The organism is Pseudomonas sp. AC247 (assembly GCF_979258015.1).
In genome coordinates this window covers 905,001-962,071 of the sequence record NZ_OZ409829.1, presented here as the reverse complement: position 1 = coordinate 962,071, position 57,071 = coordinate 905,001, and the positions used below count along the sequence as shown (strand labels likewise).

At 59.1% G+C, this 57,071-nt stretch carries 51 protein-coding genes and 2 rRNA genes (2 of these 53 cut by a window edge); 21 read left to right on the top strand and 32 right to left on the bottom strand.

Features of this window, described 5'->3' with window-relative positions; genetic code table 11:
- From fabA to ACZZ0B_RS04585, 3 genes are all read left to right on the top strand, one after another.
- Positions 1 to 153 carry the 3' portion of a 3-hydroxyacyl-[acyl-carrier-protein] dehydratase FabA gene (gene fabA, locus ACZZ0B_RS04595; RefSeq protein WP_003172830.1) on the top strand. Its footprint begins 363 nt before the window's first position, so 153 of the gene's 516 nt are visible here — the last part of the coding sequence; its start codon lies off the left edge, out of view; its stop codon occupies positions 151 to 153.
- Positions 154 to 164: 11 nt separating this feature from the next.
- Entirely contained in the window at positions 165 to 1,385 is a 1,221-nt protein-coding gene (gene fabB / locus ACZZ0B_RS04590; RefSeq protein WP_008087472.1) for a beta-ketoacyl-ACP synthase I, read from the top strand.
- Between the two features lie 1,120 nt (positions 1,386 to 2,505).
- Positions 2,506 to 2,694: a hypothetical protein gene (locus ACZZ0B_RS04585; protein ID WP_008079144.1), complete on the top strand. Its 189-nt coding sequence runs from the start codon at positions 2,506 to 2,508 to the stop codon at positions 2,692 to 2,694.
- Between the two features lie 66 nt (positions 2,695 to 2,760).
- On the opposite strand, the gene ACZZ0B_RS04580 is transcribed toward ACZZ0B_RS04585, so the two are convergent.
- From ACZZ0B_RS04580 to ACZZ0B_RS04540, 9 genes are all read right to left on the bottom strand, one after another.
- Positions 2,761 to 3,708, bottom strand: coding sequence for a hypothetical protein (locus ACZZ0B_RS04580; RefSeq protein ID WP_463544464.1), 948 nt, complete (start codon positions 3,706 to 3,708; stop codon positions 2,761 to 2,763).
- Between the two features lie 231 nt (positions 3,709 to 3,939).
- Positions 3,940 to 4,482: a DUF2058 domain-containing protein gene (locus ACZZ0B_RS04575; RefSeq protein WP_008079146.1), complete on the bottom strand. Its 543-nt coding sequence runs from the start codon at positions 4,480 to 4,482 to the stop codon at positions 3,940 to 3,942.
- Positions 4,483 to 4,507: 25 nt separating this feature from the next.
- Positions 4,508 to 5,341, bottom strand: coding sequence for a nucleoside triphosphate pyrophosphohydrolase (gene mazG / locus ACZZ0B_RS04570; protein ID WP_008079147.1), 834 nt, complete (start codon positions 5,339 to 5,341; stop codon positions 4,508 to 4,510).
- A gap of 147 nt (positions 5,342 to 5,488) precedes the next feature.
- Complete coding sequence (gene relA, locus ACZZ0B_RS04565; protein ID WP_008079148.1) at positions 5,489 to 7,732, bottom strand: GTP diphosphokinase; 2,244 nt, start codon at positions 7,730 to 7,732, stop codon at positions 5,489 to 5,491.
- Between the two features lie 101 nt (positions 7,733 to 7,833).
- Positions 7,834 to 9,210 (bottom strand): 23S rRNA (uracil(1939)-C(5))-methyltransferase RlmD, encoded by a 1,377-nt coding sequence (gene rlmD / locus ACZZ0B_RS04560; protein ID WP_463544463.1) that lies wholly within the window; start codon positions 9,208 to 9,210, stop codon positions 7,834 to 7,836.
- Positions 9,210 to 10,112, bottom strand: coding sequence for a cysteine synthase CysM (gene cysM / locus ACZZ0B_RS04555; RefSeq protein WP_163004698.1), 903 nt, complete (start codon positions 10,110 to 10,112; stop codon positions 9,210 to 9,212). Before cysM ends, rlmD begins: the two co-directional genes overlap by 1 nt.
- Before the next feature lie 107 nt (positions 10,113 to 10,219).
- Positions 10,220 to 11,245, bottom strand: coding sequence for a PDDEXK nuclease domain-containing protein (locus ACZZ0B_RS04550; RefSeq protein WP_463544462.1), 1,026 nt, complete (start codon positions 11,243 to 11,245; stop codon positions 10,220 to 10,222).
- A 185-nt stretch (positions 11,246 to 11,430) separates the two neighbouring features.
- On the bottom strand, positions 11,431 to 12,855 hold the full coding sequence (locus ACZZ0B_RS04545; RefSeq protein WP_463544461.1) for a histidine kinase sensor domain-containing protein: 1,425 nt from the start codon (positions 12,853 to 12,855) through the stop codon (positions 11,431 to 11,433).
- The gene (locus ACZZ0B_RS04540; protein WP_463544460.1) at positions 12,842 to 13,564 is read right to left on the bottom strand and encodes a response regulator transcription factor; all 723 of its coding nucleotides are present in this window, start codon (positions 13,562 to 13,564) and stop codon (positions 12,842 to 12,844) included. The genes ACZZ0B_RS04545 and ACZZ0B_RS04540 overlap by 14 nt, the downstream gene beginning before the upstream one ends.
- A 219-nt stretch (positions 13,565 to 13,783) precedes the next feature.
- Between ACZZ0B_RS04540 and ACZZ0B_RS04535 the strand changes: the two genes are divergently transcribed.
- Together ACZZ0B_RS04535 and ACZZ0B_RS04530 are read left to right on the top strand one after the other, a co-directional pair.
- Positions 13,784 to 16,537: a response regulator gene (locus ACZZ0B_RS04535; protein ID WP_045123040.1), complete on the top strand. Its 2,754-nt coding sequence runs from the start codon at positions 13,784 to 13,786 to the stop codon at positions 16,535 to 16,537.
- Between the two features lie 83 nt (positions 16,538 to 16,620).
- On the top strand, positions 16,621 to 17,610 hold the full coding sequence (locus ACZZ0B_RS04530; RefSeq protein WP_463544459.1) for a 2-hydroxyacid dehydrogenase: 990 nt from the start codon (positions 16,621 to 16,623) through the stop codon (positions 17,608 to 17,610).
- A 21-nt stretch (positions 17,611 to 17,631) separates the two neighbouring features.
- Here the strand turns inward: ACZZ0B_RS04530 and ACZZ0B_RS04525 are convergent, their stop codons facing one another.
- A complete protein-coding gene (locus ACZZ0B_RS04525) occupies positions 17,632 to 18,081 on the bottom strand; it encodes a hypothetical protein (protein WP_463544458.1) in 450 nt (149 codons plus the stop codon).
- 133 nt (positions 18,082 to 18,214) lie between these two features.
- Here ACZZ0B_RS04525 and ACZZ0B_RS04520 point away from each other — a divergent pair, with 133 nt between their 5' ends.
- Together ACZZ0B_RS04520 and ACZZ0B_RS04515 are read left to right on the top strand one after the other, a co-directional pair.
- Positions 18,215 to 18,649, top strand: coding sequence for a hypothetical protein (locus tag ACZZ0B_RS04520; protein ID WP_008079168.1), 435 nt, complete (start codon positions 18,215 to 18,217; stop codon positions 18,647 to 18,649).
- Positions 18,649 to 19,053: an META domain-containing protein gene (locus ACZZ0B_RS04515; protein WP_008079169.1), complete on the top strand. Its 405-nt coding sequence runs from the start codon at positions 18,649 to 18,651 to the stop codon at positions 19,051 to 19,053. The genes ACZZ0B_RS04520 and ACZZ0B_RS04515 overlap by 1 nt, the downstream gene beginning before the upstream one ends.
- A 95-nt stretch (positions 19,054 to 19,148) precedes the next feature.
- Here the strand turns inward: ACZZ0B_RS04515 and ACZZ0B_RS04510 are convergent, their stop codons facing one another.
- On the bottom strand, positions 19,149 to 19,616 hold the full coding sequence (locus ACZZ0B_RS04510) for a TlpA disulfide reductase family protein (protein WP_463544457.1): 468 nt from the start codon (positions 19,614 to 19,616) through the stop codon (positions 19,149 to 19,151).
- A gap of 113 nt (positions 19,617 to 19,729) precedes the next feature.
- On the opposite strand from ACZZ0B_RS04510, the gene arsC reads away from it, so the two are divergent.
- The 3 genes from arsC to ACZZ0B_RS04495 are packed head-to-tail and all read left to right on the top strand — an operon-like array spanning position 19,730 to position 21,104.
- Positions 19,730 to 20,083, top strand: coding sequence for an arsenate reductase (glutaredoxin) (arsC, locus tag ACZZ0B_RS04505; protein WP_158829118.1), 354 nt, complete (start codon positions 19,730 to 19,732; stop codon positions 20,081 to 20,083).
- Complete coding sequence (wrbA, locus tag ACZZ0B_RS04500) at positions 20,080 to 20,676, top strand: NAD(P)H:quinone oxidoreductase (RefSeq protein WP_463544456.1); 597 nt, start codon at positions 20,080 to 20,082, stop codon at positions 20,674 to 20,676. Before arsC ends, wrbA begins: the two co-directional genes overlap by 4 nt.
- A gap of 2 nt (positions 20,677 to 20,678) precedes the next feature.
- Complete coding sequence (locus ACZZ0B_RS04495; RefSeq protein ID WP_008079178.1) at positions 20,679 to 21,104, top strand: DUF2069 domain-containing protein; 426 nt, start codon at positions 20,679 to 20,681, stop codon at positions 21,102 to 21,104.
- 114 nt (positions 21,105 to 21,218) lie between these two features.
- Here ACZZ0B_RS04495 and ACZZ0B_RS04490 read toward each other — a convergent pair whose 3' ends face one another.
- Together ACZZ0B_RS04490 and ttcA are read right to left on the bottom strand one after the other, a co-directional pair.
- On the bottom strand, positions 21,219 to 21,893 hold the full coding sequence (locus ACZZ0B_RS04490) for a DNA-3-methyladenine glycosylase I (RefSeq protein WP_463544455.1): 675 nt from the start codon (positions 21,891 to 21,893) through the stop codon (positions 21,219 to 21,221).
- 165 nt (positions 21,894 to 22,058) lie between these two features.
- Positions 22,059 to 22,883, bottom strand: coding sequence for a tRNA 2-thiocytidine(32) synthetase TtcA (gene ttcA, locus ACZZ0B_RS04485; RefSeq protein WP_008079181.1), 825 nt, complete (start codon positions 22,881 to 22,883; stop codon positions 22,059 to 22,061).
- A gap of 383 nt (positions 22,884 to 23,266) precedes the next feature.
- Here ttcA and ACZZ0B_RS04480 point away from each other — a divergent pair, with 383 nt between their 5' ends.
- Both ACZZ0B_RS04480 and ACZZ0B_RS04475 read left to right on the top strand, forming a co-directional pair.
- Positions 23,267 to 23,869: a Yip1 family protein gene (locus ACZZ0B_RS04480; protein ID WP_008079182.1), complete on the top strand. Its 603-nt coding sequence runs from the start codon at positions 23,267 to 23,269 to the stop codon at positions 23,867 to 23,869.
- Positions 23,870 to 23,996: 127 nt separating this feature from the next.
- Entirely contained in the window at positions 23,997 to 24,491 is a 495-nt protein-coding gene (locus ACZZ0B_RS04475) for a SprT family zinc-dependent metalloprotease (RefSeq protein WP_008079183.1), read from the top strand.
- A gap of 110 nt (positions 24,492 to 24,601) precedes the next feature.
- Here the strand turns inward: ACZZ0B_RS04475 and ACZZ0B_RS04470 are convergent, their stop codons facing one another.
- Both ACZZ0B_RS04470 and ACZZ0B_RS04465 read right to left on the bottom strand, forming a co-directional pair.
- Positions 24,602 to 25,783, bottom strand: a complete 1,182-nt coding sequence (locus tag ACZZ0B_RS04470) for a CaiB/BaiF CoA transferase family protein (RefSeq protein ID WP_463544454.1) — start codon at positions 25,781 to 25,783, stop codon at positions 24,602 to 24,604.
- 266 nt (positions 25,784 to 26,049) lie between these two features.
- Positions 26,050 to 27,384, bottom strand: a complete 1,335-nt coding sequence (locus ACZZ0B_RS04465) for a dicarboxylate/amino acid:cation symporter (protein ID WP_008079185.1) — start codon at positions 27,382 to 27,384, stop codon at positions 26,050 to 26,052.
- A gap of 350 nt (positions 27,385 to 27,734) precedes the next feature.
- On the opposite strand from ACZZ0B_RS04465, the gene ACZZ0B_RS04460 reads away from it, so the two are divergent.
- Positions 27,735 to 28,733: an AraC family transcriptional regulator gene (locus ACZZ0B_RS04460; protein WP_463544453.1), complete on the top strand. Its 999-nt coding sequence runs from the start codon at positions 27,735 to 27,737 to the stop codon at positions 28,731 to 28,733.
- 84 nt (positions 28,734 to 28,817) lie between these two features.
- On the opposite strand, the gene ACZZ0B_RS04455 is transcribed toward ACZZ0B_RS04460, so the two are convergent.
- From ACZZ0B_RS04455 to ACZZ0B_RS04445, 3 genes are all read right to left on the bottom strand, one after another.
- Positions 28,818 to 30,164 (bottom strand): ATP-binding protein, encoded by a 1,347-nt coding sequence (locus ACZZ0B_RS04455; RefSeq protein ID WP_440097180.1) that lies wholly within the window; start codon positions 30,162 to 30,164, stop codon positions 28,818 to 28,820.
- Positions 30,161 to 30,838, bottom strand: a complete 678-nt coding sequence (locus ACZZ0B_RS04450; protein WP_008079190.1) for a response regulator transcription factor — start codon at positions 30,836 to 30,838, stop codon at positions 30,161 to 30,163. The genes ACZZ0B_RS04455 and ACZZ0B_RS04450 overlap by 4 nt, the downstream gene beginning before the upstream one ends.
- 152 nt (positions 30,839 to 30,990) lie before the next feature.
- Positions 30,991 to 31,596, bottom strand: coding sequence for a hypothetical protein (locus tag ACZZ0B_RS04445; protein WP_440097179.1), 606 nt, complete (start codon positions 31,594 to 31,596; stop codon positions 30,991 to 30,993).
- A 144-nt stretch (positions 31,597 to 31,740) separates the two neighbouring features.
- Here ACZZ0B_RS04445 and ACZZ0B_RS04440 point away from each other — a divergent pair, with 144 nt between their 5' ends.
- Both ACZZ0B_RS04440 and ACZZ0B_RS04435 read left to right on the top strand, forming a co-directional pair.
- Positions 31,741 to 32,532 (top strand): dienelactone hydrolase family protein, encoded by a 792-nt coding sequence (locus ACZZ0B_RS04440; protein WP_463544452.1) that lies wholly within the window; start codon positions 31,741 to 31,743, stop codon positions 32,530 to 32,532.
- 177 nt (positions 32,533 to 32,709) lie between these two features.
- A complete protein-coding gene (locus ACZZ0B_RS04435; protein WP_463546911.1) occupies positions 32,710 to 33,435 on the top strand; it encodes a 4'-phosphopantetheinyl transferase family protein in 726 nt (241 codons plus the stop codon).
- 116 nt (positions 33,436 to 33,551) lie between these two features.
- Here ACZZ0B_RS04435 and ACZZ0B_RS04430 read toward each other — a convergent pair whose 3' ends face one another.
- Together ACZZ0B_RS04430 and ACZZ0B_RS04425 are read right to left on the bottom strand one after the other, a co-directional pair.
- On the bottom strand, positions 33,552 to 35,162 hold the full coding sequence (locus ACZZ0B_RS04430) for an ATP-binding protein (protein WP_440097178.1): 1,611 nt from the start codon (positions 35,160 to 35,162) through the stop codon (positions 33,552 to 33,554).
- Positions 35,159 to 35,881: a response regulator gene (locus tag ACZZ0B_RS04425; protein ID WP_463544451.1), complete on the bottom strand. Its 723-nt coding sequence runs from the start codon at positions 35,879 to 35,881 to the stop codon at positions 35,159 to 35,161. The genes ACZZ0B_RS04430 and ACZZ0B_RS04425 overlap by 4 nt, the downstream gene beginning before the upstream one ends.
- An 846-nt stretch (positions 35,882 to 36,727) precedes the next feature.
- Between ACZZ0B_RS04425 and ACZZ0B_RS04420 the strand changes: the two genes are divergently transcribed.
- On the top strand, positions 36,728 to 39,622 hold the full coding sequence (locus tag ACZZ0B_RS04420; RefSeq protein WP_463544450.1) for a ribonucleoside-diphosphate reductase subunit alpha: 2,895 nt from the start codon (positions 36,728 to 36,730) through the stop codon (positions 39,620 to 39,622).
- Positions 39,623 to 40,307: 685 nt separating this feature from the next.
- On the opposite strand, the gene flgE is transcribed toward ACZZ0B_RS04420, so the two are convergent.
- From flgE to ACZZ0B_RS04390, 6 genes are all read right to left on the bottom strand, one after another.
- Complete coding sequence (gene flgE / locus ACZZ0B_RS04415) at positions 40,308 to 41,621, bottom strand: flagellar hook protein FlgE (protein ID WP_008083698.1); 1,314 nt, start codon at positions 41,619 to 41,621, stop codon at positions 40,308 to 40,310.
- A 30-nt stretch (positions 41,622 to 41,651) separates the two neighbouring features.
- The gene (gene flgD, locus ACZZ0B_RS04410; protein ID WP_008083697.1) at positions 41,652 to 42,371 is read right to left on the bottom strand and encodes a flagellar hook assembly protein FlgD; all 720 of its coding nucleotides are present in this window, start codon (positions 42,369 to 42,371) and stop codon (positions 41,652 to 41,654) included.
- A gap of 15 nt (positions 42,372 to 42,386) precedes the next feature.
- On the bottom strand, positions 42,387 to 42,830 hold the full coding sequence (gene flgC / locus ACZZ0B_RS04405; protein ID WP_003227217.1) for a flagellar basal body rod protein FlgC: 444 nt from the start codon (positions 42,828 to 42,830) through the stop codon (positions 42,387 to 42,389).
- 3 nt (positions 42,831 to 42,833) lie between these two features.
- Positions 42,834 to 43,244: a flagellar basal body rod protein FlgB gene (gene flgB / locus ACZZ0B_RS04400; RefSeq protein WP_008083696.1), complete on the bottom strand. Its 411-nt coding sequence runs from the start codon at positions 43,242 to 43,244 to the stop codon at positions 42,834 to 42,836.
- A 372-nt stretch (positions 43,245 to 43,616) separates the two neighbouring features.
- Complete coding sequence (gene cheR, locus ACZZ0B_RS04395; protein ID WP_007917583.1) at positions 43,617 to 44,444, bottom strand: protein-glutamate O-methyltransferase CheR; 828 nt, start codon at positions 44,442 to 44,444, stop codon at positions 43,617 to 43,619.
- A gap of 46 nt (positions 44,445 to 44,490) precedes the next feature.
- Entirely contained in the window at positions 44,491 to 45,423 is a 933-nt protein-coding gene (locus tag ACZZ0B_RS04390; protein ID WP_008083695.1) for a chemotaxis protein CheV, read from the bottom strand.
- Between the two features lie 82 nt (positions 45,424 to 45,505).
- On the opposite strand from ACZZ0B_RS04390, the gene flgA reads away from it, so the two are divergent.
- From flgA to ACZZ0B_RS04370, 4 genes are all read left to right on the top strand, one after another.
- A complete protein-coding gene (gene flgA, locus ACZZ0B_RS04385) occupies positions 45,506 to 46,267 on the top strand; it encodes a flagellar basal body P-ring formation chaperone FlgA (protein WP_081500519.1) in 762 nt (253 codons plus the stop codon).
- A gap of 149 nt (positions 46,268 to 46,416) precedes the next feature.
- On the top strand, positions 46,417 to 46,743 hold the full coding sequence (gene flgM, locus ACZZ0B_RS04380) for a flagellar biosynthesis anti-sigma factor FlgM (protein WP_008083690.1): 327 nt from the start codon (positions 46,417 to 46,419) through the stop codon (positions 46,741 to 46,743).
- 48 nt (positions 46,744 to 46,791) lie between these two features.
- Entirely contained in the window at positions 46,792 to 47,259 is a 468-nt protein-coding gene (locus tag ACZZ0B_RS04375; RefSeq protein ID WP_463544449.1) for a flagella synthesis protein FlgN, read from the top strand.
- Between the two features lie 92 nt (positions 47,260 to 47,351).
- The gene (locus ACZZ0B_RS04370; RefSeq protein WP_463544448.1) at positions 47,352 to 48,098 is read left to right on the top strand and encodes a flagellar brake protein; all 747 of its coding nucleotides are present in this window, start codon (positions 47,352 to 47,354) and stop codon (positions 48,096 to 48,098) included.
- 294 nt (positions 48,099 to 48,392) lie between these two features.
- On the opposite strand, the gene ACZZ0B_RS04365 is transcribed toward ACZZ0B_RS04370, so the two are convergent.
- The 4 genes from ACZZ0B_RS04365 to ACZZ0B_RS04350 form a co-directional block, all read right to left on the bottom strand.
- Positions 48,393 to 49,781, bottom strand: coding sequence for an MFS transporter (locus ACZZ0B_RS04365; RefSeq protein WP_463544447.1), 1,389 nt, complete (start codon positions 49,779 to 49,781; stop codon positions 48,393 to 48,395).
- A 69-nt stretch (positions 49,782 to 49,850) separates the two neighbouring features.
- A complete protein-coding gene (locus ACZZ0B_RS04360; protein ID WP_463546910.1) occupies positions 49,851 to 51,092 on the bottom strand; it encodes a glutamine synthetase family protein in 1,242 nt (413 codons plus the stop codon).
- 326 nt (positions 51,093 to 51,418) lie between these two features.
- Entirely contained in the window at positions 51,419 to 52,111 is a 693-nt protein-coding gene (locus ACZZ0B_RS04355; RefSeq protein WP_463544446.1) for a sensor histidine kinase, read from the bottom strand.
- The gene (locus tag ACZZ0B_RS04350; protein WP_463544445.1) at positions 52,108 to 53,712 is read right to left on the bottom strand and encodes a response regulator; all 1,605 of its coding nucleotides are present in this window, start codon (positions 53,710 to 53,712) and stop codon (positions 52,108 to 52,110) included. Before ACZZ0B_RS04350 ends, ACZZ0B_RS04355 begins: the two co-directional genes overlap by 4 nt.
- 210 nt (positions 53,713 to 53,922) lie before the next feature.
- Here ACZZ0B_RS04350 and ACZZ0B_RS04345 point away from each other — a divergent pair, with 210 nt between their 5' ends.
- A complete protein-coding gene (locus ACZZ0B_RS04345) occupies positions 53,923 to 55,302 on the top strand; it encodes a lysozyme inhibitor LprI family protein (RefSeq protein WP_463544444.1) in 1,380 nt (459 codons plus the stop codon).
- A gap of 138 nt (positions 55,303 to 55,440) precedes the next feature.
- On the opposite strand, the gene rrf is transcribed toward ACZZ0B_RS04345, so the two are convergent.
- Both rrf and ACZZ0B_RS04335 read right to left on the bottom strand, forming a co-directional pair.
- Positions 55,441 to 55,556: ribosomal RNA gene (gene rrf, locus ACZZ0B_RS04340) — 5S ribosomal RNA — on the bottom strand.
- 151 nt (positions 55,557 to 55,707) lie between these two features.
- Positions 55,708 to 57,071: ribosomal RNA gene (locus tag ACZZ0B_RS04335) — 23S ribosomal RNA — on the bottom strand; it runs 1,530 nt beyond the window's last position.

Sequence of the window (57,071 nt, the reverse complement as noted above, 5' to 3'; positions counted from 1 at the left end):
AAGAAAGTCACCTACAACATTCAAATCAAGCGCGTCCTCAAGGGCAAGCTGAACCTGGCCATTGCCGACGGTTCGGTGTCTGTTGACGGTCGCGAAATCTACACCGCCGAAGGCCTTCGCGTCGGCGTGTTCACCTCCACTGACAACTTCTAAGGGTTATTCGCATGCGCCGCGTCGTTATCACTGGTCTGGGCATTGTTTCGTGCCTGGGCAATGACAAAGAGACCGTCTCCGCTAACCTGCGTGCAAGCCGCCCTGGCATCCGGTTCAACCCGGAATATGCCGAAATGGGTCTGCGTAGCCAGGTTTCCGGCTCCATCGACCTCAACCTTGAAGAGCTGATCGATCGCAAGATCTATCGCTTCGTCGGCCACGCAGCGGCTTACGCCTACCTGGCCATGAAAGACGCCATTGCTGACTCCGGCCTGACCGAAGAGCAAGTGTCCAACCCGCGTACCGGCCTGGTGGCTGGCTCCGGTGGTGCTTCCACGCTGAACCAGATGGAAGCGCTGGACATCCTGCGCGAGAAAGGCGTGAAGCGCGTTGGCCCATACCGTGTAACGCGGACCATGAGCAGCACCGTTTCCGCTTGCCTGGCCACACCGTTCAAGATCAAAGGCCTGAACTACTCCATCGCTTCTGCCTGCGCCACCAGTGCTCACTGCATCGGTACCGCCATGGAACAGATCCAGATGGGCAAGCAGGACATCGTCTTCGCCGGTGGCGGTGAAGAAGAGCACTGGAGCCAGTCGTTCCTGTTCGACGCCATGGGCGCTCTGTCCAGCAAGCGTAACGACACCCCGGAACAGGCTTCCCGCGCCTACGACAAAGACCGTGACGGTTTCGTCATCGCTGGCGGTGGCGGCATGGTCGTGGTTGAAGAGCTGGAACACGCTCTGGCCCGTGGCGCGAAAATCTACGCGGAAATCGTTGGCTACGGCGCGACGTCCGACGGCTACGACATGGTTGCCCCAAGTGGCGAAGGCGCGATCCGCTGCATGCAGATGGCGATGTCCACCGTTGATACTCCGATCGACTACCTGAATACCCACGGCACCTCGACTCCGGTCGGCGACGTTGCGGAAATGAAGGGTGTGCGTGAAGTGTTCGGCGACAAGGCACCTGCGATCAGCTCGACCAAGAGCCTGTCCGGTCACTCCCTGGGCGCCGCTGGCGTTCACGAAGCGATCTACTGCATGCTGATGATGGAAGGCAACTTCATTGCCGGTTCCGCCAACATCGACGAGCTGGACCCTGAAGTGGCCGATCTGCCGGTGCTGACCAAGACCCGCGAGAACGCCACCATCAACACCGTGATGAGCAACAGCTTCGGCTTCGGCGGCACCAACGCCACGCTGGTACTGAAGCGCTGGGAAGGCAAGTAATTTCCCCCGCTTGAGCCACACATGAAAACGCCCCGACTGGTTCGGGGCGTTTTTTTTCGTCTGCAGAAAACTCCCGCCCCAACACAAATCCCCCATGTAGGAGCTGCCGAAGGCTGCGATCTTTTGATCTGATCATTCCCACGCTCTGCGTGGGAATGCAGCCCGTGACGCTCCGCGTCACTGGACGCAGAGCGTCCCAAGAGGCGCTCCCACGCGGAGCATGGGAACGATCAAAATCGCCGCCTTCGGCAGCTCCTACATGGGGATTGTGTGAGGCTGGAGATGAAACTTCTGTCATGAAACTTTGCGACCTGCGACCGAATGTCGCGGATTCCGCGGGCTGCAGCACTGTTGCTGCCCTGATTGATTCGGGGCGATTTTTTGTCTGCAGAAAACTCCCGCCCCAACACAAATCGCCCATGTAGGAGCTGCCGAAGGCTGCGATCTTTTGATCTGATCATTCCCACGCTCTGCGTGGGAATGCAACCCGTGACGCTCCGCGTCACTGGACGCAGAGCGTCCCAAGAGGCGCTCCCACGCGGAGCATGGGAACGATCAAGATCGCAGCCTTCGGCAGCTCCTACATGGGGATTGTGTGAGGCTGGAGATGAAACTTCTGTCATGAAACTTTGCGGCCTGCAACCGAATGTCGCGGATTCCGCGGGCTGCAGCACTGTTGCCGCCCTGACTGATTCGGGGCGTTTTTTTGTCTGCAGAAAAATCCCGCCCCAACACAAATACCCCATGTAGGAGCTGCCGAAGGCTGCGATCTTTTGATCTGATCATTCCCACGCTCTGCGTGGGAATGCAGCCCGTGACGCTCCGCGTCACTGGACGCAGAGCGTCCCAAGAGGCGCTCCCACGCGGAGCATGGGAACGATCAAGATCGCCGCCTTCGGCAGCTCCTACATGGGGATTGCGTGAGGCTGGAGATGAAACTTCTGTCATGAAACTTTGCGGCCTGCGACCGAATGTCGCGGATTCCGCGGGCTGCAGCACTGTTGCGGTTTTTGCAAGAATACATTGCACAAATCGAGCGTTTACTTAGCAAGCTAACAAATCATATAAAAGAGTCCTGCACACGCCTTGCTGCAGATAACTTGAGATTTGGAGCTAGCAGATGACTGTAAAAGTAACTGAACGCGACGATTCACACATGTCCCATGAAGGCGTAGCCGCCGGTATCCGCATTTGGGACGTGCATCAACAAGACTTGCTGGTCGGCATGTTCCACAACGAGATCGATGCCCACAACTACAAGGCCGAGCTGGAAGTGCAAGAGCAGCAACGAGATCTACGATCAGCCTGACTCACCACTCTTCAGGGTTGCAGCCTGCCCCTTTCCGGGTGGCAGGCTGCAACAACATCAGAACCTTCACACCACGCGAATCACACTCAAATAAAGGTTGTCGTCGATCTCCTCCGAAGCTATTTCATCGACGATCAGCCCCCCCTCGAGTCTGACTACCTCACATGCACCACCACCCATGCCGTCATTCCTGATCGAGTACTGGACAGCGGTCGGGTGCTGCTTGTCGTAATCAAAGGACATGCCACAGGCAATCAAGAAGTCGATTTTCACTTCAGGGATTTCAACTTCCTTATCCCGCTCACCTTCCTTCAGCACCGCATAATCAAGGCACACGTTAATGCCGAACGGGCAGCCCGGCACAAGACTATTGATAAACAGTCCCTGGTAACCCCCAAAGTAACTGTGCTCAGCGCTGACGTCGCTGTAGTCCTTGATCTTGATGACAAACTCGTCAAACAGCCTGAAGAACCAGAAGCCATCTTGATTACCGACATTCCGACCAAAGTCGATGCCGGAAACATGTCGTTTTGGCCACATCGACATCAACGGGATATCTGTTTCATATTCTTTATTGGTAATCGTCAGCAAGTAATTAATGACTTCGTAATAACTCGCATCACCCTCTCCCACTTTTACCAAGGTTGCACAACTGCCCGCCAACAGGACAATCTTGCCGTACCGCTCAACAGGCAGATCTTTCATTAACGACGAAATATACGCAGGTACTTTTTCCAGGTAAGCGGTGGTCAATTCATGCAGCTCGTCCTCGCTGTCGACCTCACGCCAAGGGATGTTCCAGAAAAACTCAGGCAAGGTGAAGAACAGGCACTCCGAGCCGTCATGGTCTGCTGCAGCGGCCTTGGCAGCGATCCTGATTTTGCGGCGCACAAACTCGACCCGGGCATCCAGTTCGCTGACCACGTAATCGGTAATTGATTGACCAGGCGCACGCAATTGCGAAAACTGCGGATTAAAAGTCGGTTGGCGCAACGAAGCAACACTTAATAACATCAGCAATATCCTTATTCATTTAAATTAATTCCATTTATTCTCCCCACACAAAAAACACCTATATAAAAGTGCAACGCGCTGTTTATGAGCAGCGCAAAATCTTCACACTTCAAACACGTTAATTTCTGCCAAAGAAAACCCGCCGATCGTATCGATACGAATCGGCGGGTTCAATATATAAACACTTTCAAAGTACTAGCAAAGATGTAAGCCGCTAGAACATTAAAACAATTACCACATCAGATCATCAGGAATCTGATACGCCGCGTACGGATCATCTTCGGTGCTGACTTCTTCGGTCTGCACGTTGAGCTGGACGATGCGCTGCGGGTCGCGTTCCTGGATCTTCAGCGCCGCTTCACGCGGAATCACTTCGTAACCGCCGGCATGGTGGACGATCGCCAGCGAACCGCTGCTGAGCTTGTTGCGCATCAGCGTATTGACCGAGATACGCTTGACCTTTTTGTCGTCGACGAAGTTGTAGTAGTCCTCGGTGGTCAGTTTCGGCAGGCGCGAGACTTCGATCAACTGCTTGACCTGCGCGGCACGTGCCTTGGCTTCGACCTTTTCCTGCTGCTGGCGATTCAGCTCCTGGTCACGCTTAACCTTCTCGGCCTGGGCTTCCTGCGCCGCACGCTGCTGCGTGTCATCCAGTTCTATCTGGCCTTTGTGCGCCAGACGTTGCTGCTTCTGCTTGTCTTTGCTGACCTGCTTGGCCTGCTTTTGGTTGACCAGACCTGCTTTGAGCAACTGGTCGCGAAGGGAAATACTCATGGGGCTTACTCACTTGGGCAGTTGCTCAGCCGCAGCTGGGCGCATTCTTTTCCTGACGTTTGGCTTCGCCCCACAGGGCGTCCAACTCTTCGAGGGTGCAATCTTCTATGGGACGATGGGTATCGCGCAATGCCTGTTCGATAAATCGGAAACGTCTTTCGAACTTGCCGTTGGCACCACGCAGCGCGGTTTCCGGGTCGACCTTCAAGTGCCGGGCCAGATTGACCACGGAAAACAGCAGGTCGCCGATCTCGTCAGCCACGGCGACGGGATCGTTTTCGGACATCGCTTCAAGGACTTCATCGAGTTCTTCGCGCACCTTGTCGAACACCGGCAAGGCCTCCGGCCAGTCGAAACCGACCTGCCCGGCACGCTTCTGCAACTTGGCTGAACGCGACAGAGCCGGCAGCGTGGCCGGCACGTCATCGAGCAGGGACAGTTGCTCCGGCGCAGCGGACTTCTCGGCGCGTTCTTCGGCCTTGATCTCTTCCCAGCGCTGCTTGACCTGTTCTTCGCTCAAGCGCGGCACGTCGAGCGGCGCGTACAGATCACCGGTGGGGAACACGTGGGGATGACGACGGATCAGTTTGCGGGTGATGCTGTCGATCACCCCGGCGAATTCGAAGCGCCCTTCTTCCTTGGCCAACTGGCTGTAGTAGACGACCTGAAACAGCAGATCGCCGAGCTCACCCTGCAGATGATCGAAGTCGCCACGCTCGATGGCATCGGCCACTTCGTAGGCTTCTTCGAGGGTGTGCGGGACGATGGTCGCGTAGGTTTGCTTGATGTCCCACGGGCAACCGAACTGCGGATCGCGCAGACGGTTCATCAGGTGGAGCAGGTCTTCAAGGCTGTACATACAAACTCTCACTAAACCTTTCTGCGATCTTGATCGTTCCCACGCTCTGCGTGGGAATGCAGCCCGTGACGCTCCGCGTCACTGGACGCAGAGCGTCCCTTGAGGCATTCCCACGCGGAGCGTGGGAACGATCAATCGAAGCCATCTTCACGGGGTACGGTTGCGCCGTGTTTCGATGATGTTCGGCAACTGCGATATACGCCCGAGCAACCGCCCCAGCGCATCCAGACCCGGGATCTCGATGGTCAGGGACATCAGCGCGGTGTTGTCTTCCTTGTTCGAGCGGGTGTTGACCGCCAGCACGTTGATGCGCTCGTTGAGCAACACCTGCGAAACGTCACGCAGCAAACCCGAGCGGTCGTAGGCGCGGATGATGATGTCCACCGGATAGGTGAGCACCGGCACCGGGCCCCAACTGACCTGAATGATCCGCTCTGGCTCGCGTCCCGACAGTTGCAGCACCGAGGCGCAGTCCTGACGGTGAATGCTCACGCCACGGCCCTGAGTGATGTAACCGACAATCGCGTCGCCCGGCAGCGGCTGGCAGCAGCCGGCCATCTGTGTCATCAGGTTGCCGACGCCCTGGATCTGAATGTCGCCGCGCTTGCCCGGTTTGTAACCGGTGGCTTTGCGCGGGATCAGCTCCAGCTGTTCGTTGCCGCGCTCCGGCTCGACCAGTTGCTGCGCCAGGTTGACCAGTTGCGCCAGGCGCAAGTCGCCGGCACCGAGGGCGGCGAACATGTCTTCGGCGGTTTTCATGTTGGCCTTGTCGGCCAGCTTGTCGAAATCCACCGCCGGCAAGCCGAGGCGTGTCAGTTCGCGTTCGATCAGGGTTTTACCGGCCGCAACGTTCTGATCGCGCGCCTGCAATTTGAACCAGTGAACGATCTTCGCCCGCGCCCGCGAGGTGGTGACGTAACCGAGGTTCGAGTTCAGCCAGTCGCGGCTCGGCGTGCCGTGCTTACTGGTGATGATCTCGACCTGCTCACCGGTCTGCAGGCTGTAGTTGAGCGGGACGATGCGCCCGTTGATCTTCGCGCCACGGCAGTTGTGACCGATTTCGGTGTGCACGCGGTAAGCGAAGTCCAGCGGCGTCGCGCCTTTCGGCAGGTCGATGGCGTGACCGTCAGGGGTGAAGATGTAAACCCGATCCGGTTCGATATCGACGCGCAGCTGTTCCGCCAGACCACCGATGTCGCCGAGCTCTTCGTGCCACTCGAGCACCTGACGCAGCCAGGAGATTTTCTCTTCGTAGTGGTTCGAACCGGATTTGACGTCGGTGCCCTTGTAGCGCCAGTGCGCGCAGACGCCGAGCTCGGCTTCTTCGTGCATCGAGTGCGTGCGGATCTGCACCTCAAGCACCTTACCCTCAGGGCCGATCACCGCCGTGTGCAGCGAGCGGTAGCCGTTCTCTTTCGGGTTGGCGATGTAGTCGTCGAATTCTTTCGGAATGTGCCGCCACAAGGTGTGGACGATACCGAGCGCGGTGTAGCAGTCGCGCATCTCCGGCACCAGCACACGCACCGCACGCACGTCGTAGATCTGGCTGAATTCCAGACCCTTGCGCTGCATTTTGCGCCAGATCGAATAGATGTGTTTGGCCCGGCCGCTGATGTCGGCGTCGACGCCGGTGGCCTGCAATTCGTCTTTGAGCTGGGTCATCACGTCGGCGATGAAACGCTCGCGATCCAGCCGTCGCTCGTGGAGCAACTTGGCGATCTGCTTGTATTGATCCGGCTCGAGATAACGGAAGGACAAGTCCTCCAGTTCCCATTTGATATGACCGATGCCGAGGCGATGCGCGAGCGGCGCATAGATGTCGAACACTTCGCGGGCGACACGGTTACGCTTTTCATCATCGGCGGTTTTTACCGCACGGATGGCGCAGGTACGTTCGGCGAGTTTGATCAGCGCAACACGGACGTCGTCGACCATCGCCACGAGCATTTTGCGCAGGTTTTCCACTTGCCCTTGCGTGCCCATGACCATCGATTGGCGCGGGCTGAGGCTGGCGCTGATGGCCGCCATGCGCTGCACGCCGTCGATCAGTTTGGCCACCACCGGGCCAAAGCGCTGGCCGATGGCCGCGAGCTCAATCTGGCCTTCGCGTACGCCGCGATACAGGACCGCCGCGACCAGCGAATCCTGATCGAGCTTGAGGTCGGCGAGAATCTCGGCGATCTCCAGACCAGTACTGAAACTGCCGGAGCCTTCGGCCCACAGATTCTTCTTGGCATTGGACTGTTGTTCGGCCTCGCGAGCGAACTCGCAGGCTTCTTTCAAGGCTTCGCGATCCAGTGCCAGATCGACACTGACCGCGTGATCGAGCCAAGCCTCGAGATTGATACTGCCGTCAGTGTTGATCGGCTGGTGTGCTCTCACCTGTACCATCTTGCTTTACCTTCCCTACGACGCAGATTCAATGCGTCAAATCGCTGACCTTCAGTGTCCGGTTGCGCTCACGGGGCTAATGCGAGCGCTGCGCGGACAGATCAGACGGATTCAGACGAGCCATCCTGGCTCGCTTCAAATAACGCCATGGCCTCGACATGTGCCGTCTGAGGAAACATATCGAGAATCCCGGCACGTTTTAACCGGTAGCCCTGCTTGATCAATTCGACCGTATCGCGCGCCAGAGTTGCAGGGTTGCACGACACGTACACCAACCGTTTCGCGCCCAGGGTCGCGAGCTTGCGCACCACCTCGAAAGCACCGTCACGCGGTGGGTCCAAGAGTACCGCAGAAAAACCATTTCCGACCCACTGAGCATGGCTCAAAGGCTGGGATAAATCGGCTTGAAAAAACTTTGTGTTATGCAAATTGTTACTGGCGGCGTTGGCTTCGGCACGATCGACCATGGTCTGCACGCCTTCGACCGCCACCACTTCACGCACGGACTTGGCCAGCGGCAAGGCGAAGTTGCCCAAGCCGCAGAACAGGTCCAGCACACGCTCATCGCTACGTGGTTTCAACCAGTCCAGCGCCTGGGCGACCATTGCCTCGTTGACGCCGGCATTGACCTGGATAAAGTCGCCGGGCCGATAGGCCAAATTCAGATCCCACTGTTCCAGACGATAGCCCAGCGACTGGGTCGCATCGACCGGATGCGGTTCGCCTTCGCCATGCAGCCAGAGTTGCGCTTCATGGAATTGGCAGAAGTCCTTGAGGATGCTCAGATCCGCTTCGGACAACGGCGCCATGTGCCGCAGCAACACCGCCAGTGACGAGCCGCTGAACAACTCGACGTGACCCAACGCTTGCGGCTTGCTCAAGCGACGGAGCATCTCCGGCAAACGGGTCATGATCGGTTGCAAGGGCTGTACCAGCACCGGGCATTCGCTGATCGCGACAATGTCCTGGCTGCCGGCGGCGCGAAAACCGACTTCGAGTTTCTTCGCCTTCATGTCCCAGCGCACCGCAATCCGGGCACGACGGCGATAGCCGAATTCGGGGCCGGTCAGCGGTGCTGCCCACTCTTCAGGTTCGACACCGGCAACGCGCGACAATTGCTCGGCGAGCATGCGCTGTTTCAGGGCAAGCTGTTCGCTGTGGGGCAAATGCTGAACGCTGCAACCGCCGCAACGGCCGGCGTGCTGGCACGGCGCCGGGCGACGCAATTCGCTGGCCTTGAACACGCGCTCGGTGCGCGCCTCGACCACTTTGCCGTGCGCGCCGAGCACCCGCGCTTCGACCTCTTCACCGGCAAGGGCGCCGAGGACGAACCAGGTTTTACCTTCGAAAAACGCGATGCCGCGACCGTCATTGGCCAGGCGCTCGATGTTCAAGCGCTGCTTTTTGCCGGTCGGGATTTGCGCAGCCTTGCTTCCGCCAGTGGGCTGAAAGCGCAGGCCTCTCTCGTGCTTGGCCATCAGTTGGGCGCGTCGAAAATGCCGGTCGACAGGTAACGGTCGCCACGGTCGCAGATGATCGCGACGATCACCGCGTTTTCAACTTCTTTGGACAGGCGCAGCATCGCTGCCACCGCACCGCCCGAGGACACGCCGCAGAAGATGCCTTCTTCGCGGGCCAGACGACGGGTGACGTCCTCGGCCTCGCTTTGCGCCATGTCGACGATGCGATCAACGCGATCGGCCTGATAAATCTTCGGCAGGTATTCCTGCGGCCAACGACGGATACCGGGAATGGCCGAGCCTTCCATCGGCTGCAAACCGACGATCTGCACGCTGTCGCTTTGCTCTTTCAAGTAGCGCGAAACGCCCATGATGGTGCCGGTGGTGCCCATCGAACTGACGAAATGGGTGATGCTGCCCTGGGTCTGCCGCCAGATTTCCGGGCCGGTGGTGGTGTAGTGCGCTTCAGGATTGTCACCATTGGCGAACTGATCGAGCACCTTGCCACGGCCTTCGGCTTCCATGCGCTGCGCAAGGTCGCGCGCGCCTTCCATGCCCTCTTCCTGGCTGACCAGAATCAGCTCGGCACCGTAGGCGGTCATCGCCGCTTTGCGCTCGGCGCTGGAGTTGTCCGGCATGATCAGGATCATCTTGTAACCCTTGATCGCGGCGGCCATGGCCAGCGCAATGCCGGTATTACCCGAAGTCGCTTCGATCAGCGTATCGCCGGCGTGGATCTGCCCACGCAACTCGGCGCGAGTGATCATCGACAACGCCGGACGGTCCTTGACCGAACCCGCCGGGTTATTCCCTTCGAGCTTGAGCAATAGGGTGTTGCTGGTGGCACCGGGCAGGCGCTGCAAACGCACCAGCGGAGTGTTGCCGACGCAATCGGCGATGGTTGGGTACTGCAAGGTCATGGCGTATTCGCAATCCAGACGTGCGGGGGCGCCTATCATACCGGCAAACCCGCGCAGGCCATATCACGCAAAGTGCGGTGCTTATGGTTTATGGGAATAAGCGGCCGTTAGTCGCTATTTTCTGTGTGCGCCGTATCCAGTGCATAAAACTCATGCAACTTGGCCTGCAGCAATTGCTTATCCGGTAAGCACGTTTGATATTCGGCTATTAAGGCGGGCGAAAGGCTGCGATTGAGGGCGTACTCGACGACCTCATCTTCCTTGCTTGCACACAGCAGGACACCGATGGCCGGGCTTTCGTGAGGCTTGCGGACATTGCGATCCAGCGCCTCCAAATAGAAATCCAGCTTGCCGAGGTATTCCGGCTCAAAACGGCCGACCTTCAGTTCAATGGCTACAAGGCAGTTGAGCCCTCGGTGGAAGAACAGAAGATCGAGAGAGAAATCCCGACCGCCTACCTGCAACGGATATTCGGAACCGACAAAGCAGAAGTCGCGACCAAGTTCGATCAGGAATTCCTTGAGGCGAGATAGCAGGCCTTGGTGCAGATCAGTTTCAGAATGAGCTCCGGGCAGATCGAGAAATTCGACCATGTAGGAATCACGGAATATCTCGAGAGCTTCGGGGTGTGTTTGCTGCAGTGCCGCGGAGGCTTTTGCTGGATCAGTGACACTTCGCTCGAACAGAGCCGTTTTGAATTGGCGCTCCAACTCTCTTGTAGACCACTTCTCCTGAATAGCCATCCGCAGATAAAACTCACGCTCTTCAGAGAGCTTACTCTGAGTCAAAATGAGCAAATTATGAGTCCACGGCAATTGTGTCAGCAGTGCTGACACTTTCTGATCACCCCGATAAGCCTCATAAAACTGGCGCATCCGAAACAGATTCCGACGGGTGAACCCTCGCAATCCCGGTTGTGTCAGAGCCAAATGTTCGGCCAATTGGCCCACCACGGAATCTCCCCACTCCGCCCGCTCAATCTTTCGACTGATATGCGCCCCCACCTGCCAATAAAGCTCAATCAAGTGAGTGTTGACCGCCTGCATGGCCTTGTGTCTGGAGCTGTGAATCAGGGCAAGCACTTCGTTGAAACGATCGCCGTCAGAGCTGCCGGTCAAGCTAGATTCGTTCATGCGTAATTCCTGAAAGATTAGGTGAAGCACGAGCCTAACCCCTTCAGGAAGCTTGAAATGACCGCCGATGCAGCTTGGGAAATGTCGTACAAAAAAAGGCGAGCGCTCCCGCGCAGCCAGGGGGAATGCTGCCCCCGATGGACTACATCGCGAGCAGACTCACTCCTACAAGGGATGTGATTTGTTCAGACGATCTGCGGTGAACGCAAATCCAATGCAGGAGTGAGCCTGCTCGCGATAGCGTCATTCGCCCCAACACCATCATCCGCCAATAACCGCACATTCAGCCGCAACCCCGCCCCGCCATTCTCCGCCCAAATACTCCCACCCTGACGCTGCACGGCGTTGCGCGCAATGCTCAGCCCCAGGCCAAACCCGCCGTCGCCAGGCCGCGAGCCGTCGAGGCGAGTGAACGGCAGGAAGATCCGCTGCAGATCGGACTCAGCCACCCCGCCGCCCTGATCTTCGAGCCACAAATGCCAGTAATCGCCCTCGCGTCGTCCATCGAGCCGCACAATCCCGCCTTCTGGCGAATGCCGGATGGCGTTGCGCAGAATGTTCTCCAGCGCCTGCGCCAAGGTATTCAGATTGCCGCGCACCCAGCACGATGCCTCCACCGAACACTGCAACTGCAGACTCGGCCAGCCACTTTCATAACAGGCGTTGTCGGTAAGCATTTCCCACAGCGCCTGAATCTGAATGGCTTCATCCGGCAATGGCGTGCGGTCCGTGTCGAGCCAAGCCAGTTGCAAGGTGTCTTCGACCAGCCGTTGCATGCCGTCGACTTCACGCCCGATGCGATCGCGCAATTGCGGCAGACCCTGTTCACTTTCGCTGGCCACGCGCAGTCGGCTCAGCGGCGTGCGCAATTCGTGGGACAGGTCGCGGAGCAATTGCTGTTGCAGGGCAACGGTCGATTGCAGGCGTTCGGACATCGAGTCAAACGCCCTTGCCAGTTCGCCGAGTTCATCCGGGCGCTGAGTGATCCCGCTCGACAGGCGCACATTCAATTGATCGGCGCGCCAGGCATTGGCCTGTTCGCGCAAGTTGTTCAGTGGCACCACCAGCAGGCGATACAGGCCGACGCACAGCAACAAGGTGAACAGCCCCGGAATCACACCGTTGGTGACCACCCGCCAGAACAGCCTGTATTTGCCCGGCAAAAACCGCTCGGGCAATTCAATCACCAGACTGCCGGCGGAAGGGTCCTTGGGGAACGGAATGCGCAGCCATGGCCGCCCCTGCTTGTGAATCGGCCAGTCGAGACCGCGCAAGAAGGTCATGTGCTGGATTTCCTGCTCATTCAACGGCTCATTGCTCAGCGACTGCAAATTACCGCTGATCACGCCGACCCAACCGGCTTCGCGCAACTCCATGCTCTGCAACCAGCTGTCGACACCGTCGCGTTCGCCACGCTGCCAGGCGCGCTCGGCTTCAGCGGCATAGCGGGTCAACGTGCCGCGCGCTTCGTCGGAGAGGAACTGATTACGCTCCTCCATATAGCGGCCCCACGACCAGCTCAGCCAGATCATCAGCAGACAGAACGCGACCAGCAGAAACGCCAGTTTCCAGAACAGCGAATGTCGCCCCGGCAGCTCAGACACTTTCATCGGCGGCGCTCAATACATAACCCTTGCCCCATACCGTGCGCACTTCACGCTCGCTATAACCGATGGTTTTGAGTTTGCGGCGGATCTGGCTGATGTGCATGTCGAGGCTGCGATCGTGGGCGGCATAACCGCGCTGCAACACATGCTGATAAAGGAAGGCTTTGCTGAGCACTTCTTCATCGTTGCGGTTGAGGGTTTCCAGCAAACGGTATTCGCTGCGGGTCAGCCCGGCCGCTTGCTCGCGGTAGAACACATCGCACTGATCTTCGTCGAAATGCAGCGTGCCCGTTGCAGCGGGGGCCGCGAGGGTCGCCGGACGCCGATCAAGGGCAACGCGGCGCAGGATCGCTTCGATACGCACGTGCAATTCGGCCATGCTGAACGGCTTGGGCAGATAGTCGTCGGCGCCAAGGCGAAATCCGCTGATGCGATCAGCCTCGGCACCGAGGGCCGACATCAGCAGCACCGGGGTCGAATGGCTCTGACGCAATTGCGTCAGCACATTCAAACCGTCCATGCCCGGCAACAGGATATCCATCAGCACCACATCGAACGGTTGGCGCTTGGCGATGTTCAGGCCTTCCTGGCCGTTCTGGCACCAGGTCACTTGAAAGCCGCTGCGGCCCAGCTGTTCGTGAACATAGGCACCGAGCACCGGGTCGTCTTCGATGGAGAGTATGCGTGGCTGGCCAACGGAAACAGGAGTCATGAGTATCTGCAAGTAATTCTCAGTTGAGCGCGATTATTCAAGATTGCCGGGCATCGGGCAACCGAAGGTTGACCTGTCGGACCAACGACAACCTGCGCGCAGACCGACGACGACACCATTTTTCCGAAGATTGCCCGCGAGCAAATCGCTACACTGCGCCAATGTCGCGTGCCGGATGCACGCATGAGTCAACAGATCAGCGGGATGCAGGAGATAGGTGTGCTCACGAAACTGGGAATCAAAGGTCGCGTGCTATTGCTGACCTTGTTGCCAACCAGCCTGATGGCGCTGGTACTCGGTGGTTATTTCACCTGGATGCAGCAGTCCGACTTGCAGACCCAACTGATGCAGCGCGGCGAAATGATCGCCGAGCAACTGGCGCCGCTGGTCGCCCCCGCCATGGGCCATGGCGACAGTGATCTGCTCGAACGCATCGCCACCCAGTCCCTCGAACAACCGGACGTGCGCGCCGTCACCTTTCTTGCGCCCGACCGCACACCGCTGGCCCACGCCGGGCCGACCATGCTCAATCAGGCCCCGAGTGGTGACAGCGCTTTATTGCAACGGCGCAGCGGCAATGACGCGACCCGTTACCTGATGCCGGTGTTCGGCAAGCACCGCAACCTCGCCGGAGAACTGATCCCGGAAGAAGCCGAGCGCCTGCTCGGCTGGGTCGAACTGGAGCTGTCGCACAACGGCATGTTGTTGCGCGGTTATCGCAGCCTGTTTGCCAGCCTGCTTTTGATCGCTGCCGGTCTGGCCGGCGCCGCACTGCTGGCGTTGCGCATGGGCCGCACCATCAACCGCCCGCTAGGGCAGATCAAACAAGCTGTCGCGCAACTCAAGGACGGTCATCTCGAAACCCGCCTGCCGCCACTCGGCAGTCAGGAACTGGATGAACTGGCATCGGGCATCAACCGCATGGCCGGAACCCTGCAGAACGCCCGCGAAGAATTGCAGCACAGTGTCGATCAGGCCACCGAAGACGTGCGCCAGAACCTGGAAACCATCGAGATCCAGAACATCGAACTCGACCTGGCGCGCAAAGAAGCGCTGGAGGCCAGCCGGATCAAATCCGAATTCCTCGCCAACATGAGTCACGAGATTCGCACGCCGCTCAACGGCATCCTCGGTTTCACCCACCTTTTACAGAAAAGCGAACTGACCCCGCGTCAGCTCGACTACCTGGGCACCATTGAAAAGTCCGCCGACAGCCTGCTGGGGATCATCAACGAGATCCTCGATTTCTCGAAGATCGAGGCCGGCAAACTGGTGCTCGACCACATCCCGTTCAATCTGCGCGATCTGCTTCAGGACACCCTGACCATTCTTGCCCCCGCTGCGCACGCCAAACAGCTTGAACTGGTCAGCCTGGTGTATCGCGACACACCGCTGTCGCTGGTCGGTGACCCGCTGCGCTTGAAGCAGATCCTCACCAACCTGGTCAGCAACGCGATCAAGTTCACCCGCGAAGGCACCATCGTCGCCCGCGCCATGCTCGAAGACGAAAACGACGACAGCGTGCAATTGCGCATCAGCGTTCAGGACACCGGTATCGGCCTGTCGAGCCAGGACGTGCGCGCACTGTTCCAGGCTTTCAGCCAGGCGGACAATTCGCTGTCGCGCCAACCCGGCGGCACAGGTCTGGGGCTGGTGATTTCCAAGCGCCTGATCGAGCAGATGGGCGGCGAAATCGGCGTCGACAGTACGCCAGGCGAAGGTTCGGAATTCTGGATCAGCCTGAGCCTGCCCAAGACCCGCGACGACGCCGAAGACCTGCCCGCAGCGCCGCTGCTCGGGCGCCGCGTGGCGGTGCTGGAAAACCATGAACTGGCGCGTCAGGCCCTGCAGCATCAACTGGAAGACTGCGGCCTCGACGTCACCACTTTCAATACCCTGGAAAGCCTGACCAATGGCGTCACGGGCGCACACCAGACCGATCAGGCGATTGATCTGGCGGTCATGGGCATCACCAGCAACGACATGCTGCCCGAGCGCTTGAACCAGCACATCTGGGACCTTGAACACCTCGGCTGCAAAGTGCTGGTGCTGTGTCCGACCACCGAACAGACGCTGTTCCATCTGTCAGTGCCCAACCCGCACAGTCAGTTGCAGGCGAAGCCGGCCTGCACGCGCAAACTGCGTCGGGCGCTGGCCGATCTGGTCAACCCGCGCCAGCCGCGCACCGAACCGGGGGAACCGTTGTCGAGTCGGGCACCGCGGGTGCTGTGCGTCGACGACAACCCGGCCAACTTGCTGCTGGTGCAAACCCTGCTCGAAGACATGGGCGCCAAGGTGCTCGCGGTCGAGAGCGGTTATGCAGCGGTCAAAGCGGTGCAGAGCGAATCGTTCGACCTGGTGTTGATGGACGTGCAGATGCCCGGGATGGACGGGCGTCAGAGCACCGAAACCATTCGCCAGTGGGAGAGCGAACGGCATTGCACGCCGCTACCGATCGTCGCCCTCACCGCCCACGCCATGGCCAACGAAAAACGCGCGCTGCTGCAGAGCGGCATGGACGACTACCTGACCAAACCGATCAGCGAACGGCAACTGGCGCAGGTGGTGTTGAAGTGGACCGGCCTCGCGCTGCGAAACCAGGGGCCGGAGCGGGCCAGCGAAAGCGCAGCCGGCAATCACGAGTTGCCGGTGCTCGATCATGAGGAAGGCTTGCGCCTGGCCGCTGGCAAGGCTGACCTCGCAGCGGACATGCTGGCGATGCTGCTGGCGTCGCTGGAAGCCGACCGCGAAGCCATTTGCAGCGCCCGCGAGAGCCACGACCAGAACGCCCTGCTCGAACGCGTGCACCGCCTGCACGGCGCCACCCGTTATTGCGGCGTCCCGCAATTGCGCGCGGCCTGTCAGCGCAGTGAAACCCTGCTCAAGCAGGACGACCCCAAGGCCGCCGCCGCACTGGATGAGCTGGAACGCTCGATCAATCGACTCGCGGCACAGGCGCGGATCAGCGCCTGATCCACAGCAATGCCATGAAGGCTCAGGCGCGCTAAAGTTGTCGCGGGTGATTGCAGCCCGCGTCGATGCTCCAGGAGGATTTCATGCGCACGATCGTTTTCAGCAGCCAGACCTACGACCGCGACAGCTTCATCGCTGCCGACGGCCCGGCCGACATCGAACTGCACTTTCAACCGGCGCGGCTCAGCCTCGACACGGCGGCACTGGCCGACGGGCATGACGTCGTTTGTGCGTTCATCAATGACGACCTCAGTGCCACCGTACTCGAACGTCTGGCCGCGGGCGGCACCCGACTGATCGCCTTGCGCTCGGCGGGCTACAACCATGTTGACCTGATGGCCGCCAAACGCCTGGGGCTGACCGTCGTTCGCGTCCCGGCCTACTCGCCTCACGCGGTGGCCGAACATGCGGTGGCGTTGATCCTGGCACTGAACCGGCGTTTGCACCGCGCCTACAACCGCACCCGCGAAGGCGATTTCAGCCTGCACGGGCTGACCGGTTTCGATCTGGTTGGCAAAACCGTCGGCATTGTCGGCACCGGGCAGATCGGTGCGACGTTTGCGAAGATCATGCACGGCTTCGGGTGTGAGTTGCTCGCATACGATCCGTATCCAAACCCGCAGGTGCTGGCGTTGGGCGCGCGCTATCTGAGCCTGCCGGAACTGCTCGCGCAGTCGTGCATCATCAGCCTGCACTGCCCGCTCAACGAGCAGAGCAAACACTTGATCAACCGTGATTCACTGGCGCACATGCAACCGGGCGCCATGCTCATCAACACCGGCCGTGGTGGTCTGGTCGATACGCCGGCGCTGATCGACGCGCTGAAAGAAGGTCAGCTCGGCTATCTGGGTCTGGATGTGTATGAAGAAGAGGCGCAACTGTTTTTCGAGGATCGCTCCGACCTGCCGCTGCAGGACGATGTGCTGGCGCGCTTGCTGACCTTCCCGAATGTGATCATCACCGCGCATCAGGCTTTCCTGACGCGCGAGGCACTGGGTGCGATTGCCGCGACGACCCTGCACAACATCGCCGCCTGGGCGGCCGGTGCGCCGCAGAACCAGGTCGAGGGCTGACGCGCAGTCCGCGCACTTCGACTAGAGCGACGCCGCCAGTATCAACAGCGCCAGCCAGCCGAAACCGAAAAAGCGCTGCTTCATCGAGTGCCCGTTACGCAGCAGGAACCAGACGAAAATCATCGGCATCAGGAACACCATGATTTTCAACCAGCCTTCGACCGGGCGGCTGCCGTCTTCATTGATGTGCATTTCAACCCCGGTGGCCGGCGCACGACGACGCTCTTCGGCGGCGGGCGTGACGGGCGGCAACGGCTGCGTTGCAGGAGGGACGAACGCCTCCGGCACCGCTTTATTGCGGGGCAGACTGCCGAACGAAATGGTCGAGACCTGAACGGGCGTGGCGCCAGACTGCGGTTGTGCTGCAGGTACCTGGCTGGCCTGCGCCGCCATCGGTGCGCCGCAATGAATGCACGCGGCGGCTTGCGAGCTGATGCTGCGCTTGCATTCATAACATTCGATCAGCGCCATGTTGCGTTCCTTCAGAGTCGAGGGCGGCAGTTTGCCATGGGTGTGGGTCGATTTGAACCGGATCGAAGGTCGCACGTGCACATCATTCTGCAACCGGGCCCGTGCTAGCATGTCGCGCATATTTGGAGGACCCATGGTCGAACACGATTTCCGCTACAACCTGATGAACCCGCAACACACCCTCACCGAATGCCGCGCGCTGGTTCCGGGCCGCTATCAGGTGACCGGCAACGGTGGCTCGATTCGCATCGGTGACGCGCTGTTGGTCACCCTCAAAGGCAGCAAGGACTTGTCCATGCGCCTGACCGTCGAAACCGTTCGCCACCTGATCAATCCGCCAGGCCAATGGACCGCGATGACCACGGGCCCCGTGTTCGGTGAACTGGCCATCCATACCTGGCAGGTCAACTGCGACAGCTGCGCCAAAGAGCTGAGCTTTGAATTTGCCGTGGATGCCAAACTTGGCAAAACCGCGGAGAAACCAGCGGCCACGGCACGTATCGCCGAGCTGGGCTGGAAAGCCGTTGGCGACAAGCATCTGTGCCCGAAATGCCAGGAGCCTGCGTGATGAAACGCCTTGCCCTGACCGCTCTGGTCGGTGCCGGCCTGGTAGGCTGCGCCGCGGAGCCTGTGCAACTGCAACAGAACCGCAGCTACATTCTGGAATGGATCGGCGAGCGGCCATTGATGGATTACAGCCATCTGACCGTGACCCTTGGCGATGATGGTCGCGCCTACGGCAACGGCGGCTGCAACCACTGGTTCGCACCGTATACGCTGGATGGCGACAAGATCAGCTTCGGCAAGATCGGCAAGACCCGCAAACTCTGCGCCCCGGCGCTGATGGAGCAGGAGCAACGCTTCCTGCAGGCGCTGGAGCATGTCGAGCGCTGGGACATCTCGCCGATCGAGCAGATGCGCTTCTGGCCAGCCGCAGGCAAGCCGTTGCGCTGGTGGCTGGAAGAGGGTTAACCCGCAAAAGATCGCAGCCTTCGGCAGCTCCTACATGAGTCCGTGTACACCCTGTAGGAGCTGCCGAAGGCTGCGATCTTTTCTTTCACAACAACCTATTTGGTTGCTTGCAACGCCTCCAGCTTCGCCATCACTCCCGCCGCCGTCTGCTCGCCCATCAGCTGTTCACGCACCTTGCCTTTGTTGTCGATGATGTACGTCACCGGCAGTGCCTCACTGCGTGGCAAGTCGAACAACTCCGCCGGATCCTGCGCCAGCACGGTGAACTTGATGCCGAGCTTCTCGCTGGCGTCTTTCAACTCGACACCCTGCACGTTGTCGAAGTTGACCCCGAACACGCCGACGTTCTTGCTCTTCAGTTCATCAGCCAAATGGTTGAGTTCCGGAATTTCGGTCCGGCACGGGCCGCACCATTCGGCCCAGTAGTTGAGCACGACCCAGTGTTTGTCCAAACGCTCGGAGGCGACTTTCTGACCGTTCTGGTCGATCCCGTAATCGTTGCCGCAGCCCCCCAGCATCAACGCCCCGATAATCGTCAATGCCGCTGCCAATCGCCGTGTCATGTCCTGTTCCTTGTGAAAATTTGAAGGCGCCTGCGACCCATCGCCTCTGACGGTTCTGGATTGCGCGCTGCACAGTTAGAATAGCCGCCACTTTACGCCAGAAGCGACCCGCCATGACCGATCTGACGCTTTATCACAATCCGCGCTGCTCGAAATCCCGCGGCGCGCTGGAACTCATTGAAGCCCGCGGCCTGACGCCAACGGTCGTGCGCTACCTCGAAACCCCGCTGAACGCGGCGCAAATCAAGGCCCTGCTCGGCAAGCTGGGGATCAGCGCGCGCCAGTTACTGCGCAGCGGCGAAGATGAATACAAAATGCTTCAACTCGCTGACGAAAGCCTCAGCGAAGCGCAATTGATCGACGCCATCGCCCAGCATCCAAAACTGATGGAGCGGCCGATTCTCGAAGTCGGTGACAAAGCGGTCATCGGTCGTCCACCGGAAAATGTGCTGGAGTTGCTGCCGTGAGCGCGCCTTACATTCTGGTGCTGTATTACAGCCGCAACGGCTCGACCAACGAGATGGCGCGGCAGATTGCTCGCGGTGTCGAGCAGGCCGGCCTCGAAGCGCGTCTGCGCACCGTGCCGGCAATTTCCACCGAGTGCGAAGCGGTGGCGCCGAGCATCCCGGACGACGGCGCGCTCTACGCGACTCTCGATGATCTGAAAAACTGTGCCGGCCTGGCGCTGGGCAGCCCGACGCGTTTCGGCAACATGGCTGCGCCACTGAAGTACTTTCTCGACGGCACCAGCAACCTGTGGCTGACCGGCGCGCTGGTGGGCAAACCGGCCGGCGTGTTCACCTCGACCGCCAGCCTGCACGGCGGTCAGGAAACCACCCTGCTGTCGATGATGCTGCCGCTGCTGCACCACGGCATGTTGATCACCGGCCTGCCCTATAGCGAATCGGCGCTGCTGGAAACCGAGGGCGGCGGCACGCCTTACGGCGCCAGCCATCATGCCGGGGCGGACGGCAAAAAGGGTCTCGATCAGCACGAAGTGGCGCTGTGCCGCGCGCTCGGTCTGCGTCTGGCCAAGACTGCGCAGAAACTGGAGGGCTGACGGTGGCGAAGAAGCCGAAAATCCTGCCTGCCGTCGAGTGGCTGGAGCCACGCGTGAAGGCCATGCGCGTCATCAGCCTGCTGAGTTTTTTCGCCTTGGGCGGATTGCTCGCGGCCTACTATCTGATCTTCGCTGACCTGCACGGCGCACGGCCGTGGGTGATTCTGCTGGTCGAACTGATCCCGTGGCTCGTCCTCGCCCCGGCGATGATCATGGGCAGCGCCCGTGGCCATTCGTGGATGTGTTTTGTGGTGAATCTGTATTTCATCAAGGGCGCACTGGCGGCGTATGACCCCAACCGGCAGTTGTTTGGCGTGCTGGAGATGGTCGCGAGTCTGGCGGTGTTCTGCTCCGCGCTGCTGTATGTGCGGTGGCGGTATCAGTTGAATCGCAAATTGGCGGGTGAAGGCGAGATCTCCATCGCCTGACAGACCGTCATCGCTGGCAAGCCAGCTCCCACAGGTTTTTGCGTCGATCACATAATTGTGTTTCAACAGAGATCCTGTGGGAGCTGGCTTGCCAGCGATTGGGGCGACTCGGTCTTAATGGTTGACGGTGTAGGCGAGCATCATCGAAATCTGGCTCATCGGCCGCCCGCCGCTCTGTTCATGCCACTGGTTGAACACGTCCTGCACAATCTTCAGATCACGCTGGCTGGTCGGCACCTTGTCGACGATTTTCTGTGCATTCAGCGCCGCCACCACGTCGTAGCTCGGCACAAACGTGTCCTTGCCGACCATGCGCAAAAACCGTGGTGCCGACAGCCCGCCGAGTTGATGGCCGTGCTTTTTCAGATACGTCCACAAACCGACAATATCAGTCACCGGCCAGTCGGCAATCAGCGCGCCGAAACTGCCCTTGTCCTTCTCGACGTCGAGGATGAACTGCGCATTGCGCGGCACGCTTTTCAACTTGCCCAAGTGACGAATGATCCGCGCATCCTGCATCAGCCGCTCGAGGTGTTCGGCGCTCATCAGCACGACCTTTTCCGGGGCGAACTTGAAGAACACTTCTTCGAAGGCCGGCCACTTGGCGTCGACCAGACTGTGCTTGAGGCCGGCGCGAAATACGCGTAGAGCCATGGTCGAGAGGTAGCGGTCGTCGCTGATCTTGCGCAGTTGCGCGGGGGTCTTGGGAACGGGCAGATGGGCTTCCAGTTCAGCCGCCGAACCGAAGCGGTTCAGACAGTATTCGTGCAGCCACTTGTAATCGCGCATGCCCTCTCCTGGTGAATTGAATAAAGAAACTAATGCGGGGCCCTGTGGTGAGGGGATTTATCCCCGATGGGGAGCGGAGCTCCCCCAGAAAAGCGGGGGGCTGCTGCGCAGCCCATCGGGGATAAATCCCCTCACCACAAAAGTGTGGCCCCACAGAGATTGGGTTTAGAGATTGACGACGTTCACAAAGCGCGAAGCCGCAGTCTCGTCGATCTTCAGGCTGGTGAAGTCGAACAGGTTGCGGTCGGCCAGTTGCGACGGGATGACATTCTGCAGACTGCGGAAGATGCTTTCCGTTCGACCGGGTGTCTTGCGCTCCCAGTCCTGAAGCATGTCCTTGACCACCTGACGCTGCAGGTTTTCCTGCGAACCGCAAAGGTTGCACGGGATGATCGGGAATTCCTTGAGATCCGAATACGCCTGAATGTCTTTCTCGTTGCAGTACGCCAGCGGACGGATCACCACGTTGCGGCCATCGTCGGCGCGCAGCTTCGGCGGCATGGCTTTCAGCGAACCGTTGAAGAACATGTTGAGGAAGAACGTCTCGACGATGTCATCACGATGATGACCGAGGGCCATCTTGGTCGCGCCGATTTCATCAGCGAAGGTGTACAGCGTGCCGCGACGCAGGCGTGAGCACAGCGAGCAGGTAGTCTTGCCCTCGGGAATCAATTCCTTGACCACCGAGTACGTGTCTTTCTCGACGATGTGGTACTCGACGCCCAGCTCTTTGAGGTAGGCCGGCAGCACATGCTCGGGGAAGCCCGGCTGCTTCTGGTCCATGTTCACCGCGACGATCTCGAACTTGATCGGGGCAACCTTCTGCAGGTGCAGCAGCACGTCGAGCATGGTGTAACTGTCCTTGCCCCCGGACAGGCAGACCATGACCTTGTCGCCGTCTTCAATCATGTTGAAGTCGGCAACGGCTTCGCCGGCCAGGCGGCGCAGGCGCTTTTGCAGTTTGTTCTGGTTGACCGTAAGAGTGCCCATGACGCGAAATCCGTGAGGTGTGACGAAAGGCCGGCATTTTACGCAAAAACCCCGGATGCGCGAAGCATCCCGACTGCTCGCATTCTGAAATGCATATTCATGTAGGAGCTGCCGAAGGCTGCGATCTCTTGATTTTGATTTTTCAAAACAAGATCAAAAGATCGCAGCCTTCGGCAGCTCCTACAGGGCCAGTCAAGACTGTGCGGCGATTAAGCCCCGTGTTTACAGCGCGATTTGCTCTAAGCCCCTAATACCTGTGCGGTTAAGTCCTTTCTATACTGCGACATAAGGTCGCACACATCCAAGACCTGAATTTGCTCGGCCTCATTGGCCCGTAGGCGCTCCGTTGGGGGGCGATGGCAATAACAAGAGGAGTGACTGGCATGATCCATCACGTAGTGGGACTTTTTACCCACCCCGATCAGGAATGGAAGGAAATCCGTGGCGACCAAGAGGAAAGCATCAGCCACATGTACCTGACACACACGCTGATTCTGGCGGCGATCCCGGCTATCTCGGCGTTCATTGGCACCACCCAGGTCGGCTGGGTGATCGGCAACCGTGCGCCGGTCATGCTCACCGTCGAAAGCGCAGTCTGGATGACCGTCATGTCGTACCTGGCCATGCTCGGCGGCGTCGCGGTCATGGGCGCCTTCGTGCACTGGATGGCGCGCACGTATGACGCCAACCCGAGTCTGGCCCGTTGTGTCGCATTTGCCACTTACACCGCAACACCGTTGTTTGTCGGCGGGCTGGCGGCGCTGTATCCGCATATGTGGCTGGGGATGATCGTCGGCACGGCGGCCATCTGCTACACGGTTTATCTGTTGTACGTAGGGCTGCCGACGTTCATGAACATTCCGTCGGATGAAGGGTTCCTGTTTTCAAGTTCGGTGCTGGCGGTGGGTCTGGTGGTACTGGTTGCCATCATGGCGTTCACCGTGATTGTCTGGGGGCTGGGCGTAGGTCCCGTCTATACCAACTGATTCGCCAATCCAATCCGAGGCCGCCGCAAGGCGGCCTTGTCGTTTGCCGGATGACCATTCGGCAGCTCGGCGATTCGCAAGTCCGGGGCGTTGCGGCATACTCGCCGTCTCTGGAGATCCATCAAGCATGCCCGAGCAACTCAATACCCGCGTCGAAGACTGTTACCAACTCGCTGAAGCCTTTTTCAAACGTCATTTCCAACGCCCCGTTGTCAGTCTCAAGCTGCGCGGGCAAAAAGCCGGTGTCGCGCATTTGCACGAAAACCTGCTGCGCTTCAACCCGCAGCTGTACCGGGAAAACACCGAACACTTCCTCAAGCAGACCGTGGCCCACGAAGTCGCGCACCTGATCGCCCATCAGCTGTTTGGCGACCGCATCCAGCCGCATGGCGAGGAGTGGCAACTGATCATGCGCGGGGTTTACGAACTGCCGCCGGATCGCTGCCACACCTACGCCATCAAACGCCGCAGCGTCACGCGCTATATCTACAAATGCCCGTGCGTGGACAGTGATTTTCCATTCTCGGCGCAGCGCCACAGCCTGGTGCGACAGGGGCGGCGGTATTTGTGCCGGCGCTGCCGCAACACCTTGGTGTTCAGTGGTGAGATGCGGGTGGAATAGTCAGATTTGTGTTGTTTGCTCTGGCCCCATCGCGAGCAGGCTCACTCCTACAGGTGGAACGCATTCCAAATGTAGGAGTGAGCCTGCTCGCGATGAGGCCGGTACAGACACTAAAGAATGACTTTGGAAGACCGCAGTTCTGCTATCCGCTGAGCACTGAACCCCAACTCCGCTAACACCTGATCGGTATGCTGCCCCAACACCGCCCCAACATGTCGCGGCGCCGGCAACGCCTCGGAAAACTTCAACGGGCACGCCATCTGCGCCTGCGACGTGCCATCCCCACGAGGCACTTGCGTCACCAGTTCACGCGCCTGCAATTGCGGGTGCCGAACGGCCTCACCCAGACTCAACACCGGCTCGACACAGGCATCGATCCCGGCAAACATCTCGCACAGTTCAACAAAGTCATGCCGCTCGAACTCGACCTTCAAGGCATCTTTCAGCGCTCGCTGTTGCTCAGGTTTCGGCGATAACCCCTGTGCCGCCAACTCCGGCCGCCCCAGCGCGGTACACAGCTGCTGCATGAACCCCGGCTCCAGACTGCCGACCGACATCCAGCGCCCGTCGCGGGAACGGTAATAGTCATAGAAGCTGCCGCCATTGAGCATCTGCTCTTCCCATGCGGGCTCCTCGCCGCAAGCCAGATACCCGGCGCCGGCCATGGCATTCAGGCTGAACGCACAATCGGTCATGCTCACGTCGATATGGGTGCCCTGCCCCGTTTGCTGACGGGCAATGACTGCCGCGAGCAAACCGATCACCCCGTGCAACGAACCACCGGCGACATCGGCCACTTGCATGCCCAACGGCAACGGCCCGCTGTCGGCGCGGCCGGTGTAGCTGGCAAGTCCGGCCAGCGCGAGGTAGTTGATGTCGTGCCCGGCGCGATCCTTGTACGGCCCGGTCTGGCCATAACCGGTGATCGACACATAGATCAGTTTCGGATTGATCGCTTTCAATGCTTCATAACCCAGCCCCAGACGTTCCATCACTCCGGGGCGAAACTGTTCGAGAACGATGTCGTAATCGGCCAGCAACTGCTTGACCACGTCCAGCGCTTCGGGCTGTTTCAGGTCCAGTGCCAGGCTGCGTTTGTTGCGGTTCAGGTAGGCATGACTGGCGGATATCCCGGCATCGTGCGGCGGCAACAGCCGCAGCAGGTCCAGACGCGTCGGCGATTCGATGCGCAGCACGTCCGCGCCCATGTCGGCCAGCAACAGCGAGGCAAACGGCCCCGGCAACAGGGTCGAGAAATCGAGGATTTTCAGTGAGGCCAGCGGTGCAGACATGGGCAAGCTCCTTGGGCGATGCACTCAGCCTAGGCAGCCATTGCCGATGCAGCAATCACCGGATATGTCAGCGGGTGTGACCGTTACGCTCAAATCGCAAGCAATAAAAAACCCCGTGGTGAGGGGATTTATCCCCGATGAGTCGCGTAGCGGCTCCCTTCTACCACCAAAAAGAAGGGACTGCTGCGCACTCCATCGAGGATAAATCCCCTCACCAGAAGGGCTTTTCACCACCCCGCATCGCATTGATGCGGGGCTTCGTTTACTTACTTGACGCTGCTCGGGGTTGGGCCTTCAGCCACACCCAGGTCGTCTTCAGGACGAGTGTCAGCGATACCGCGACCACCCGAAGCCAGCTCGGCGTCCAGTACGTCGGTGTCCAGCTCTTTCACCCACTTGGCAACCACGATGGTCGCAACAGCGTTGCCCACCAGGTTGGTCAGTGCGCGCGCTTCGGACATGAAGCGGTCGATACCGAGGATCAGCGCCAGACCGGCCACCGGCAGGTGACCTACCGCCGACAGGGTTGCGGCCAACACGATGAAGCCCGAACCGGTCACACCGGCAGCGCCTTTGGAGGACAGCAGCAACACCACCAGCAGGGTGATCTGGTGAGTAATGTCCATGTGCGTGTCGGTTGCCTGAGCAATGAACACCGCGGCCATGGTCAGGTAGATCGCGGTACCGTCGAGGTTGAACGAGTAACCGGTCGGGATCACCAGACCCACTACCGATTTCTTCGCGCCCAGACGCTCCATCTTGATCAGCATGCGTGGCAATACCGATTCCGACGACGAGGTGCCGAGTACGATCAGCAGCTCTTCACGGATGTAACGGATCATTTTCAGCACGCTGAAGCCGTGCATGCGGGCGATACCGCCGAGCACGATCAACACGAACAGCAGGCACGTGATGTAGAAGCAGATCATCAGTTGACCCAGCTGCACCAGCGACCCCACGCCGTAGGCACCGATGGTGAAGGCCATGGCACCGAAGGCACCGATTGGCGCGAGCTTCATGATCATGTTGATGATGTTGAACATCACGTGGGCGAAGCGATCGATGAAGTCGAGGATCGGCTTGCCGTAGGCACCCAGGCGATGCAGGGCGAAACCGAAGATCACCGAGAACATCAGCACTTGCAGGATGTCACCGGTAGCGAACGCGCCGACGATAGTGGTCGGGATCACGTTGAGCAGGAAGCCGACAACGCTCTGGTCAGCACCGGCCGCGACATAAGAAGCGACTTTGGAAGCGTCGAGGGTTGCAACATCAATGTGCATGCCGTTGCCCGGCTGCACGATATTGACCACGACCAGACCGACCAGCAGGGCGATGGTCGAGACGATTTCGAAGTACAGGAGTGCGTAACCGCCGGTCTTGCCGACCGACTTCATGTTCTGCATGCCGGCGATGCCGCTGACCACGGTGCAGAAGATGATCGGGGCGATGATCATTTTGATCAGTTTGATGAACCCGTCACCCAGCGGCTTTACCGCCACGCCGAACTGCGGGTAGTAATGACCGAGCGCAATACCGATGATGATTGCGATGATCACCTGGAAATACAGGGATTTGTACAGTGGCTGACGAGTCGTCATTGCAAATTTCCTCAAGAGCCCCGCGTGCAACATCCATCTGTTACGCCGCGAAACCTGAATTGCGAACCCTCCTGCACTGGAGGGATTTGTTGTTGGAGCGGCGTTTTCCGAACGGGATCAACGCACGCTTCTGTCGCTTGTATCGCAAACCTCGTGCCACTTTGGTGCGTTTCGCTGCAAGCCTTTTGATATCAGGGCCTGCAGGTTTTTCAATGTCACCGCCTCGCGAGTTGATTGTGGCGGATTTCCGCCAACCGGGCCGATCTCGTCCTACAATTTGGCGGAAATCCGCCTTGTTGCCCACGCTACCCCCGAGTACCATCCGGCGTCTGAGAAAGGATCTGCCGCTTATGCGTGAACGCACCATTGCCAGCCATTTCGCTCGCGCCGCTCTCGGTGGCGCGCGCCGTCTGGGCTGCGATTATTCAGGGCTGCTGCAGCAACTGGGCATCAGCGCGGAACTGCTCGACGAGCCGCGTGCACGGATCGCCCCGGAGCAGTTCACCCGGTTGATCCAGGGCCTGTGGCTGGCGCTGGACGACGAGTACCTGGGTTTTGGCAGCGCGCCGAGCAAACCCGGCAGCTTCGCGATGATGTGCCACGCCTCGATTCACTGCCGCAATCTGGAGAAAGCACTGCAGCGCGGTTTATTGTTTTATAGCTTATTCCCGGCCGCCCCGCGCCTGACCCTGAGCCGCGAAGACGAATGGGTGCGCTTGAGCCTGGACGACGCGTCATTGTGGGACCCGGATCACTTTCTCACCGAAAGCCTGTTGGTGATCTGGCATCGACTGGGCAGCTGGCTGATCGGCCAGCGCATTCGCCTCGAACACGCGACCTTCAGCTATGCGAAACCCGCCCACGGCGCCGAATACGACCTGCTCTTCCCCTGTCCCATGACCTTCGGCACCGAGCACAGCAGCCTGCTGTTTCATAGCCGCTATTTATCCATGCCGTTGTTACAGGACGAGCGCACGCTCAAGCATTTTCTCGAACGCTCCCCCGCCGACCTGCTCTCGCGCCCGGATGACGGCGACAGCCTGAGCAGCCGCTTGCGTCGCTTGCTCAGCCGCGACAGTGCGCGCTGGCCAGATCTGGAAGCGGTGGCGGCGCACTTGCACATCAGCCCGCAGACGCTACGCCGGCATTTGCGTGAGGAAGGCAGCAGTTTTCAGGAGCTGAAGGATCAGCTGCGGCGGGATATCGCCATCTACCATTTGGGGCGCGCGGATTTGTCGTTGCAGCAGATTGCCGAGCAGCTTGGTTTTTCCGAACCGTCGGCGTTTCACCGCGCGTTCAAGAAGTGGACGGGGCTGACGCCCGGGGCTTATCGGGCGCAGGAACAGTAAGATCAAAAGATCGCAGCCTGCGGCAGCTCCTACATTGGCAATGTGCTCCCCTGTAGGAGCTGCCGCAGGCTGCGATCTTTTCGGTTACACCGCAGGAAAATGAATCCTGAACGCCGCCCCACCCATCGGCGAATCGCCCAGCGCCAGTTTCGCGTTGTAGCTTTCGATGATGTCCTTGACCACCGCCAACCCGATCCCCTGCCCCGGATGCTGGGCATCCAGCCGTTCGCCACGCTCCAGAATCCGCGCGCGTTGATCCGGTGGCACTCCGGGACCGTCGTCCTCGACGCACAACTCAACCCCGGCCAACGTCTCGCGCACGCTGATGCGCACCTCTCCAAGGCACAGGCGATAAGCGTTTTCCAGGAGGTTGCCCATCATCTCCAGCAAGGCGCCCTGCTCGATCGGCACGTAACAATGCTCGGGCAGATCAAACGCCACGCGCACATGTTTATCGCGGTAAACCTTGTCCAGCGTGTCGCAGAGGCTTTTCAGCACCGGTTGTAGACGTACCTGATGACGCACCAGACCGCTTTTGCGCAGGCTCGCGCGTTGCAGTTGATAGCCGATCTGCTGGCTCATGCGCTCGATCTGGCTTTGCAGCACCCACGCCTGATCACGGTCTTCCGGGCGCTGGGCCATGTCTTCGCTGACCCCTTGCAACACCGTCAGCGGGGTTTTCAGGCTGTGGGCCAAATCATCGAGCGAATCGCGATACCGACTGCGCTGTTGACGTTCGCTGTGCAGCAGACGGTTGAGCGAGCCGGTCAGGCGCAGTAGCTCGCGAGGGTGTTGTTCGGTGAGGCTTTCGCGGGTGCCGCCTTCGATTTCGTCGAGTTCCTGACTGAGTTGGCGCAGGGCTTTGAGGCCCCAGGTCAGGCCGATCCACAGCAGCGCCAGCAACACCAGCAACGCTGCGCCGAAACCGAGGTAGAGATTTTCGCGCAGGCCTTCGAGGGTGGTTTCGTATTCGCGCACCGGTTGCAGGGCGACGATGCTGAACGCCGCGCTTTTACCGCCGAGCAGTTTCACTTCAACGTCGTAGACGAAGAATTCCTGACCGTTGGCTTCGCGGATCCGCGCGAACTCGTTGCCGAGGCCGTCATAGCGCGGTTTGTAGTTGATCTGCTCTTCCTGGGTGGCTTTCGAGCGCCAGACCAGATGCCCTTCGCGGTCATAGATGTAGCCGAGCAAGCGGAAGTCAGTGAGATTGAAACGCTCATCCGGCAACTGATTGGGCATCACCAGTCGGCCGTTTTCGATACGTGCGGCAGAGATCAGCGTGGTGACGTCCGAGGCCAGCCGCTGTTCGATCGAGTCCTGCAACGCGAGGCTGAACGCGCCCTGCATCGCCGGGAGCAAGGCGAGCATGAACAACACCGCCAACGTGGTGGCGGCGAGCATCAGCCGAACGCGTAGCGAACGAATCAAGTGCAGCGCTCATTGAACAGGTAGCCGAGGCCGCGCACGGTATCGATCGGCTTGAAGCCGGCCGGGCCTTCGAGTTTACGGCGCAGGCGGCCGACCAGCACTTCGATCACGTTCGGATCGCGCTCGTCGTCGTCCGGGTAGAGCTGCTCCATCAAGCGATCCTTGGGCACCACTTGTTGATGGTGGCGCATGAGGTATTCGAGGATGCGGTATTCGTAGGCGGTCAGCGCCAGCGGCTGTTCGTCGAGGGTCGCCTGTTTGCGATTGAGGTCGAGCAGCAGCGGGCCGGCGACGATGGTCGACTGGGTAAAACCGCTGGAGCGGCGCAGCAAGGCATTCAGGCGCGCGTCGAGTTCTTCGAACTGGAACGGCTTGACCACGTAATCATCGGCACCGGCGGCGAGGCCTTCGACCTTGTCCTGCCAGTTGCCGCGCGCGGTGAGGATCAGGATCGGGAAGGTCTTGCCGCCCGAGCGCAACTGGCGGATCAGGTCGAGGCCACCCATGCCCGGCAAGCCAAGATCGATCACCGCCAGGTCAAAGTTGAACTGTCCGGTCTGGTACAGCGCCTCTTCGGCATTGGCCACGGACTCGACCACGTGACCGCTCTCCGTGAGACGGGTTTGCAGGTGATGGCGCAACAGCGCTTCATCTTCGACGACCAACAGTTTCATAGCTCTCTCCCGGGTAAATCCAGAATCTCCAAAAACACACCCGCAGGAGCAAAGCTTGCTCGCGCAGGCGGTGTGTCAGTCGACATCTAAATTGACTGACCCAGCGCTGTCGCGAGCAAGCTTTGCTCCTACAATGATTTCGCTGTCGCTCCTTAGAAACTGTAGTTGGCCGACAGGTAAGTCTGCGCGCTGCTGTTCAAATCCAGCGAGCCTTGTTTGCTGCCGCCACTTTCTTTCATTTCAGTGCTGGCGTTGCTCATCAGGTAACGGTAACCGAGTTCGACCGAGGTGTTTTGCGAGACTTGCTGCAACACCCCGAACTGGCCGCCGACCGCATAACCGATGTCACTGTCGCGGCTGTAGCCTGGCGAATCCTGCGTCAGCTTGGTCAAACCGGCAGTTGCGCCACCGAACAGCTTGGTGCTGCCGCCCACCGGATAGAACAGATCGTAGCTGCCCAACAGGTTTTCCTGACGCAGTTTAATGCCATTGTGCGAGCCCGACACGTTGTCATAAGTGGCGTAGTAGCGACCTTGACTGTTTTGCTGACCGAGGCGTACGCCGTAAGTGTTGTTGCCATCGATGGCGCCGGTGGCGTTCGGGTGGTCGAGGTTGTCGTTCAGTGCGTTGGACTTTTTAACCTTGTCGCTGGTCTGGCCGAAGGTCAGGCCGGCGAAGTTCGAAGTAGTGTCGGCATGGGCCGCGATACTGGCGCTCATTACGGTCAATGCCAGCAACAGTTTGTTAAAACGAGTCATGGGTATTTCCTCTTTCACAGTGCTGTTTGGGTATGGCGCAAGGTTACTGACCGGCCCCTGTACCGCCCCTGAACACTCTCTGAACCTGACCTGAACCAAATGGACTAGGCTGTTTTGACCTTTTATTGTCAGGAGACCCCCACCATGCGCCTGTTCCTTGCCCTCACGTTGCTCGCTGTCAGCAGCCTCACCCAAGCGGCGATCAAGACTGAAGAAATTCCCTACCAAAGCGCCGATGGCACCCAGTTGATCGGTTACTACGCCTATGACGACGCAATCAAAGGCAAGCGCCCGGGCATCGTCGTCGTACATGAATGGTGGGGCCTGAACGATTACGCCAAACGCCGCGCACGCGATCTCGCCGAACTGGGTTACAGCGCTCTGGCGATCGATATGTATGGCGAGGGCAAGAACACCGAGCACCCGAAAGATGCGATGGCGTTCATGCAGGCGGCGACCAAGGACGCCGATGCCGCGAGCAAACGCTTCGCCGCCGGGCTGGATCTGTTGAAGAAACAACCGCAGACCGACGTCAATAAACTTGCGGCCATTGGTTATTGCTTTGGCGGTGGTGTGGTACTCAATGCCGCACGTCAGGGCGTGCCGTTGGCAGGGGTGGTGAGTTTCCATGGCGCACTGGCAACCCAAACGCCCGCCACACCGGGCAGTGTGAAAGCAAAAATTCTGGTCGAGCACGGAGCGCTGGACAGCATGGTCACGCCGGACAACGTCACCGCGTTCAAAAGTGAAATGGACAAGGCTGGCGCTGACTATAAGTTCGTCAGCCTCGACGGCGCCAAACACGGCTTTACCAACCCGGACGCGGATCGCTTGAGCCACGGCGAACACGGTGGCCCGGACATCGGGTACAACAAGGCCGCGGATGAAAAATCCTGGGCGGACATGAAAGCGTTCTTCCAGAAAATCTTCAGCTAACCGCGCCCGACCCTGATCGTTCCCACGCTCCGCGTGGGAACGCAGCCCGGGACGCTCTGCGTCCATCGAGGCATTCCCACGCAGAGCGTGGGAACGATCAATGTAGGAGTGAGCCTGCTCGCGATCGCCGCGCCGCCAATCTCGACCTTGGCTCGACTAACCGGCAAAATGCCCGTCATGAACCTCACCCCCGCCCTTCCCGCCTGCTGCACCCCACTCGATGCCCACTGGCCGTTGCCAAGGGTATTGCCCGACACTGTGTTGCTCAGTACGCACTTCGATCCGGCCCGACTGCTCGGCGATGATTTTCAACGCAGCGCCATTGAGCCGCCGCCGAGCATCCAGCGTTCGGTGGCCAAGCGCCAGGCCGAGTTTCTCGCCGGGCGTATCTGCGCACGGGCGGCGTTGCAGCAGCTGCAAGGTTCAAGCGAGGTGCCGGCGATTGGCGAAGATCGCGCACCGGTGTGGCCGGCGCATATCTGCGGTTCGATCACCCACAGTACCGGGCGCGCCGCAGCGATCGTTGCCAACAGGCAGCATTGGCGTGGCCTGGGCATGGATCTGGAAAACCTGCTCAACGCCGCACGCGCCGAACGCCTCGCCGGGGAAATTCTCACGCCAGCGGAAATGCAGCGCATGGCCGCCGGCTCGCGGGATCAGTTGGCGTTATGGGTGACGCTGACGTTTTCGGTGAAAGAGAGTCTGTTCAAGGCGCTGTACCCGATCGTGCAGAAGCGCTTTTATTTTGAGCATGCGGAAGTGCTGGAATGGACCGAGTCGGGTGAGGTGCGCTTGCGGCTGTTGACCGATCTGTCGGCGGAATGGCATCACGGCACGGAGCTGGAAGCGCAGTTCGGGGTACAGGATGGGCAGTTGTTGAGTCTGGTCAGCATCCAGGCCTGAAGATTTGCGGCGTGGGCACCGACCTCATCGCGAGCAGGCTCACTCCTACATTTGAAATGCGTTCCCCTGTAGGAGTGAGCCTGCTCGCGATGAGGCCAGCCAAGCCATAACAATTGTCAGCGGCGTTCCTGATTCCTCGGCCAGCTCAGACTGAAGCACGCCCCACCCAGGCTTTTGCTTTTGCCGATGATCGCCCGGCCGTCATGCCAATGAATGATCCGCCGCACAATCGACAACCCCAGGCCATGCCCGCCCGACGCCCGCGTGCGGCTGTCGTCCAGACGCAGGAACGGCGTGAAGATCCGCTCCCACGCCACTTCCGGCACGCCCGGCCCGTCGTCCTCGACGTCGACCCGGCAACGTAACTGCCCGACCTGATAGCTCACCGTGACCTTCGAGCGCGCATGGCGCATCGCGTTGCTCACCAGATTCTGCAGCGCCCGGTGCAGGTAACGCGGCTCCGCCTCGACCCAGGCGTCGTCGTTATCGGCAGCAGACAGACACAGCCCGCGCTGCACCGTGACCTCGGCGCGCAGCGGCGCCAGCTCCTCGATGACCTGATTGACCAAGGCATCCAGATCGATGCGCTGGAAGGTCAGCGCTGGCGAACCTTGTTCGAGCCGTGCGTAGGTGAGCATCTCATCGACCAGCTTATCGAGGTCCTCGATGTCGTGATCCATGCCTTCGCGGTACTTCTCCAAGGCTTGCGGCGTCGTCGCAGAGCCGATCATCTCCAAACCGAAACGCAGGCGCGCCACCGGGGTGCGCAACTCGTGGGACACCGCGCGCACCAGTTCACGCTGGATCGCCAATAATTGTTGCAAGTGCTCGGCCATGCCGTTGAACGCCGCCGCCAGGCGCCCGACCGAATCGGCACCGCGCGCCGGCACACGGGTTTCCAGACTGCCCTTGGCAATGCGCGTGGCCGCCGCTTCGAGCCCGCGCAAACGTCGCTCCAGTTGGCGCACCAGCAAATAAACGATGAGACCGATCAGGCTCAGCCCCAGCGCGGCGATCAACACCAGCCATTCCGGCGGATAAGGGTTCATTTGGTACAGCGGGCCGATCTCCAGCACCCACGGCGTGCCGACCATGCCGGCAAACACACGGATCGAATCGCCGCCCTTGCCCAGCGCCATCACCGTGTCGCCCTCGGAGACACGACGGCTCTGGTCTTCATCCATGTCGGCGTCGTCCACCGTGACCAGGCGCAGGTCGAAACCAAAACCCTTCTCTTCCTTTATCTGCGCCAGTCGTTTGGGTTGCTCGGCAACCGGCACCCGCACCAGCTCATCGGCCAGCAGGTAAATAGTGGCGCGGGCCAGTTGCTCACTGATCTGCTGCACTTCGCCGGTGAGGACGAGTTGTTCCTTGTCGCTGACCAATCGATAGACTTTGGCCGCATGCGGGCCGGTCTGCTCGACCAGCGCCTGACCGCGCTGCACACGGGTGCGCTGGGTCAGATCGAGACCGGTGTCGCTGAAATTCTTCAGCGCCAGCGGAATCCCCAGCAGCCGCTCCCACACCAACAGCGCGCGATGCCGCTCGGTGGCGTTCATCGGTTGCAGGTTGTCGGCCATCAAAGAGAACGTGCCGTGGGCCAGGCGCTCGCGGTATTGCTCGCTGCGCACCTGATTGAGCAGGTGCAGCGCCAGCACACCGAGGACCGCCACCAGAATCAGCGCAGCGCACATGCCGCCGTAGATGCGCAGGAAGATCGAGTTCACAGGGCCAGGTCTGCGCAGGCTTCCGGAACGAACAGATAACCTTTGCTGCGGATGGTCTTGATCAGACGCGGATGGTCGGGGTCATCGCCGATTTTCGGGCGGATGCGCGAGATGCGCACATCGATCGAGCGGTCCTGGCCGTCATAGCCGATGCCGCGCAGGGCGGTAAAGATTTCCTCGCGGGAAAGAATGCGTCCGGCGTTGGAGACCAGCAGCCAGAGCAGGTCGAATTCGGCGCTGGTCAGTTCGATGCCGTTGTCACTCAGCCACGCTTCGCGCAGCGCATTGTCGACCACCAGCGGGCCGAATTGCAGACGGCGGGATTTTTCTGCGACCGGTTCAGCGCTGTCACTGCGGCGCAGCAACGCCTGAATGCGCGCCAGCAGCAATCGCGGGCGCACCGGTTTGCACACGTAATCGTCAGCGCCAAGGTCGAGGCCCTGGATCTGATCGGCGTCATCGGTGCGCGCGGTGAGCATCAGGATCGGCCCGTCGTAATGGTCACGCACCTTGCGACAGATGCTCAGGCCATCTTCGCCGGGCAACATCAGGTCGAGGATCACCAGATCCGGCTGCTCCTTGATGATCCGCGCCGCCGCCAGCGCACCGTTGCCTTCGATGCCGACGCGCAGTCCATTGGCTTGCAGGTAGTCGCGCGTGAGTTCGGCCAGTCGCTGGTCATCCTCGACGATCAATACCTCAAAGGCTTGTTGCTCCACCGGTGACCTCTGCTTGCTGTTTTTATTAATAAAGGATTGCCCAGACACACACGATCCCCTGTAGGAGCTGACGAGTAAAACGAGGCTGCGATCCTTTGATTTTGTTTTTTTCAAGATCAAAGGATCGCAGCCTTCGGCAGCTCCTACAGGGATCCTCTCGTGTTTTTGTCATGTTTTTGGAGGATAAAATCGCATTCACCTGGGCCGATTGTATAAACGGCGTACAGCCGGAACACAAGTCGGTAAATGCGTTCGGACAAGGCGGTTTTTTGTGATAGGGTTCGCGCCCTTAAAAATCCGCTGAAGCGTTTTTCCAGGCGAAAAAACAGTGACAAACGGTCTAGCTCAGCAGGTCCGCGGCCTACACGGGAATTCCTTGTTTCTTACACAATTTACGCACAGGTTTATCCACAGGTAGTACGTTGCAACACCCCTCAAAACGCATTATCTTGTAGCACGGCGCGGGGAGAGACCCTACATATGGGGTTTTCCACTCAAACGCCCAACCACATTTAGGGCCTGAAACTCAAGTGCTTTATTGCCAGTTTCCGGTTGAACCAAGCAAGTTTTTCAAAGCCCAAACCGCACTTGCGGATGGCACCGTTTTTTAGGTCGGAAACGACCGGAACGGTACGGGTGTTGCAGTCATTACTGTCACCCTGGAAGGAGTTTGGCTCGAGCCTTGGCTCGGCGCCGAAAACTTCGGCAAGGATGCGGCGCTACAAGCCTTTTTCCTACTGTTCCGAAGTTGTTACGCCGACGCTTGTCGGTTGCAGTGCTTCGGTACAGAACGGTGAGCACCATGACGGTGCCAAACAAACATAGAGAATGTGGAGACCACCCCCCATGCAAACCGACACAACTCGCGAGAACCCGCAGGGCACCTTGCCGCAGGCCGCCGATTCGAATTCGGATCTGGCAGCCACCGCGCCGGGTCAACTGCGCGTGATCAAGCGTAATGGCACTGTCGTTCCTTACACCGATGACAAGATCACCGTCGCTATCACCAAAGCGTTCCTCGCAGTTGAGGGCGGCACCGCTGCCGCTTCGTCGCGAATCCACGACACTGTTGCGCGCCTGACCGAACAAGTCACCGCGACCTTCAAGCGTCGCATGCCATCGGGCGGCACCATCCACATCGAAGAAATCCAGGACCAGGTTGAACTGGCCCTGATGCGTGCCGGCGAGCAGAAAGTGGCGCGCGACTACGTGATCTACCGTGACGGTCGTTCGAAAGAACGCGCTGCCCACGCCCCGACCGAAGAAGCGGTCAACGCTCACCCGTCGATCCGTATCACCCGCGCTGACGGCAGCCTGGCGCCGCTGGACATGGGCCGCCTGAACACCATCGTCACCGAAGCGTGCGAAGGCCTGGAGGAGGTCGACGGCGACCTGATCCAGCGCGAAACCCTGAAAAACCTGTACGACGGCGTGGCCCTGACCGACGTCAACACCGCCCTGGTGATGACCGCCCGTACCCTGGTTGAGCGTGAGCCGAACTACTCGTTCGTCACCGCCCGCCTGCTGATGGACACCCTGCGTGCCGAAGGCCTGGGCTTCCTCGGTGTGGCCGAAAGCGCCACTCACCACGAAATGGCCGACCTGTACGCCAAGGCCCTGCCGGCCTACATCGCCAAAGGTATCGAGTTCGAACTGCTGAACCCTGTGCTGGCCTCCTTCGACCTGGAAAAACTGGGCAAGGCGATCAACCACGAGCGCGATCAGCAATTCACCTACCTGGGCCTGCAAACCCTGTACGACCGTTACTTCATCCACAAGGACGGTATCCGCTTCGAACTGCCGCAGATCTTCTTCATGCGCGTGGCCATGGGCCTGGCGATCGAAGAGAAGCAGAAAGAAGACCGTGCGATCGAGTTCTACAACCTGCTGTCGTCCTTCGACTACATGTCGTCGACCCCGACCCTGTTCAACGCCGGCACCCTGCGTCCACAGCTGTCGAGCTGCTACCTGACCACCGTGCCGGATGACCTGTCGGGTATCTACCACGCGATCCACGACAACGCCATGTTGTCGAAATTCGCTGGTGGCCTGGGCAACGACTGGACGCCGGTGCGTGCACTGGGTTCATACATCAAGGGCACCAACGGCAAGTCGCAAGGCGTGGTTCCGTTCCTGAAAGTCGTGAACGACACCGCCGTCGCCGTTAACCAGGGTGGCAAGCGCAAAGGCGCTGTCTGTGCCTACCTGGAAACCTGGCACATGGACATCGAAGAGTTCATCGAGCTGCGCAAGAACACCGGTGATGATCGTCGTCGTACCCACGACATGAACACTGCCAACTGGATCCCTGACCTGTTCATGAAGCGTGTCTTCGACGACGGCAAGTGGACCCTGTTCTCGCCATCCGAAGTACCGGATCTGCACGACCTGACCGGTAAGGCCTTCGAAGAGCGTTACGAGTACTACGAAGCCCTGACCGAATACCCAGGCAAGGTTCGTCTGTTCAAGACCATTCAGGCTAAAGACCTGTGGCGCAAAATGCTCTCCATGCTGTTTGAAACCGGCCACCCATGGCTGACCTTCAAAGACCCGTGCAACCTGCGCAGCCCGCAGCAGCACGTCGGCGTGGTTCACAGCTCGAACCTGTGCACCGAAATCACCTTGAACACCAACAAGGACGAAATCGCCGTTTGCAACCTGGGCTCGATCAACCTGCCGAACCACATCGTCAACGGCAAGCTGGACACCGCCAAGCTGGAACGCACCGTGAACACCGCCGTGCGCATGCTCGATAACGTTATCGACATCAACTACTACTCGGTGCCACAAGCGAAGAACTCCAACTTCAAGCACCGTCCGGTCGGTCTGGGCATCATGGGCTTCCAGGACGCGCTGTACCTGCAGCACATCCCTTACGGTTCCGACGCTGCCGTCGAATTCGCCGACAAGTCGATGGAAGCGGTCAGCTACTACGCGATCCAGGCTTCTTGCGACCTGGCTGACGAGCGCGGCGCGTACGAGACGTTCCAGGGTTCGCTGTGGTCCAAAGGCATCCTGCCACTGGATTCGCAACAGATCCTGATCGAGCAACGTGGCCAGAAGTACATCGACGTTGACCTGAACGAATCCCTGGACTGGGCACCGGTTCGCGCCCGTGTACAGAAAGGCATTCGTAACTCCAACATCATGGCCATCGCACCGACCGCGACCATCGCCAACATCACTGGCGTCTCGCAGTCGATCGAACCGACCTACCAGAACCTCTATGTGAAATCGAACCTGTCGGGCGAATTCACCGTGATCAACCCGTACCTGGTTCGCGACCTCAAGGCTCGCGGTCTGTGGGACTCGGTCATGATCAACGACCTGAAATACTACGACGGTTCGGTGCAGCAGATCGAGCGCATCCCGCAAGAACTCAAAGAGCTCTACGCGACTGCTTTCGAAGTGGACACCAAGTGGATCGTTGACGCCGCCAGCCGTCGTCAGAAGTGGATCGACCAGGCCCAATCGCTGAACCTGTACATCGCTGGCGCATCGGGCAAGAAACTCGACGTGACCTACCGCATGGCCTGGTACCGTGGCCTGAAAACCACTTACTACCTCCGTGCCCTGGCCGCGACCAGCACCGAGAAGTCGACCATCAGCACCAGCAAGCTGAACGCTGTTTCCAGCGGCGGCAACCACGGTGATGATTCGGTCCTCGCAGCACCTGCCGGCCCTGCTCCAGTGCCAAAGGCTTGCGCGATCGACGAGCCGGATTGCGAAGCTTGCCAATAAGCTGAGCCGAGTCAGGGGTTGCAAAACCCCTGAACCCAAAACCCCCGACAGACCTCTGGTTTGCCGGGGGTTTTCTTTTGCCCCACATTCCTGTGCAGGAGCTGCCGCAGGCTGCGATCTTTTGATCCTGTTTTTGCTGCATCACAAGCAAGATCAAAAGATCGCAGCCTTCGGCAGCTCCTACAGGGCTGACTTCAACTGCCAGAACATGGTCGGCTGACAGGCCGCCATCGCGAGCAAGCTCTGCTCCTACGAAGAGCAAAAGCAGAACGCACACCGCTTCTGCTTCTCACCACTCAACACAATGAGCGCAAGCTCGAGTACCGCTTTTGATCTTGATCCACGGGCGACGTCGGAAGGCTGAGTGGAGGGATTGATCCGGGGGTGGGAGCGTAGCGACCGTTTGGCGCAGCCAAACACAGCGAGAGGAGGTGCAGCGAAGCAAACCGTAGGCGCTGCGCCCGGATCGATCCCGGAGCGAAGGAACCCCGAGCCCCAGCGAGCGGGCCGCACGTAGGAGCAAGCCTTTTCGGTTACCTTTTCGGCGTTTGGAAAAGGTGACCCGCCGTCAGGGCGGAACCCTGAGCAGCCGTTACCGCAGCAACGGATACCCCCCCAATCCAAGCCCAAAAAAAAGCCCCTCAACCGAGGGGCCCCTTCCACAAACCAAAACCAAAAACCCAAATCAGGTCATCTGAATAATGGTCTGCATAATCGTGCTCTGAGTCGAAATGGTCTTGGCGTTCGCCTGATAGTTACTCTGCGCCTTGATCAGATCCACCAGCTCATTGGTCAGGTTAACGTTCGACTCTTCCAGCGAGTTCGACACGATCGAGCCCAACGTACCGGTCTTCGGCGCATCAACCCCAGCCACACCCGACGCGAAAGTCTCCTTCCAGCGCGTACCGCCAATCGGCTGCAAACCCTGCTCGTTGGCAAAGCTGGCCACCGCCACCTGACCAATCGCCTTGGTCTGCTGGTTGCTGAAGTTAGCCGTCATCACACCGGTCGAATCGATGGTCAGACTGGAAATCTGCCCAGTCGCGTAACCGTCCTGATACTGCGCAGTGCGCGCCGTCGGAGCGTTATACGAAGTGGTCAACGCCGTGTTGAAGGCGATACCGGTACTGTTGGCCTTGGAACCGTTCGGCCCCCAGGTCACTGGCGAGGTCGTCGCGTTGGTCACCACACCAGGAATCCAGCCGTTCATGGTCAGGGTGTTGCCGGATTTGACCCAGCCAGTGCCCGCCGTCAAGGTCGCGATGGAACCATCAGAGTTGAAGGTGATGTCGTGAGTCATCGGCGTCAAGACGTTGTTGGTCGGATCCGATGGGGTACGACCATCCATGTAGGTGTAGACGCTCCAGGCATTGGTACCCGTTTTCACGTAGTACTGATCCATGCGGTGCTCGTTACCCTGAGTGTCGTAGACCGGCGTCGAAATCAGCTTGTTGTAGCTGTTCAGATCGGTCGGACTGAACGGCGCCACCGTTGGCTTGGTGTCTTCCGAGTTCAGGTTCATGGTCTGGTCGATCTTCGACGTCGCGTTCGGCTTGAGGGCCGAGGTGTCGATCTTCAGGTCGGTCAGCACGCCGGTCATGATCTTGCCGTTGGCATCAACGCCGTAACCTTGCAGACGGTTGCCGTTGTTGTCGACTACATAGTTTTCAGCGTCGGTCTTGAACGCACCGGCACGGGTGTAGCTCAGCGAACCGTTGTCGCTGAGGATGAAGAAACCGTTGCCCTGGATACCCATGTCCAACACGTTACCGGTGTTGTTCACGTCACCCTGACCGAACTGCTGGGACACGTTGGCCAGACGCACGCCGTTACCGACGGTCTTGCTGCCAGTGCCCAGGCGCGTGGCCGAGTACACGTCTTCGAATTCTGCACGGGACGATTTGAAACCGGTGGTCGCGACGTTGGCGATGTTGTTACCGGTCACATCCAGTTGTTTGTTGGCTGCATAGAGACCGCTAAGGCCGATATTGAAAGACATATTCCACTCCTTTGTGCCGGTTAGTCGGCTCTATATACCAATGGTTTGTACTTTGGACAGCGCAACGCTGCCCAGGCCCGCCAGGTTCAGCATCAACTCACCGCCGGTCTGGCTGATGGTCACGCTGTTAACGGTGGCCGGCAGATACGTAACCAGCGAAGTCGCCTTGCCGTCGTACGTGGCGCTGGCGGTGAACGTGTAAGTGCCCGCTGCCGCGACCGCACCGGACGCGTCTTTGCCGTCCCAGATGAAACCGGCATTGCCAGCGGTCTGGTTGCCCATGTCGATGGTGCGCACGACTTTACCGTCGGCGTCTTTGATTGACAGCGAGACAGCGCCGGAGGCCGGAACCACCACGGTGCCGTTGAGGCTCTTGCTGGTATCGACCACAGCCTTGTCGGTCTGGGCGATGACCGAACGGCCCACCAGCGACGACGCTTGCAATGCTTGCGACGAGTTGTAGTTGCCGGCAATCCCGCTGACGGTGGAGTTCAGCGTGGTGATGCCTTCCAGGCTGCTGAACTGCGCCAACTGAGCGACGAACTCACTGTTGTCCTGCGGGTCGAGCGGGTTCTGGTTTTTCAGCTGGGTGACCAGCAATTGCAGAAACGCATCTTTGCCCAGGGCCTGTTTACCGGTGGCACTGTTGGTGGCCGCAGCCAGACCATCAGTGGTCGTCCCGGTCTTGACCGAAGAGTTGGCCAGTACGTCTTTAATGCTTACGCCGCTGGTGGAATCGGAAACACTCATGGCAGTCGCCCCTTATTACTGACCGAGGGTCAGCACCTTCTGCATCATGGTTTTGGCGGTGTTCATCATTTCGGCGTTGGTCTGGAACGAACGGCTCGCGGAAATCATGTCAGCCATTTCTTCCACCACGTTGACGTTCGGGTAGTAGACGTAGCCCTTGGCGTCGGCGGCCGGATGGTTCGGCTCGTAACGCGCTTCGAGGTTGCTCTGGTCTTCGACCACACCGAGCACCTGCACGCCTTGACCGGCCGCGTCCTGACTCTGGAACAGCGAGTTGCTGCCGCTGTTCTGGCCGCCCTGGAACATGGTGGCGAATACCGGGTGACGGGCGCGATAGGTCTGATCGATGCTCGACGAGACGGTTTCGGCGTTGGCAATGTTCGACGCCACGGTGTTCAAACGCGTGGTTTGTGCGCTCATGCCGCTGCCGGCAATGTTGAAAACGCTGGACAGGGACATGGATTACTCTCCGCGCAGGGCTGACACCAGCCCTTTGAATTTGCTGTTGAGCAGGGTGAAGCTGGCCTGGAAGCCGACGGCGTTTTCCGCGTAGTTCGACTGTTCCAGCTGGGCGTCCACGGTGTTCTGGTCGATCGAAGGCTGCATCGGCGTGCGATACATCAGCGATTCGTCGCCATTGCCCAGACCTTCGGCCTCGATATGACGGCTGTTGGTCATGTTGAGGGCAAAGTTGCCGCCTTTTTTGGTTTTCTCGGTCTGTGCTTCCAGCACTTTGGAGAAGTCCAGATCCCGAGCCTTGTAGTTCGGGGTATCGGCGTTGGCGATGTTGTTGGCCAGGACTTCAGCGCGCTGGGCGCGGAAGCCCAGGGCTTGTTCGTGAATGCCGAGCGCTTTATCGAAGCTGATGCTCATGTCGGGAACCTTCGGGTGACCGGTTTTTCGTAACTGAGCTTTAGCAAGCGGCGTGCCAAAGCGAAAAAACCCCGTAAACCGGGGCTTCGCGGGCAATCGGCAAAGCGGCAATGCCAGAAAAGCGGCAACAGGTTTCCGCCGAATGCCGCTTTTCTGCCGCTTGCCTTCTCCCTCACCCACACCACAGCCCCCTTGTAGGAGTGAGCCTGCTCGCGATAGCGGTGTGTCAGGCACCGATGATGTTGGATGTGCTACCGCTATCGCGAGCAGGCTCACTCCTACACGGGTTTTGTGGTGTCAGGGAGAAATTCCGCAGGCATAAAAAAACGGCAGGCCTTTGCGGGCCTGCCGTTTTTGCTGTTGCCGATGCAATCATTTCGCCTGGTAAATAATCCCCGGGCTGCACTGCACCATCTGGTAATGGTCCGGCAAACCGTTCAGCGCTTCGGAAGCGCCAAGGAACAGATAACCGCCCGGCTTCAACGTGCTGTGAATGCGCAACAGGATGTCTTTCTTCACTTCGGCAGAGAAGTAGATCAACACGTTGCGGCAGAACACGATGTCGAACTTGCCCAGCGCGGCATAGCTGTCGAGCAGGTTGAACGAGCGGAATTCCACGCGGTTCTTGATCGGCGCCTTGATCACCCAGCGCCCCGGCCCTTTCGGGTCGAAGTAACGCTGCAGACGTTCCGGCGACAAACCGCGACCGATCGCCAGGCTGTCGTACTCGCCCGTCTTGCAGTTGGTCAGCATCAGGCCGGACAAATCAGTAGCAACGATCTGCACACCCATCTTCAACTGGCCCAGGTTGCTGCGCTCGAACTCGTCGATCGACATCGACAGCGAGTACGGTTCCTGGCCCGACGAGCAGGCTGCCGACCAGATCCGCAGACGCTGGTTGGGGCTGGCCTTGATCGCTTCAGGCAGTACCTTGTTCTTCAAGACTTCAAACGGATAGGTGTCACGAAACCACAGGGTTTCGTTGGTCGTCATGGCATCGACCACCTGCTCGCGCAAACCGCTGCGCGGCTGGGTCTGGATGCGCTGAACCAGCTCACCCAGGGATTTGATGCCTTGCTGCTCCATCAGTTTGTTGAGACGGCTCGAGACCAGGTACTGCTTGTTTTCACCGAGCAAAATGCCACAGGCTTTTTCCAGGAAGACCCGGAACTGTTCGAAATCCAAATTACCCGTAGACAATGATGCCGCCTCTTAAATCGTGTTGACCGCCAAGGGCAAAACGCCCTTAGCTGATATCTGCTGCTTTGATCCGGTCGACTACCCGGGATGCCAGGTCATCAGGACGGAATTTGGCCAGGAAGTCATCGGCACCGACTTTCTTGACCATCGCCTGATTGAATACCCCGGACAACGAAGTATGCAGGATGATGTGGAGCTTTTGCATGCGCGGGTCAGCGCGAATCTCGGCCGTCAGGGTGTACCCGTCCATCTCCGGCATCTCGATGTCGGAGATCATCATCAGGAACTCTTCTTCCGGCTTCTTGCCCTCATCGACCAGCTTGCGCAAGTAATCCAGCGCCTGCTTGCCGTCGTTCAGCGCCACCACTTCGACACCGACCGTCTGCAGGCAACGCGTGACCTGCTTGCGCGCCACTGACGAGTCATCGACCGTCAAGACCCGCAGCGACAACGCCTTGGTCTGGGTCTCGACATCGACCACGCCCACCGAAATCGCTTCCGGTGTCGGCGCAACTTCCGCCAGCACTTTCTCGACGTCGATGATTTCGACTAACTGATTGTCCACCCGAGTCACAGCGGTCAGGTAATGATCGCGACCCGTGCCCTTGGGCGGCGGATGAATCTCTTCCCAGTTCATGTTGACGATGCGCTCCACCGAGCGGACCAGGAAACCCTGGGTCTTGGTGTTGTACTCCGTGATGATCACGAACGGGTTGTTCTTGTCTTTCAACGCACCCGAGCCGGTCGCCATTGCCAGATCCAGGATCGGAATGGTCGCCCCTCGAATATTCGCCACCCCGCACACGACAGGACTGGACTTGGGCATCAACGTCAGCGACGGGCATTGCAGCACTTCCCGCACCTTGAACACGTTGATTCCATAGAGCTGCTGACCGTCAAGACGGAACAACAACAGCTCCAGGCGATTCTGCCCCACCAGTTGCGTGCGCTGGTTCACCGAATCCATTACACCAGCCATGCCCAGACTCCTACATCAACGCCAAGTGTTGTTGCGACGCACATTCATTGCTAAACGGCACGGCGCTTGCTTTTTAACTCGTATGAACGCTCAAACGACATTTTTCCGACGCCTGACATCGCCCCTCCGCAGAGGGCTCTGTGCCGCGTGCGCCATTTGCTGCTTTTTTGCTGGCAGTCCTGCCATTGCTGATGCGGTTACCTTGCCTGACATGCTTATCGGCGTCACTCAGGGCTTTCTTGAGTTCACCGTAGAAGACTATCTGGCCACCAGTCAAACCGAAGGCCGCTATGAAATCGAGGTCAAGCAACTCGATCCACGTATGCGCATGCCTATGTGCGACAAGGAATTGACAGCCACTTTGGAGAGCCCGGCACGTCCTTTGGGCCGCGTAACCGTGAAGGTTCGCTGTGAGGGATCCTCACCCTGGACCGTGTTCGTGCCCGCTCAAGTCCGCCTGTTTCGCGAGATTGTCACCACCACCCGGCCACTCAAGCGTGCCGGAATTATCGAACCGCAAGACGTGACCTTGCGCGAACGCGACGTCAGCCTGATCAATCAGGGCTTTCTGACCTCGGTGGACGAAGCGATCGGGCAAAAATTAACCCGACCAACGGTCGCCGATCAGGTGATTACCCTGGTCCATCTGGAACAGGCCGAAGTCATTCGCAAAGGCGATCAAGTGGTGATTACCGCCCGCAGCGGTACGCTGGCGGTACGGATGCCGGGCGAAGCCCTGTCCAACGGCGGATTGAAAGAACAGATCAGGGTGAAAAACCTCAACTCCCAACGGGTCATCAAGGCGCAAGTCACCGCGCCAGGCCAAGTGGAAGTAGCGATGTAGAAAACTGGCGCTGATCCCGGCTGTTCCCTAAACTGTGCCGCAGCAGGATTCGCGCCGGCGCATGCAAGGTTCGTTGGTAAATGCGCCTAAAGTTTTCCAGGGGATGGCCGAAAACATGGCAAGCGTCCAAATTCCCAGAGGTTTTTATCATGGTCATCGATTTCAGCCGTTTGAACAGCTCCTCGTCACTTACGGGCAGTACACGTACCAGCAACGCCAAGGACACCGCCGAAACCGGCACCTCCGCGCCGCTGAATACCCAGGCCGAACCGGCCAGTACCGCAAAAAGCGGGGAATCGGTACACCTCAGCAATGAGGCTCAACAGTTGCAGAAGGTCACTGACAAGCTGCGCGATCAACCTGCTGTCGACAAAGCCCGTGTGGCCGAGTTGAAAGCCGCGATTGCCGATGGCAGCTATAAAGTCGACAGCAACCGTGTAGCCAGCAAACTGCTCAACTTCGAAGCCCAGCGCTAGGCCAACGCCAGCGCCAGGCTTTTGGACGCTTAAAACCCAAGGCCAGCCATGCACGACACTAATTTATTGCAACTGATCATCGACGACTTTGCTCCAGCTCAACAATTGCTGGAGTTATTGCAAACCGAGTCCCTCGCTTTGCACGGTCGTGACATGCCCCTGCTGGAAGAAGTTCTGGCACGCAAACAGGCGCTGATCATTCTGCTCGAACAGCATGGCCGCAAACGCAGCGAAATCCTCGCCAGCCTTAACCTGCCGACCAATCGGCAGGGGCTTGAGCAATTGGCCAGCCAATCGAGCATTGGCGAACAATTGCTCAGCCAGAGCGATTTCCTCACCGACCTCATCGCGCAATGCCAGGCGGCCAACGTCAACAATGGCCAATCGATCCTGGTCCAGCAGGCCGCCACGGCCAATCAGCTGAAGATCCTCACCGGCGGCGAGCCGCCAGCGCTCTACGACGCCAGCGGTGCCTTCTCCAAGCTTGCGAAGCCGCGCGCGCTCAGTCAGGCGTGAGCCGTTCGATGCCTGCGCTCTATCAACCTGCGAAACATGCTGGCAAAATGCTGGCTAGTCGTAGTCAAATTTTGTCTGGAGATTGATTCAACGTGTCCAACGTCCTTAGCGCGGATGATGCTCCGCAGCCACCAAAGGTGCTCACTACACCTCTGGAAATCTCCAGCAACCTGCGCCAGCTGCAAGAAAGCCATGATCCGCTGATCATCACCTTCCACGAGCGCAGCCAGCGTTTCCAGAGTTACCTGATCAAGGTCGACCGTGACACCGGGACGATCGCTCTGGACGAAATGATCCCGCGCGACGGCGAGCGTTTCTTGCAGGCCGGTGAGCCGTTCAAGGTCGAAGGCTTCCACGATGGCGTGCGCATCGCCTGGGAATGCGACGGTACGTTGAACATCGAAGAATCCGAAGGTGATCGCTTTTACACCGGCGAGCTGCCGACCGAAGTGGTTTACCACCAGCGTCGCAATGCATTTCGCGCCGCGCTGAAACTGACCGATCTGGTCAGCGTTGAACTTGGCGGCGAAAAGCTCAAGGCGCCGATCAACGGCAAGCTGCTGGATATTTCCGCCACCGGTTGCAAACTGCGCTTCGAAGGCGACATCACTGACCGCCTGCAACTGGGCCAGGTCTACGATCGCCTGATCGCCCCGCCACTGTTCGGCAACCAGCCGACCTCCGTCGAACTGCGTTATCTGCACTTCGAAGAAAAACTCAACATCACCTTTGCCGGTTTGCGCTTCCACAACATCAGTGGCCAGGCTGCCCGCAACGTTGAGCGTTTTGTGTATCAATTGCAGCGTGAAGCACGGCGTTTCGACAAAGACGACATGTGATTCAGACGCGCAAACAAGAAGGGCAGTCCTTGGCGGGACTGCCCTTTTTTGTACCTGCTCCAATGATCCGACAGCAATGAGCTCCCTGTGGTGAGGGGATTTATCCCCGATGGGCTGCGAAGCGGCCCCAAATACTGACCCCGCATTTCTCCTGACTGATCGCATTGAATGGCTGGCGGCTGCTGCGCAACCGAAGGGGATAAATCCCCTCGCCACAGAGACTGTGGCCGACTGCACAGACTCTGTTCACTGCAGAGTCATAGGCTCACTACTGATGGCTGCGACTCCAGGATATCAAGGTCTGCCACCACTGATGTCCGGTGTCGGTTTATCGCTGTCGTCATCCGCACCAGCCCCAACCACAGGTTCAGGCTGCACCTCAGGCTCCGGATCAGGTTGCGACTCAGGCTCCGGTGCCACGGTGTTCTGCATCTGATCCTGCACTACCTGCTCATCCACGCGCGGGTCCAGCGCAGCCACCAGTGGCGAACTGGACATGCTGTCCGGCATCGCCACGTGATGCAGTGGTGCATCGTCGACCTGATGCAAGTTGGTTACAGCTTTCGGGCGGATCCGCCACACCAGCACCAGGGCAAAGAAGCTGAAGAACGCATACAGACTCTGGCTGCCAAACAGCTTCATCAGCACACCCGCGAGTAACGGCCCGATGCTCGCACCGACACCGTAGGTCACCAACAGCATCGCCGTCAGCGAAACCCGGCGATCACCCTCGACGTGGTCATTGGAGAAGGCCACCGCCAGCGGGTACAGACAGAACTGCACCAGCGAACAGAAGAAACCGACAATGAACAGCACCTCCAGCGGCACCTGCGGCATGATCGCCAACGGCAACGCCGCGACCGCCAGAAACCCGGCAAAACAGCGAATCAGCAAGGCCCGGTCGTAACGGTCGGACAACCAGCCCAACGGCCACTGCACCAACAAACCGGCAAAGATGCAGCTACCCATGAACAAACCGACCTGTTCGGTCGACAGCCCTTGCTGCGAGGCATACAAAGGTGCCAGACCGTAGAACGAACCGATGATCAGACCGGCACCGAGCACGGTACTCAGCGACTGCGGCACGCGCTTGATAAAGAAGCGCGGCTCCATCGGCGCCGGATGCAGCGGCGCCGGGTGAATCCGTCGCGTCAATGTCACCGGGACCAGGCACAGCGCAAAGCACAGGGCGACCAGCATCAGCAGCTCCAGGCCCAGGCCCGGGTGCATGACCAGAATCAGTTGGCCCAGCACCAGGCCAAGATACGAAGCGATCATGTAGCCACTGAACACCAACCCCCGCTGGTTGGCATCCGCCTGCTCATTGAGCCAGCTTTCGATCACCATGTATTGGCACATCATGCCCAGACCGACGATGGTCCGCAGTACCAGCCATGCCGGCAGCCAATCGACCAGACCATGACCGAGCACCGCCGCCCCGACAATGCCGGCACACGCCGAATACGCCCGGATATGCCCGACCCGCGCAATCAGCCGGTGGCCAATCTTGCCGCCCAGCACCAGACCGAAATAGTTGGCCGCCATCAGCGCGCCGACCCACAGCCCATCGACATGGTCAGCGGCCAGGCGCAACGCCAGGTAAGTAGAGAGAAGGCCCGAGCCGATCAACATCATCAGCGAGGCGAAATACAGCGCTCGAAAGGATTTCCAGATTTGGCGCATCGGCGTTCCGAGCGGCTCCTTGCAGTGAATACCGGGCTATCAAAACGATAGCCCGATGGCGACAGTTCGTCAGGCCTGGGCTGCTAGAACACGCCGTTCCCAGGGAGTGATTTCATCAAAGAAGCTGGTCAACTCCATGGTCTTCGAAGCGATGTAGCCTTCGATGAACTCCTGTCCGAACAGTTCCCTCGCCAATTGGCTACGTTTCAGACGATCAAGCGCGGCATGCAAGGTACATGGCAGCGAAAGGTTGTCCGGCACCTCGAACTCCCCTTGAATGGCTTCAGTCGGCTCCAGCTCATGCTCGATACCGTGCAAGCCCGCAGCCAGACTGGCGGCAATCGCCAGATACGGGTTGGCGTCGGCGCCTGGCAAACGGTTTTCGACCCGACGAGCGACCGGCGAACTGGCGGGAATACGCAAGCCGGCGGCGCGATTGTCATGGGACCAGCAGGCGTTGTTCGGCGATGCGTACGGATGGCACAAGCGCTGGTAGGAGTTCACATTGGGTGCAAACAGTGCGGTGAACTCGGCCATGCCCGCCTGCTGCCCACCGATGAAGTGGCGGAAAATTGCCGTCGGCTGGCCGTTTTCGTCGCTGAAGACATTCTTGCCACTGTTGATGTCGACGATGCTCTGGTGAATATGCATCGAACTGCCCGGCGTATGCGCCAGCGGCTTGGCCATGCACACCACGGTCAGACCGTGCTTGAGCGCGACTTCTTTGAGCAGGTGTTTGAACAGAAACGTCTGATCGGCCAGCAGCAACGGATCGCCGTGCAGCAGATTGATCTCGAATTGGCTGACGCCCATTTCGTGCATGAAAGTGTCGCGCGGCAGGCCGAGGGCGGCCATGCATTTGTAGACTTCGCTAAAGAACGGACGCAGACCGTTGTTGGAACTGACGCTGAACGCCGACTGGCCATCTTCGCGACGACCGTCGAGGCCGACCGGAGGGCGAAAGGGTTGGGTCGGGTCGGTGTTGGGGGCGAAGATAAAGAATTCCAGCTCGGTCGCCACCACCGGCGCCAGACCGCGCGCCGCGTAACGTGCGATGACCTTCTTCAACTGGCCACGGGTCGACAGATTGGAGCTTTCGCCGGTTAGTTCATCGGCGTCGCAAATGGCCAGGGCACGCGGATCGTCGCTCCACGGCAAGCGATGGATCTGGCTCGGTTCGGCAATCAGGGCGAGATCGCCGTCATCGCTGCCGTAAAACCGCGCCGCGGGATAACCACCCATGATGCATTGCAGCAGCACACCACGCGCCAGCTGCAAACGCCGCCCTTCGAGGAAACCCTCAGCGGTCATTACCTTGCCTCGCGGCACGCCATTCAAATCCGGCGTGACACATTCAATCTCATCAATGCCCGTCAATCGCTGTGCGAGTGAACGCTGGCCATCGGTTGTCATGACGCTATCCTTGTTATTGTGCGAGCCGCGAACGGCGACTCGTACAAAATAGGCTTCGGCTGTTCGCAATATCAAGCAGCGTCACACAAAATAACCACACCCGAAAGCGCCCTCTGTAGGAGCTGCCGAAGGCTCGGGCCGCGATCGGACGATCTTTTGATCTTGCTTTCAAGAACAACATCAAAAGATCGCAGCCTTCGGCAGCTCCTACACAGGGCATGCTTTCAGGGCAGGTAGAGGCTGAATATGCCGCCGCCCAACGGGCCGCCGTTGCGGATTTCCGTGCGACCTTCAACACCGTTGCGCTGATGCAGCGCTGCGATGCGGTTGGCGAAGTACAAACCGAGCCCGGTGCTGCCACTGCTGTGGTTGATGCCCTGCACGTAATCGGCCTGACGCTCGAGCATCTCGGCCGGGTAACCGTCGCCGTCGTCGTTGATGCTCAGGATCAATTGCCCGGCCTCGTCGCTGACGGTAATCAGCAGAGATTCGCGGGCATAGCGAATCGCATTGTTGATGCAGTTGCCGAGCACCGAGGCGACCAGCTCGCGATCGAAGAACCCCAGCGGGCTCAGCGGATCAACTTCATAAGTGGCGACGATGCCGCGACTGGCGAACACCTCTTGATGCGATGCCAATTGCGCTTCGATAAAGTCATCGAGCTCGTGATAGGCCGGTTGCAGTGGCAGCTGGTTGACGCCGAGCTTATACAGCCCGAGCAACTGCACCAGCATGCCGTTGAGATGGGCGAACTCGAAGTCGATCACGCCCGGCTCCGTGCCTTGGCGCTGCGCCTCAGGCAAACGCGCCAGCCATTGGCTGTGAGCCTGCATGAGCATGGCCAGCGAGTTTTTCATGTCGTGGACGGTGGAGGCGATCACCGTGGAAAAATCCAAAGCCTGCGGGTCGTGGTTCATTCGCCAAACGCCTTGCTTTTCAGCTTCTGATAACGCGCATGACGCGCGTCGGTGTCGGGCATCAGGCCAACCATTTTCAGGCAGGCCCGACATTCTTCCAGCTCCGCCGACGGCACCGACGTGTCGGTGCCGTGCAGCAGCGACTGGGCCATGTTCAGCGCGATACTGATGTTCTTCGGTTGCATCTTCAGCGCCTTGCGGAACACCTCGCGGGCCTCCACCAGATTGCCGGTCTTGTACACGCGCACGCCCTGACGGTTGAGGTCGGCAGCGGCGTTACTGGAGCTGAGGATAGTCGGGTCGTCGGTGAGCTTGGCGATGTCTTTCATCACCGCCGGATCATCACCGTAGATCTCCGCGCAGCTCTTGAGCATCGAGGTGCCCGCCTCGGCCTGACCGAGCATTTGCAGTTGCTTGGCGACTAGCAGCGCCGCCTCCGGACTCATGAACTGCTCCATGCCGTCGAGGCGCATCAACGCTTGCTCGGTGAGCTTGTCGGCGGTCTCGGCATCATTGAGCAGCAGGCTGGTGGCCTTCATCAGGCGCGCACGAATCTGCAGGCCCGGATCGGTCGGGTTCTCTTTGGCCACTGCACTGAGCGTAGTGTTGATCTCCAGCCGCGTGCGCGTGTCGAGACCGCGCTCGCTGCCCTTGCTGATCAGCGCATGGGCCAGGCCAAGGTTACTTTCCGGATCCTTGAATCGCGACTGTGCGCCTTGCGCCACGGCTTGCCGATAGGCGCGCGAGGCGGTGTCGAAATCTTCATTGGCCATCGCCAGTTTGCCGAGCAAGGCCTGGCGACGTACCGCCAGCGGCGACAGACGAATCGCCTCTTCCAGCACCTGCTGTGCGCCTTTGGTGTCACCTTCGGACACCAGCACGTCGGCCATGCCGTCATACAGCGAAGGCATCATCGGAAACATCTTCAAGGCTTTTTCGTAAACACCTTTGGCCTGTGCCACCTGACCGCGCTTGAACAACAATTTGCCCAGCCCGGCGAACGCCCATGGCAGCGGTCGGTCAGCGATGATGCTGTCGTAAAGACGCTCCAGCGCTTCATTCTGGTTCATGTCGCGCAATGCATCGGCACGGTAGCGCAGGCACAGCGGCGAATAACGAATGTCCTGCTTGCACAGAGCGATGCAAGCGTTAAGCACCTCGACCGGTTTGCCGCGATCGAGGGCTTGCAGAATCGGTTTGAGCAACGTCTTGCGCTGCTCCAGACGCTCCAGGCGCTGGGCCAGGCCTGAGCGGTTGAACGGTTTGGTCAGGTAAGCATCGGGCTCGTGCTCCAGGGCACTGAGCACCATCGCCTGACTGGTCTCGGCGGTGACCATGACGAACACCGCCTCATGGCTGATGAGCTTTTCCAGCATCAGGTCTTCGAGTACCTGCTGGCCGTTCTTCTTGCCGTCGCCGAGGTGGAAATCCTGCAGGATGAAATCGTAGGACTTCTGCGCACACATCTTCAGCGCCTGCTCGCCGGTGTCGGCGGTGTCGACGTCCTTGACCCCGAGCTCGCGCAGCATTGAACGAACGGAACTGCGGAAATCCGAGAAATCATCGACGATCAGAAAACTCTTTTGGTGATACGACAGCATCGAAGATTTCCAGGCAATTGAAGTGAGGGCAATTTCAGGCGCGCAGATGATAGCTGGCGGCCAAATGCTATCAAGCGATTTCGCGCGACTTTTAAGTCACCGAATGGGTTATCGGCCAGAAGTGCGGTTCCCTGAAGTCGGCACTTCAAGATTCCTCGTCCAACGATTACCCTGCGCGCCGGTACAACTACTCAATACGGGACTTACTTCGTGTACATCAAAGGACGCGGCATCGTGTCCGCCTGTGCATTGCTGTTTATTCAGCAGGCAATGGCGGCTGGAATGGATTGCACAAAAGCGGCGAATGCCGTCGAAAACACCATTTGCGCGAATAACCAGTTGCATGAGCTGGACGCGCAGATGGGTACGGTTTACCGCGGATTGATGAAGGTTTCAGCAGACGCTAAACCTGAACTAAAGGTGTCGCAACGTCAGTGGCTAAACACCCGCGACGAGTGCACGGATGATGTCTCTTGCCTTGAACAACGTTATCGCGAGCGCCTGCAAGTATTAAAAGCGCAATGGAAGGAAGCAGTTGTCTACAAGCCGAACGACAGTGACCAACAAGCGCTGGACGATCTGCAAAAGCGTATTCAAGCGGCGAGCAAAAGTGATCCGCAGTTTGCCCTGGAGCGGACGCTCGCTTCTTTAGCGATCAAAAGTCCACTGACTGTGTTTGACGCAGAACCGGATGAGGGTGAATACGCCGAAAAAACCCACTTCCCGAAGAACATCCCTAAGGGTGTTACCCAAAGTGAGTGGAGGGCCCTGCAGGCGTCCAACCTGGACGCGGACACCGAGCAGGGGCAGACCACGTTCAACCTGCTGGATCTGGACGAAGACGGGCAACGCGATCTGGTTGTCCAGACTTACACCGGTGGCACGGGGCTGTTCAGTTTCTACGAAACCTATCGCCGTGATGGGGACCGCTTCATTCGCAGAACCGCTGCACTTGGCGAGGAATCGGGGGTCGGCAGTTCGTTGTATTCCATCAGTGGTCGGGGCGCCAATCAGGCAGTTAACTGGATCAGCATTCGTGGCAAGGTCTACGCCGCCTATCGCGACAGCAACTATGGCGTTGATCAGGTCTATTTACTCAGCCCGCTGCAAGTCAATGTCGAAGTGCCCACGCTGACGGTTAACTATCACTATCAACTCAGCATTCCCCGTACCCAGACGAAAGAAGACCACAAGACGCCTTACACGCTGAATCCGGAACTCCACCGCGCACTTGCAAAAGGTCTGGCCACGGTCGGCAAAGACTCCTCCGACACTGGCGGGGAAAGAAAACCGCTGTGCCCTATTCCTGCGTCAGCAGAGGAACCCGAGGAGTATTACGGTTATGGCGCGGGCTATTATGTGATCGAAACGATCACCGACTTTCCGGTGAATATCGGTAATGAATGTTTTGTCGCCAGATTGAACGACCATTTCGGCGACTACGACAAGAAAGACGGGCTGTACGCGCAACTGACAATGCGTAAACCGGGCTCGATTGAACAAGAGCGCGAGTATGAAGTCCATGGACGGCGACACATTACTCAGGCCAGTACTTCAATAGGTAAAGCTGGAGGCGGCGCCGCGGATTAATCTGCAGCGTACCTGCATGGATATGCCCCGACAGGCCACCCTGTTCGGGGTTTTTGGCTATGTACTGCCAGGCCTGAAACTTTCCTGCGGGCAAAACAAAACCCCAACTGCTTTCGCAATTGGGGTTTCGGAATTTAATCTTGACGATGACCTACTCTCACATGGGGAAACCCCACACTACCATCGGCGATGCATCGTTTCACTGCTGAGTTCGGGATGGGATCAGGTGGTTCCAACGCTCTATGGTCGTCAAGAAATTCGGGTACTGAGTCGTGGCCAGATGGCCTCGCTTCAGCAAATTGGGTATGTGACAGCTTTCGGTGTTTTGTGAACATCGAACTTTCGGTTCGTTTCGTCTTCACACACCGCAATCTGGCCTTTCGACTCAAATTGCTTGGGTGTTATATGGTCAAGCCTCACGGGCAATTAGTATTGGTTAGCTCAACGCCTCACAGCGCTTACACACCCAACCTATCAACGTCGTAGTCTTCGACGGCCCTTCAGGGAACTCAAGGTTCCAGTGAGATCTCATCTTGAGGCTAGTTTCCCGCTTAGATGCTTTCAGCGGTTATCTATTCCGAACATAGCTACCCGGCAATGCCACTGGCGTGACAACCGGAACACCAGAGGTTCGTCCACTCCGGTCCTCTCGTACTAGGAGCAGCCCCTCTCAAATCTCAAACGTCCACGGCAGATAGGGACCGAACTGTCTCACGACGTTCTAAACCCAGCTCGCGTACCACTTTAAATGGCGAACAGCCATACCCTTGGGACCGGCTTCAGCCCCAGGATGTGATGAGCCGACATCGAGGTGCCAAACACCGCCGTCGATATGAACTCTTGGGCGGTATCAGCCTGTTATCCCCGGAGTACCTTTTATCCGTTGAGCGATGGCCCTTCCATACAGAACCACCGGATCACTAAGACCTACTTTCGTACCTGCTCGACGTGTCTGTCTCGCAGTCAAGCGCGCTTTTGCCTTTATACTCTACGACCGATTTCCGACCGGTCTGAGCGCACCTTCGTACTCCTCCGTTACTCTTTAGGAGGAGACCGCCCCAGTCAAACTACCCACCATACACTGTCCTCGATCCGGATAACGGACCTGAGTTAGAACCTCAAAGTTGCCAGGGTGGTATTTCAAGGTTGGCTCCACGCAGACTGGCGTCCACGCTTCAAAGCCTCCCACCTATCCTACACAAGCAAATTCAAAGTCCAGTGCAAAGCTATAGTAAAGGTTCACGGGGTCTTTCCGTCTAGCCGCGGATACACTGCATCTTCACAGCGATTTCAATTTCACTGAGTCTCGGGTGGAGACAGCGCCGCCATCGTTACGCCATTCGTGCAGGTCGGAACTTACCCGACAAGGAATTTCGCTACCTTAGGACCGTTATAGTTACGGCCGCCGTTTACCGGGGCTTCGATCAAGAGCTTCGCGTTAGCTAACCCCATCAATTAACCTTCCGGCACCGGGCAGGCGTCACACCCTATACGTCCACTTTCGTGTTTGCAGAGTGCTGTGTTTTTAATAAACAGTCGCAGCGGCCTGGTATCTTCGACCGGCATGAGCTTACGGAGCAAGTCCTTCACCCTCACCGGCGCACCTTCTCCCGAAGTTACGGTGCCATTTTGCCTAGTTCCTTCACCCGAGTTCTCTCAAGCGCCTTGGTATTCTCTACCCAACCACCTGTGTCGGTTTGGGGTACGGTTCCTGGTTACCTGAAGCTTAGAAGCTTTTCTTGGAAGCATGGCATCAACCACTTCGTGTT

Bases quoted from the DNA above. Each gene is read 5' to 3' on its own strand.
- ACZZ0B_RS04525 (WP_463544458.1), bottom strand. From the start codon at position 18,081: ATGGCGCTGATCGAATGTTATGAATGCAAGCGCAGCATCAGCTCGCAA.
- ACZZ0B_RS04465 (WP_008079185.1), bottom strand. From the start codon at position 27,384: ATGACGACTCGTCAGCCACTGTACAAATCCCTGTATTTCCAGGTGATC.
- relA (WP_008079148.1), bottom strand. From the start codon at position 7,732: ATGGTACAGGTGAGAGCACACCAGCCGATCAACACTGACGGCAGTATC.
- ACZZ0B_RS04475 (WP_008079183.1), top strand. From the start codon at position 23,997: ATGCCCGAGCAACTCAATACCCGCGTCGAAGACTGTTACCAACTCGCT.
- flgB (WP_008083696.1), bottom strand. From the start codon at position 43,244: ATGAGCATCAGCTTCGATAAAGCGCTCGGCATTCACGAACAAGCCCTG.
- ACZZ0B_RS04520 (WP_008079168.1), top strand. From the start codon at position 18,215: ATGGTCGAACACGATTTCCGCTACAACCTGATGAACCCGCAACACACC.
- ACZZ0B_RS04530 (WP_463544459.1), top strand. From the start codon at position 16,621: ATGCGCACGATCGTTTTCAGCAGCCAGACCTACGACCGCGACAGCTTC.
- mazG (WP_008079147.1), bottom strand. From the start codon at position 5,341: ATGTACAGCCTTGAAGACCTGCTCCACCTGATGAACCGTCTGCGCGAT.
- ACZZ0B_RS04355 (WP_463544446.1), bottom strand. From the start codon at position 52,111: ATGAACCACGACCCGCAGGCTTTGGATTTTTCCACGGTGATCGCCTCC.
- ACZZ0B_RS04365 (WP_463544447.1), bottom strand. From the start codon at position 49,781: ATGCGCCAAATCTGGAAATCCTTTCGAGCGCTGTATTTCGCCTCGCTG.
- flgE (WP_008083698.1), bottom strand. From the start codon at position 41,621: ATGTCTTTCAATATCGGCCTTAGCGGTCTCTATGCAGCCAACAAACAA.
- ACZZ0B_RS04575 (WP_008079146.1), bottom strand. From the start codon at position 4,482: ATGAGTATTTCCCTTCGCGACCAGTTGCTCAAAGCAGGTCTGGTCAAC.
- flgD (WP_008083697.1), bottom strand. From the start codon at position 42,371: ATGAGTGTTTCCGATTCCACCAGCGGCGTAAGCATTAAAGACGTACTG.
- ACZZ0B_RS04445 (WP_440097179.1), bottom strand. From the start codon at position 31,596: ATGACTCGTTTTAACAAACTGTTGCTGGCATTGACCGTAATGAGCGCC.
- ACZZ0B_RS04540 (WP_463544460.1), bottom strand. From the start codon at position 13,564: ATGACTCCTGTTTCCGTTGGCCAGCCACGCATACTCTCCATCGAAGAC.
- rlmD (WP_463544463.1), bottom strand. From the start codon at position 9,210: ATGGCCAAGCACGAGAGAGGCCTGCGCTTTCAGCCCACTGGCGGAAGC.
- ACZZ0B_RS04510 (WP_463544457.1), bottom strand. From the start codon at position 19,616: ATGACACGGCGATTGGCAGCGGCATTGACGATTATCGGGGCGTTGATG.
- flgC (WP_003227217.1), bottom strand. From the start codon at position 42,830: ATGTCCCTGTCCAGCGTTTTCAACATTGCCGGCAGCGGCATGAGCGCA.
- ACZZ0B_RS04435 (WP_463546911.1), top strand. From the start codon at position 32,710: ATGAACCTCACCCCCGCCCTTCCCGCCTGCTGCACCCCACTCGATGCC.
- ACZZ0B_RS04585 (WP_008079144.1), top strand. From the start codon at position 2,506: ATGACTGTAAAAGTAACTGAACGCGACGATTCACACATGTCCCATGAA.
- ACZZ0B_RS04390 (WP_008083695.1), bottom strand. From the start codon at position 45,423: ATGGCTGGTGTAATGGATTCGGTGAACCAGCGCACGCAACTGGTGGGG.
- ACZZ0B_RS04360 (WP_463546910.1), bottom strand. From the start codon at position 51,092: ATGACCGCTGAGGGTTTCCTCGAAGGGCGGCGTTTGCAGCTGGCGCGT.
- cysM (WP_163004698.1), bottom strand. From the start codon at position 10,112: ATGACCTTGCAGTACCCAACCATCGCCGATTGCGTCGGCAACACTCCG.
- ACZZ0B_RS04450 (WP_008079190.1), bottom strand. From the start codon at position 30,838: ATGAAACTGTTGGTCGTCGAAGATGAAGCGCTGTTGCGCCATCACCTG.
- ACZZ0B_RS04460 (WP_463544453.1), top strand. From the start codon at position 27,735: ATGCGTGAACGCACCATTGCCAGCCATTTCGCTCGCGCCGCTCTCGGT.
- ACZZ0B_RS04420 (WP_463544450.1), top strand. From the start codon at position 36,728: ATGCAAACCGACACAACTCGCGAGAACCCGCAGGGCACCTTGCCGCAG.
- ACZZ0B_RS04375 (WP_463544449.1), top strand. From the start codon at position 46,792: ATGCACGACACTAATTTATTGCAACTGATCATCGACGACTTTGCTCCA.
- ACZZ0B_RS04470 (WP_463544454.1), bottom strand. From the start codon at position 25,783: ATGTCTGCACCGCTGGCCTCACTGAAAATCCTCGATTTCTCGACCCTG.
- ACZZ0B_RS04490 (WP_463544455.1), bottom strand. From the start codon at position 21,893: ATGCGCGATTACAAGTGGCTGCACGAATACTGTCTGAACCGCTTCGGT.
- ACZZ0B_RS04440 (WP_463544452.1), top strand. From the start codon at position 31,741: ATGCGCCTGTTCCTTGCCCTCACGTTGCTCGCTGTCAGCAGCCTCACC.
- flgA (WP_081500519.1), top strand. From the start codon at position 45,506: ATGAACGCTCAAACGACATTTTTCCGACGCCTGACATCGCCCCTCCGC.
- ACZZ0B_RS04580 (WP_463544464.1), bottom strand. From the start codon at position 3,708: ATGTTATTAAGTGTTGCTTCGTTGCGCCAACCGACTTTTAATCCGCAG.
- ACZZ0B_RS04545 (WP_463544461.1), bottom strand. From the start codon at position 12,855: ATGAAAGTGTCTGAGCTGCCGGGGCGACATTCGCTGTTCTGGAAACTG.
- arsC (WP_158829118.1), top strand. From the start codon at position 19,730: ATGACCGATCTGACGCTTTATCACAATCCGCGCTGCTCGAAATCCCGC.
- ACZZ0B_RS04350 (WP_463544445.1), bottom strand. From the start codon at position 53,712: ATGCTGTCGTATCACCAAAAGAGTTTTCTGATCGTCGATGATTTCTCG.
- ACZZ0B_RS04550 (WP_463544462.1), bottom strand. From the start codon at position 11,245: ATGAACGAATCTAGCTTGACCGGCAGCTCTGACGGCGATCGTTTCAAC.
- ttcA (WP_008079181.1), bottom strand. From the start codon at position 22,883: ATGGGCACTCTTACGGTCAACCAGAACAAACTGCAAAAGCGCCTGCGC.
- fabB (WP_008087472.1), top strand. From the start codon at position 165: ATGCGCCGCGTCGTTATCACTGGTCTGGGCATTGTTTCGTGCCTGGGC.
- flgM (WP_008083690.1), top strand. From the start codon at position 46,417: ATGGTCATCGATTTCAGCCGTTTGAACAGCTCCTCGTCACTTACGGGC.
- ACZZ0B_RS04480 (WP_008079182.1), top strand. From the start codon at position 23,267: ATGATCCATCACGTAGTGGGACTTTTTACCCACCCCGATCAGGAATGG.
- ACZZ0B_RS04515 (WP_008079169.1), top strand. From the start codon at position 18,649: ATGAAACGCCTTGCCCTGACCGCTCTGGTCGGTGCCGGCCTGGTAGGC.